The sequence below is a fragment of the Azospirillum sp. UFLA03-27 genome (assembly GCF_059803775.1).
Map to the genome: position 1 here is coordinate 1 of NZ_JAUQTX010000015.1, position 45,517 is coordinate 45,517.

Here is a 45,517-nt window from a genome sequence, read left to right on the forward strand (position 1 = left end):
GTTATAGTCTCGTGGGCTCGGAGATGTGTATAAGAGACAGCTCATGGCCGGCCCCGGCACCGGCCATGAGCGCGCCCTTTGCCGGCGCGATGCCCCAGCGCGCGGCGGAGACCACCCCCGCCGAAAGCACGGAGGCGACGGCGCAGGTGCTGTTCCGCTACCCGCAGCCGGTGACCCTGGCCAACGGCGGCACGATGATGATGCCGATCACCGCCCGCGCCATCCCGGCGGAGCGGCTGTCGCTCTACCAGCCCAACACCCAGCCGCGCCACCCTCTGGCCGCGCTGCGCCTCAGCAACGGCGACTCCGGCGAGACCGGCCTGCCGCCGGGCGTGCTGACGCTCTATGAAAGGCTGGGCGGGGCCGCCGCCTATGTGGGCGACGCGCGGCTGGCCACCCTTCCGGCGGGCGAGAGCCGAATCCTCAGCTTCGCGGTGGATCAGGCGGTGACGGTGGACCGCTCCGAGCAGCCGAGCCGCACCCTGTCCCGCGCCACCCTGGCCGACGGGGTGCTGCAGCTGACCGTGACCGACCGCCAGACCACCACCTACCGGATTGCCGGCGCGGCGGGCGAGGACCGCACCGTCATCGTCGAGCATCCGCGGCGTTCCGGCTGGGAGCTGGTGCAGCCCACCGGCGGGGCCGCTCCCGACCTGACCGCCGACGCCTACCGCTTGCCGGTGGCGGTGCCCGCCGGCCAGACGGTGACCTTGGCCGTCGCGCTGGAGCGGCCGCGGATCGAACGTTTCGGCATCTCGGAAATGTCGCCGGAGCAGGTGCGGGCCTACGCCTCCTCCACGGAACTGCCGCCTGCGGCGCGCGAGGCCCTGGCTAAGGTCGCGACCCTGCGCGGCGCCGTCGCCGACAAGGAGCGCCGCGTCGCCGACCTGGAGCGCGAACAGTCGGAGATCGGCAAGGAGCAGGAGCGGTTGCGCCAGAACCTCGCCACGCTGCCGCGCGACAGCGACCTGTTCAAGCGGACCATTGCCAAGATGGGCGAGCAGGAAACCCGCCTGGACGGTCTGTCCCGCGAGCTGGCCACCGCCCGCAAGGAGGCCGACACCGCCCGCAACACGCTGCGCGATCAGGTGCGCGGCATGACGTTCTGAGCGTAAAGGCGGAGCGTCACCAGGGCAGCGGCGACACGCCGAACAGCATCCGGTGCAGGTGCAGCAGCCCGCCATAGACCAGCAGAGCCACCGCCGGGCTCCACCAGCCGATCTCTCGCCAGACGAGGCTTTGGCGCCCGGCCAGGATCGCCGCGAAGGGCAGGTTGGACGTGCGCGCGGCGTAGCGGTCCCAATCGGCCCCCAACCGCCGCGCCAGCTTCGCGTCGATCAGGACGCTGCCGCCCAGCGCCAGCAGGGCGAGCGTGCCGAACAGGATCAGCGAGGCCTGATCGCCGTTCGGCACCATATGGGCGACCGCCCACACCCCGACGCCCCACAGGAACGGGTTGCGCGTCACCCGCAGGATGCCGCGGACCGGCTCCCGGTCGCCGGTCAGCAGCGTCTCCTGTCCGACCGAGGTCGGGTTCGGGGTGGAGAGGCCGGCGACGAGCAGCAACAGGGCGACCGGCACCAGTAGGACCGGCACCCAGGCCAGCCCGCCGGCGGGCGGCCACACCGGCACATGGGGCGCCGCGTTGTAGGCCGCCACCAGCCACCAGAAGGCCAGCGCCGAGACCAGCGAATAGAAGCCGAGATAGGGCTTCTCACCCAGTCGTCCGACCAGCGCGGCGCGCAGCGGTGTGCTGGAAATGCCGAAATGCGTCAGCAGCAGGAACAGCCCCGCGGCGGACAGATGGGCGATGGTCCCGGTCATGAGCGGTCTCCCGGTCGCGAAGCCTCTCGTCAGGCGCCCTTGTCCAGCGTGGTGCCGCTGCAATAGGCCCAATCGTCGCCGTGCAGGCCGAAGAACAGGGCCACCGGTTGCTTGCCGGAACGGTCGATGACCACGCGGAAGCGGTTGCCGGTGCAAGCGCCCGCCGCCTGCTTCTGGTAGGGCAGCTTGACGCTCTTGGACGTCAGGCAGGAATCGGCGGCCTTGGGCGGGTTGGCCGAGGCGTCGATGCGCTTGCCGTTCAGCACCATGTAATAGTTGGTGGCCTGCCCGCCCTTCACCTCGGCCTTCACCTCGATCTTGCCGAATCGGGACTTGTAGAGGCCGGCGTCGGTTTCGCCGTCCGGCGCGCCGGGGGCGATGGCGCGGAAGGACACGGCGCCGCAGGCCGGCGGCTCCTTCTTCTGGGCAAGGGCCGGCTGGGCCAGGGCGACGGTGGCGGCGCCCGCGATCAGCGCGGCACCGAAAAGACGCGACAGCGGCATGCGAACCTCCTGGATCGGATGGAAAAAGTTGGGGCGGGTCAGGCGGGGGCTTGGCAGAACAGGGTCTGCTGCATGATGGCGCAATCCTTCTCCACCCCGCCGTCGAGCATCGAAATCTCGACGCTGGTGACGGTCAGGGTGCGGCCCGGCTTCAACACGCGGGCGCGGGCGATCATCACATCGCCCTTGGCCGGCGCCATCAGGTTGACCTTGAACTCCACCGCCAGGACCTCGCTGCCCGCCGGCATCAGCGTGTAGCCGGCGTAGCCCCCGGCGTTGTCGGCCAGCGTGCTGACCATGCCCGCGTGGAAGAAGCCGTGCTGCTGCGTCAGGTCGGCGCGGAACGGCAGGCGCATCTCGCAGAAGCCGGGCTCCAGCCGTGTCAGCTCGATCCCCAGCGTCTTGCAGATCGGTTGGATTTCGAAACTGGCGCGGCAGCGCGCCTCCCAGTCCGGGTCGCGCGGTTCGAAGATCTTGGGCACGTCTCGGGTCTCTCTGATCGTTTTCGAGGGTTCAAATCGGACGGCCCCTACCCTGCGCCAGCCTTACGTTCCGATCAAGCCGAGCTGCGGGCTCGACGCCTCCGCGAAGGCGCGTTTCGGCATGCGCCCGGCCAGACGGGCCGCCCGCCCCGCCGCCACCGCGTCGCGCATCGCCGCGGCCATGCGCACCGGATCGCGCGCCTTCGACACCGCGGTGTTCAGCAGGACGGCGGCGCAGCCCAGCTCCATCGCCAGGGCGGCGTCCGACGCCGTGCCGATTCCGGCGTCCAGGACCACCGGCACCGGGCTGCGCGCGCAGATCGTCTCGATGGCGTGCGGGTTGCGAATGCCCAGGCCAGAACCGATGAAGGCCCCCAGCGGCATCACCGCCGCCGCCCCCAGATCGGCCAGCTTGCGGCAGGTCACCGGATCGTCGTTGCAGTAGGGCAGAACGGTGAAGCCGTCGGTTACCAGCGCCTCGGTGGCGCGCAGCAGTTCCTCGACGTCGGGATAGAGCAACTCGCGGTCGCCGATGACCTCCAGCTTGATCCAGTCCACACCCAGCGCCTCGCGGGCGAGCTGCGCGGTCAGCACCGCCTCCTTGGCGGTCAGGCAGCCGGCGGTGTTGGGCAGCAGCCCGGCGCGGTCGCCGATGACGTCGACAAGGCTCTCCGAGTAGCCGTCCAGGCTGATCCGCCGGATGGCGAGCGTGACCAGTTCGCTGCCGCTGGCCTCCAGCGCGTCGAGCATCACCTGCTGGTTCGGATAACCGGCGGTGCCGAGAAACAGGCGCGAGCGGAACTCACGGCCCGCTATGGTGAGCGTGTCGTTCATGGGTGTTTCCTTGGATGTCGGCCCCGCGCTCCGGCGGGTGAGAAGTTCAGCCGCCTTGGACGGGGCGGATGATCTCCAGGGCATCGCCCGCGGACAAGGGTGTCTCGTCCCAGCGGCGGGACGGCAGGACGGCGCCGTTGAGGGCGACCGCGACCCCGCGCGTGCCCGCGGCAATTCCCCGCCCGGCCAGCAGGGCGGCGACGGTGGGGGCGGCGAGGTCCTCCTCCCGCCCGTTCACGCGGATGCGGGCGCTCATGCCGCGGCCCCCTTCGGCTGGGCGAAACGGTCGAGCGCGAAGGGGCGGATCACCGGATCGGCCTCTCCGGTCAGGACCAGCCGCGCCACCGAATCCGCGGTGACCGGGGTCAGCAGGATGCCGTTGCGGTGGTGCCCGGTGGCGTAGACCAGCCCCTCCACCTCCGAGAGGCCGAGGATCGGGGCGTCGTCGCGGGTGCCGGGACGGAATCCGGCCCATGCCTCCTCGATGGGCAGCTCGGCGATGCCCGGCAGGGCGCGCCACGCCCCTTCCAGCAGGGCGAACTGGCCCCCGGCGGTCAGCCGGTCGTCGAATCCGCGCTCCTCCGTCGTGGCGCCGACGAGCAGCCGCCCGTCCAGCCGCGGGATCAGGTAGGTGCCGGGGGTCCACACCACATGGCGCAGCAGCGGCAGGCGGGGGTCCATGCGCAAACAGAGCATCTGGCCCTTCACCGGACGCACCGGCGGACGCACCGCCGGGGACAGGCTGTCGATCCAACCCGACCACGCCCCGGCGGCCAGAACCACCCGGTCGGCCTCGAAAAGCCGGTTGCCAACCTGGACGCCGACGGCACGGCCGCCGCGGATCTCGATGCGGGACACCTCGGCGTACTCGTGCACCACGGCGCCGGCCCGCAGGGCGGCAGCGTGCAGGGCGGTGGCAACCTTGCGGTTGTCGACTTGATGGTCGCCGGCGCAGAACAGCGCGCCGGCCACGCCCGGCTGGAGATAGGGTTCGCGCCGACGCACCTCCGCCCCGCTCAGCCATTCCACGGGCAGGCCGAGCTTGGTCTGGAAGTCGTGCAGGAACCGCACCTTGGCGGCGTCGTCGGCGTTCAGCGCGATGACCATCGTGCCTTCGCCGCGCAGGTCCACCGCCATGCCGGAGGCGGCCTCCAACTCCGCCGCGAAGGCGGGCCACAGGTCCTGGGAGGCGCGGGTCAGCGGCAGAAGGCTCTCTTCGCCGGGTTCGGTCTCCACGCAGGCGGCGAGCATCCCGCCCGCGGCGTGGCTGGCGCCCCGGCCGGCAGCGCCACGGTCGAAGACCTCAACCCGGCAGCCGGCGACGGCCAGCCTCCAGGCGATGGAGAGGCCGACCACCCCGGCGCCGATCACGGCGACGGTGGGTTTCGCGGAATCAGAATGAAATAAGGGCGCGGATACCATGCGGCGGCTCCCTTCGCTGGCATTATCCAGACAGGTTCGATGGGTGTGATCTCAGCCGCACGAGCGCATCCCGCACGGCACCCCAGCCAATGCCCGGATCATCCGGAAGAGGACCGCCTTTGGCAAGCCCCTTTTCGTTGGTCACAACAACAAAAGCGACGCCAGCCCCAAGAAGGACAGGAACCCGATGACGTCGGTCATGGTGGTCAGGAAGACCGAACTCGCCACCGCCGGATCGACGCCCAGCCGGTCCAGTCCGATGGGAATCAGCACCCCGCACAGGCCGGCGACGAACAGGTTGATGACCATGGCACAGCCGATGACCAAGCCGATCATCGGCTCGAACCACGTCGCGGCGATGGCCCCGACCAGCGTGGCGAAGACGGCGCCGTTGAGCAGCCCAACGAGCACCTCCTTACCCACCACGCGGGGGGCGTTGGAGGACGACAGCTCGCGTGTCGCCAGGGCGCGCACCGCCACGGTCAGGGTCTGGGTCCCGGCGTTGCCGCCCATTGAGGCGGTGATCGGCATCAGCACGGCCAGCGCCACGATCTGTTCGATGGTCGCCTCGAACAGCGAGATGACGCCCGCCGCCGCGAAGGCGGTAAACAGATTCACGCCCAGCCAGGAAATGCGCGAGCGCGAGGTTTCCAGAACCGAGCGGTAGATGGAGGTGTCGCCGACGCCGCCCAGCTTGCCGATGTCGTCCTCGGCCTCCTCGTCGATGATGTGGACCACGTCGTCGACGGTGATGACGCCGATCAGCCGCCCACCGGCGTCCACCACGGGGGCGGAGACCAGGGCGTATTGGCGGAACAGGTTCGCCACCTCCTCCTGGTCCATAGTGGCGGGGATGGTGTCCACCTCCTCCGTCACCAGATCGGCGATGCGGACCGACCGCTTCTGGCGCAGCAGGCGCGACAGCGGCACCGCACCGACCACCCGGTGCATCGGATCGACGACGAAGATGTCGTAGAAGTCCTCCGGCAGCTCGTCGGTGGCGGCGCGGACGTAATCGATGGTCTTGCCCACCGTCCAGAACTGCGGCACCGCCACCAGATCGCGCTGCATCAGGCGGCCGGCGGTGTACTCGTCGTAGGTCAGGTTCTCCTGGACCAGCGCCCGGTCGGCGGCCGGCAGATTCTCCAGAACCTCGCGCCGGGTGTCCTCGTCCAGATCCTCGATGACGTCGACGGCGTCGTCGGTGTCCAGCTCCGCGACGGCGGCGGCCAGCTCCTTCGGCTCGAACAGCTCGACGATCTCCTCGCGGAGATCGGGGTTGAGGTAGCTCAGCACCTCGCCGTCGAAGTCGGGGCGCAGGACGCCGATCAGCGCCTCCCGGTCGTCGTGGCCGAGTTGCTCGATCAGGTCGGCGATGTCGGCGGGGTGAAGCTTGTCCACCTCCGCGCGCAGATCGTCGCGCCGTCCGGCGTGCAGCCGCTCGACGATCTCCTCCACGAACTCCGGCTCAACACCATAGGCGCGCTCCTCCTCGCCGTCCTCGCGGGGCGGGTCGGGGCGTTCGGCCGGGTGCGGCACATCGTCCTGGATACGATCCGGTTCCTGGCGGTCGGTGTGCATGGCGGCACCCTCCCTTCACGATGGCAATGCGGCGTGACGGCATGGTCCTGCGATCGGCCGACCATGGCGCACCGGCGTTTGCGGGTTGGTGGGGAGCCCTCGCGGAATCCCGTCGGGGCGCCCACCGAATATAGGTGTGCCGCTGTTTTGTCCAGCCCGGCGGACCGGTCCGGGCCCTCCGGCCCTGCGCGCAATTGCTTGCGTGGGCTTCACAATTCGTGCACCCATAATGCGCGCGGGGCTTTCCACCTCGCGCAGCCCGAGAAGAACCGACACCACCGGCCAGCGGATGTGACGATGGAGTACGCCTACACCGACATCGACGGTCAGGAGGGGATCATGCTGTCGGGGCGTTTCACCTACGACGACAGCCGCAAGTTCCACGACCTGCTGGCGGATTGGGACATCGGCGCGCGGCCCGAGGTGCGGCTGGACCTGCGTTATCTGACCTTTCTCGACTCCGCGGCGATCGGCATGCTGTTCGTCCTTGCCAACCGTTGCCGCGACGCCAAGGGGCTGGTGACGGTGCACAACGCGCAGCCCTACATCGTGCAGACCATGCGGCGCGTGGCGCTCGATCAGTATGTGGAGTTCCGCTGAGGCGGAGCGGCCCGGAAGAAACAGCCCTGATCCGGGCGGCCTGAAAACGAAAAAGCCCGCTGTGGTCCGATGGACCGGCGGGCTTTTCGTTTGTTTGCCTGATCCCCCGTTTCGGGGGGATGGTGCGGTCGAGAAGACTCGAACTTCCACGGCATCTCTGCCACAGCGACCTCAACGCTGCGCGTCTACCAATTCCGCCACGACCGCACAAGGCTGGTAGAACCGAGGAGGGAACTGCTCCCCTCATCGGGTGGAGCGGGGGAATAGCAGATCCCCATCGCCCGATCAAGCGGTGTCTCGCGTTTTTGCCAAAGAAAGTTCATAACATCGGCATGACCGATCTCACCGCCCCTATTCCGCCCGCCGCCGATGCCGCCGCCGATGCCGTCCCGGCGCGAGCGGTGGAGTGGCGGATCAGCGACACGCCCGTCCCCTACCCCGACGCGCTGGCCGAAATGGAGGCGCGCGTCGAGGCCATCCGCGCCGGCACTGCGCCGGAGCTGGTCTGGCTGCTGGAGCATCCGCCCCTTTACACCGCCGGCACGAGCGCGCGGGAGGAGGACCTGCTGGAGCCGGGCCGCTTCCCCGTCTATCAGGCCGGGCGCGGCGGGCAGTTCACCTACCACGGGCCGGGGCAGCGCGTGGCCTATGTGATGCTGGACCTGAAGACACGCGGCGCCGACATCCGCGCCTTCGTCCACGACCTTGAGGAATGGCTGATCCGCACGCTGGCCGGCTTAAACATCCGCGGCGAACGGCGGGAGGGCCGCGTCGGCATCTGGGTGGATAAGCAACCCTACGGCGGCGCCCCAGGCCAGGAGGACAAGATCGCCGCGATCGGCGTGCGCGTGCGCCGCTGGGTCAGTTTCCACGGCGTCGCCCTGAACGTCGAGCCGGACCTGTCGCACTTCGCCGGCATCGTCCCCTGCGGCATCAGCGAGCATGGGGTGACCTCCATCGTCGCGCTCGGCCACCTCGTCACCATGGAGGATGTGGACGCCGCCATGATCGCCAGCTTCGCGGAGGTCTTCGGCGGCGGGTCGGAAGACGAGTGAGCCCTACCGCTTCGTCGCTCCAGCGGGCTGCGCGTCGTTCAGGACGCGCACATCCTCGTTGGTGATCGACACGATGGTGCAGCCGGTGCTGTCGCCGTTGCGGAAGAGATAGATCAGCCGGCGGTTCGCCTGCTTCTTCGGGTCATGCAGGTTCAGGCCATGGCCGAAGGCGACGCCCAGAACCTCACCCTTGAAGATGGCGCGATAACGCAGGGGCATCTGCTCCCGGAACTGGCGGGAGGCGCAGGCCTTGCTCAGCTCCTTCTCGAAGGTCCCGGCGTGCCGCCAGTCCTGGGAGGAGCGGATCATCACCCATTGCGGCGGCAGCGGGAACTGGACCACCGGCGGCGAGAGCGGCAGGTCATAGCCGCCGGGCGGCACCGGCGGCATGTGTCCCGGCTCCGTACGGTCGAGCGGCCCCTTGGCCCAGGCCGCCCCGGCGCCCAGCACGCCGAGAATCAATAGGCTTCGGGCTGCACCGCACAGGAGCCGTGGCACTGATTTTGGCCTTTTGCCGCTCATCCCAACCTGTTTGCCCCCTCCCGAAACCCTCTCCCGGAGATCGGGAGAGGGAGTATCGAGCACCAGGCGGCTCCCTACGCCGCCGGGTCGCTGCCGTAGACGGACTTGGTCTCCAGGAACTCCTCGAAACCGACCTCGCCCCACTCGCGCCCGATGCCGGACTGCTTGTAGCCGCCGAAGGGAGCGGCAAGGTCGATGGAGGCGCCGTTCAGGTGCACCATGCCGGTGCGAAGCCGCTTCGCCACCGCCCGCGCCTCGTCCACCGTGCCGGCGTAGACGTAGCCGGACAGACCGTAGAGCGAGTCGTTGGCGCTGCGGATCGCCTCCTCGATATCCTCGTAGGGGCGGATGGTGAGGACCGGGCCGAAGATCTCCTCGCGCATGATGGTCATGCCATCGGTGGCGCGGCTGAAGACGGTGGGCTTGGCGTAGAAGCCACGCTCCAGCCCCTCCGGACGGCCCGGACCGCCGCACAGCAGGGTGGCCCCCTCCTCGATGCCGGCCTGGATCAGGCGCTGCACCCGCTCGTATTGGCGCTGGTTGGCGATCGGGCCGACGCCGGTGCGGTCGCCGCGCGGATCGCCGACCACCAGACGGGCGCAGACCTGGGCGGCGATCGTCTCCGCCTCGTCCAGGCGGGAGGCCGGGACATACATGCGGGACGGCGCGTTGCAGCTCTGCCCGGTGTTGGACATCATCGACCGCACGCCGTGGGTCACCGCCTTGGTCAGGTCGGCGCTCTCGCAGATGATGTTGGCGGACTTGCCGCCCAGTTCCAGCGACACGCGCTTGATGCTGTCGGCGGCGTTGTGGGAGACCGACGCCCCGGCGCGGGTGGAGCCGGTCAGCGACACCATGTCGACCAGCGGGTGCGAGGCCAGGACCGGGCCGACCACCGCGCCGTCGCCGTAGAACATGTTGAAGACGCCCGCCGGAACCCCGGCCTCGTGCAGGATCTCGGTGAAGATCCAGGCCGAATAGGGAGCGAACTCGCTGGGCTTCAGCACCATCGTGCAGCCGGTGGCGAGCGCCGGGGCGACCTTGCAGGCGATCTGGTTGATCGGCCAGTTCCACGGCGTGATCATCGCGCAGACGCCGACCGGCTCGCGCAGGATGCGGGTGGTGCCGCGGGTCCGCTCGAACGGGTATTCGCGGGCGGCCTCCAGAGCCGTCTTGAAATGGGCCAGCCCCATGAAGGCCTGCGCCGGCTTGGACAGCGCCGCCAGGGGCGCGCCCATCTCCTCGGTGATGGCGTCGGCTACCTCGTCCATGCGCTTCTCGAAGAGCGCGCAGACGGCGGCCAGCAGGTCCAGCCGCTCGTTCAGGGGGGTGCGGGAAAAGCCGTCGAAGGCGGCGTGGGCCGCGGCCACCGCGCGCTGCGCGTCCTCCGGCCCGCCGAGCGCCACGGTGCCCGACACCTGCTCCGTCGCCGGGTTCAACACCTCCATCACGGTAGCGCCCGCCGCGGGTTCGGTCCAGGCGCCGCCGATGTAGAAGGATTGGCAGGTCTTCATCTCTAATCCCCTTGCTCTCTTCGTTGGCATTTTCGGGTGAAACGATCCTGCCCCGTCCGGCGCCGTTTGCCAAAGCTTTCCCACCGGAAAATCCGGATAGGTCAGAAGACCGGATCCTGTTGACAGTTCAATGGTTTCACGGTCTGATCGTTGAACACATACGTGCCGCCGCCCCGCTTGCGGCGAGCCGAACGACAAGAATCGGGCCGCAGAAACCGTGGCCCAAGGGCTGGGAGCCTGCTTCACGGGTACAAACCAAACGTACAATCAGGGGGACGAGGGATGGCCTTACGTGATCGGCATTGGCGTGATCGGCGCCTTGCGGATGTGCTGCGTTTCGGAATCGTCAAACCACTCCTGCCGGCGGCAGCCTGCCTGGCCCTGCTGGCCGCGGCCCCAACGCCGTCGCAGGCCGCCACCCTGACAGTGGGAACCTCGGCGGAGCCGAGCGCGCTCGACCCGCACTACCACAACCTCGGCCCCAACACGCGCGCCCGCAAGCATGTGTTCGAATCGCTGGTCAGCATGGACGCCAAGATGCGGCTCCAGCCCGAACTGGCGGAAAGCTGGCGTGCCATCGACGAGACGACCTGGGAATTCAAGCTGCGCAAGGGCGTGAAGTTCCACGACGGCACCGAGTTCACGGCGCAGGACTTCGTCTATTCGGTCTGCCGCATCCCGAACGTCGCCAACAGCCCCTCCTCCTTCACCGTCTACACCAAGGGCATCGCGGGGATCGAGGCGCCGGACCCGCACACCCTCGTCATCAAGACCGGCAAGCCCTACCCGCTTCTGCCGGTGGAACTGTCGACCTTCGGCATCATCTCCGCCAAGGCGGCGGGCGGAGAGACCGTCACCTTCGACAAGGCGGGCTGCAAGGCCGACTCCTGGCCGACCACCCAGGCCTTCAACGACGGCTCGCTGATGATCGGCACCGGGCCGTTCAAGCACAAGTCCTACACCAAGGGCGACCGGCAGGTGCTGGAGCGCAACCCCGACTACTGGGGGCCGCAACCGGCCTGGGACACGGTGGTCTTCCGTCCGATCACCAGCGACGGGCCGCGCGTCGCCGCCCTGCTGGCAGGCGACGTGGACCTGATCGAATCGCCCCCGGTGCAGGACATTGAGCGGCTGAAGTCCGCCCCCAACGTCTCCCTGGCCCAGGCCCAGTCGAACCGCGTGATCTATCTGGCGCTGGGCGTCCAGGACACTCCGCCGACCATCACCGGGACCGACGGCAAGAATCCGTTGAAGGACCCGAAGGTGCGCAAGGCGTTGTCGCTGGCGGTGGACCGCGACGCCATCGTGAAGCGCATCATGATAGGCGTGGCGGAGCCGGCAAACCAGTACCTCCCCGCGGGCTTCTACGGCAACAACCCGGAGGTCACGGTCGCCACCGACGCCAACAAGGCCAAGCAGCTCCTGGCCGAGGCCGGCTACCCGAAGGGCTTCCAGCTCACGCTCGGCACGCCGAACGACCGCTACATCAACGACGACAAGGTGGCCCAGGCGGTCGCCCAGATGTTCACCCGCATCGGCGTGCAGACCCAGGTCGACGCGACCACCGCCAACGTCTTCTTCTCCAAGCGCAACAAGCAGGAATACAGCGTCTTTCTGGCCGGCTGGGGGGCCGATTCGGGCGAGATGTCGTCGCCGCTGAAGGCGCTGATCGCCACGCCGATCAAGGAGAAGGGCTACGGCACCACCAACTACACCAGCTACTCCGACCCGGAGCTGGACGGTATGCTGGACACCGCGCTGGCGACCGTGGACGACGCGAAGCGGGAGAAGCTGCTCCAGGCCGCGGTGAAGCGCGCGGTGGACGCCGACATCATCATCCCGCTGCATTACGAAGTAACGGTTTGGGCGATGAAGAAGGGGCTGAGCTACGAACCGCGCGCCGACCAGTACACGCTGGCGCAGAAGGTGACCCCCGCGAAGTAACGTGGTTTGGCCGCGGCCCTCTTCCCCTCTCCCCTCTGGGGAGAGGGTTAGGGTGAGGGGGTTGCGCTTCTGCCGAACGCTCCGCAACGCGCATCCCCCTCACCGGCCCTCCGGGCCACCCTCTCCCCAGAGGGGAGAGGGTTAAGGGGCTAAATCCATGCTTGTCTTCATCCTCCGGCGGCTGGCGCAGAGCGCGGTCGTCGTGGTGGCGATGTCGGTGCTGGTCTTCTCCGGCATCTTCGCCATCGGCAATCCCATCGACGTGCTCATCAGCCCCGAGGCCGACGAATTCGAACGCGCCGCCGCCATCGCCCGGCTGGGGCTCGACAAGCCCATGCACGAGCAGTTCCTGCGCTTCGTGGACAGCGCGCTCGGCGGCGACCTCGGCACCAGCTTCGTGCATGGGGTGCCGGCGCTCGGCCTCGTGCTGCAGCGATTCCCGGCGACGCTGGAGCTGGCGCTCTGCGCCATGCTGGTGGCCGTGGTGCTGGGCATCCCGCTGGGGCTGTGGGCCGGGCTGAAGCCGGACAGCTTGGCCGGGCGGGTCATCATGACCGGCTCGATCCTCGGCTTCTCGCTGCCCACCTTCTGGGTGGGCATGATGCTCATCATGGCCTTCGCGGTGACGCTGGGCTGGCTGCCGGCGGGCGGACGCGGCGAGACGGCCGGCCTGTTCGGCGTGCAGTGGAGTTTCCTGACCGCCGATGGGCTGGCCCATCTGATCCTGCCGGCTGTCAATCTGGCCCTGTTCAAGCTGTCGCTGGTCATCCGTCTGGCCCGCGCCGGCACGCGGGAGGTCGCCTTGCAGGACTATGTGAAGTTCGCCCGCGCCAAGGGGCTGGCACCCGCTCGGGTGGTCGGGGTGCACATCCTGAAGAACATCATGATCCCGGTGGTCACCGTCCTCGGGCTGGAGCTGGGCAGCGTCATCGCCTTCTCGGTGGTCACGGAATCGGTCTTCGCCTGGCCGGGCATGGGCAAGCTGCTGATCGACAGCATCCTCCAGCTCGACCGGCCGGTGGTGATCGCCTACCTGCTGGTGACGGTGCTGCTGTTCGTGGTCATCAACCTGATCGTCGATCTGGTCTATTCGCTGCTCGACCCGCGAATCCGGCTGGGCGGAGGGCGGGCATGAGCAGCGTCGCGGCCAAGGCCCCGTCGGTCGAGACGCCGTTCCTGCGGCTGGCGCGGGACTTCGCGCGGTCGCGCACGGCGCTGGCCGGGCTGGCGGTGCTGGTGCTGATCGTGCTCGCCGCCCTGCTCGCCCGCTGGGTGGTGCCGCAGGACCCCTACGACCTCGCGCAACTGGACATCCTCGACGGCATGATGGCGCCGGGATCGCTGGGCGGCGGCGGCTGGACCTATTGGCTGGGCACCGACGACCAGGGACGCGACATGCTGTCGGCCATCGTCTTCGGGCTGCGCACCAGCCTGCTGGTCGGGGTGGTCGCCACGCTGATCGCGCTCGCCGTCGGGGTGGCGGTCGGGCTGCTCGCTGCCTACGCGGGGGACCGGGTGGACGGGCTGGTCATGCGGCTGGTCGACATCCAGCTCTCATTCCCAGCGATCCTGATCGCGCTGATCCTGCTGGCCCTGCTGGGCAAGGGGGTGGACAAGGTCATCGTCGCTCTCGCCGCCGTGCAGTGGGCCTATTACGCGCGGACCATCCGCGGCTCCGCCCTGGTGGAGCGGCGCAAGGAATACATCGAGGCCGCGCAATGCCTGGCATTGCCCCACCGGCGGATCATGATGCGCCACCTGCTGCCCAACTGCCTGCCGCCGCTGATCGTCGTGGCGACGGTGCAGGTCGCCCATGCCATCGCTCTGGAGGCGACGCTGAGCTTCCTCGGCGTCGGCGTGCCGGTGACCCAGCCATCGCTGGGGATGCTGATCGCGTCGGGCTACCAGTACATGCTGTCGGGCGATTACTGGGTCAGCCTGTTCCCCGGCCTCGCCCTGCTGGTCACCATCGTGGCGATCAATCTGGTCGGGGACCGGCTGCGCGACGTCCTCAACCCACGCCTGAACCATTGAGAAGGGGCACGCGATGACCGAACCCCTGCTGCGCGTGGACGGGCTGAAGACCCATTTCCTCACCCGCGCCGGCACCGTGAAGGCGGTGGACGGGGTGAGCCTGACGCTCGCCCGCGGCGAGATCCTTGGGCTGGTCGGCGAATCCGGTTCCGGCAAGTCGGTGACCGGGCAATCCATCCTCGGCCTTGTCGATCCGCCGGGACGGGTGGTCGGCGGACGGGTGCTGTTCCAGGGCGAGGATCTGGTAGGCGCCGGGGAGAAGCGGCTGCGCGCCATCCGCGGGCGGCGCATCGCCATGATCTTCCAGGACCCGATGATGACCTTGAACCCGGTGCTGAGCATCGGCACGCAGATGGTCGAGGCCGTGCGGGCTCATGACAAGGTCAGCCGGGCGGAAGCGTGGGAGCGCTCGCGCCGGGCGCTGGCCCGCGTCGGCATCGCCTCGCCCGACGAGCGGCTGGCCGCCTACCCGCACCAGTTCTCCGGCGGGATGCGCCAGCGCGTCGCCATCGCCATCGCGCTGCTGCACTCGCCGGACCTGATCATCGCCGACGAGCCGACCACCGCGCTCGACGTCACCATCCAGGCGCAGATCTTGTTCGAGGTGCAGAAGCTCTGCCGCGAGATGGGAACGGCGCTGATCTGGGTTACCCACGACCTCGCCGTCGTGTCGGCGCTGGCCGACCGGGTGGCGGTGATGTATGCCGGCCGGGTGGTGGAAACCGGGACAGTGGCCGAGATCATCGGCAACCCGCGCCACCCCTACACCCGCGGCCTGCTGGAGTCGGTGCCCAGCCGCAACCGGCGCGGCGTGCCGCTGCGCTCCATCCCCGGCATGACGCCCTCCGTCCTCGACCTGCCGGAGGGCTGCGCCTTCCGCCCGCGCTGCGACCGGTCCACCGGAGCCTGTACAGCGATGCCGGAGTTGAGCGGCGAGCGGGAGGACCGCGCCTGGCGCTGCTGGAACCCCGTCGCGGCCGAAGCGCGGGGAGACGCCGCATGACCGCTGCTCCGATCATCGAGCTCAACGGGCTGACCAAACGCTTCGCGCGAAAGCTGGACGTGGTGGAGCGTTTCGCCCGGCGGCTGGGAGCCGCCATCGACGACCGGGCGGTGCAGGCGGTTAGCGGCGTCGACCTGTCCATCGCCGAGGGCGAGGTGGTCGGGCTGGTCGGCGAATCCGGCTGCGGCAAGAGCACGCTGGGCCGCATGGTCGCCGGCATCCTGCCGCCCAGCGCCGGCACCCTGCGCTGGCGCGGCCGCGACTTGCGGGAGCTGTCCCCGGCCGACCGCCACCACGCAAACCTGAAGATCCAGATGGTCTTCCAGGACCCCATGGCCTCGCTCAACCCGCGCCTGCGCGTGGCCGACATCGTCGGGGAGGCGCCGGTGGTCCACGGGCTGGTCCCGCGGCGCGAAGCGGAGGAGTATGTGGCCGCGACGCTCCGGCAGGTCGGGCTGGACCCCGCCTATCTGCGGCGCTACCCGCACCAGTTCTCCGGCGGGCAGAGGCAGCGCATCGGCATCGCCCGCGCGCTGGCGGTGAAGCCGGACGTGCTGGTCTGCGACGAGTCCGTCGCGGCGCTGGACGTGTCGATCCAGGCGCAGATCATCAATCTCTTCATGCGCCTGCGCAAAGAGCTGTCGCTGACCTATCTCTTCATCAGCCACGACCTGGGCGTCGTGGAACACATTTCCGACCGCACCGCGATCATGTATCTTGGACGGATCGTGGAGTTGGCCCCGACACCGGAGCTGTTCGACAAACCCAATCATCCCTATGCCAAGGCGCTGTTGGACGAGGCGCCGCGCGTGTCCGTGGAGAAGCGGCGGTTCGCGCCGATCCGCGGAGAGATTCCATCGCCCCTCAACCCGCCGTCGGGCTGCGCCTTTCACCCGCGCTGCCTGCACGCGATGCCACGTTGTTCGGCGGAACGTCCGGCCCTGCGCGAGATCGCGCCCCGGCGCTGGTCCGCCTGCCATCTGAACGAAACCACAGGTCCATGATGCCCGCACCCGATCCCGCCGGCCCTTCCGCGTGCAGCCCGCGCACGCTGGAGCTGCTGCGCGACCTGATCGCCTTCGACACGACCAGCCGCAACTCCAACCTCGACCTGATCCACTACATCCGCGACCATCTCGCGGCGCTGGGCGTGTCCAGCACGCTGGTGTTCAACGAGGAGCGGACCAAGGCCAACCTCTACGCCACCATCGGCCCGATGAACCGCGGCGGCGTCTGCCTGTCCGGCCACACCGACGTGGTGCCGGTGGATGACCAGGACTGGTCCAGCGATCCCTTCACCCTGACGGAGCGCGACGGCAAGCTGTTCGGGCGCGGCACGGCGGACATGAAGGGCTTCATCGCGGCGGCGCTGGCGATGGCGCCGGACTTCCTGGCCGCCAACCTGACGACCCCGGTCCATTACGCCTTCTCCTACGACGAGGAGCTGGGCTGCCTCGGCGTGCCCGGCCTGCTGACCCAACTCGCCGGGATGGCGGTCAAGCCGCGCCTGTGCATCGTCGGGGAGCCGACGCGGATGCGGGTGATCGTCGGCCATAAGGGAAAGGTGGCGCTGCGCTGCCGCGTCCACGGCCACGCCTGCCACTCCTCGCTCGCCCCGCAGGGGGTGAACGCGGTGGAATACGCGGCGGAGCTGGTGTCATTCCTGCGCGGCATGGGCCGCCGCTTCGCCGAGCAGGGGCCGTTCGACCACGATTACGACGTGCCCTTCACCACGGTGCACACCGGGGTGATGGAGGGCGGCACGGCCCGCAACATCGTCCCCTCGGACGCCTCCTTCGAGTTCGAGATCCGGCATCTCGCCGACCATCCCGTCGCGCCGATGCTGAAGGAACTGCGGGACTTCGCCAAGACGCTGGAACCGGAGATGCGCGCCGTCCGCCCCGATGCCGGCTTCTCCTGGGAGACCCTGTCGGACAGCCCGGCGCTCGATACCCCGCCGGATTCGGAGGAGGTGACGCTGGTCAAGAACCTCGCCGAGCAGAACGGCCATGGCAAGGTGGCCTTCGGCACGGAGGGCGCGCTGTTCACCAGCATCGCCAACATCCCCGCCGTGGTCTGCGGCCCCGGCGACATCGAGCAGGCCCACAAGCCCGACGAGTATGTGGAGCTGAGCGAACTCGCCCGCGCCGAGCGTTTCCTGCACCGGCTGAGGGACGCCGCGAAGAAGGGCCTGTAATGCAAAAGGGCCGGAGCATTGCCGCTCCGGCCCCCTTCACAATGTCCCCGGACCGTTGCGCTTCGCCGGTCAGTGGACCTCCACGCTGACGATGGCCGGCAGGGTGCGCAGGAAGTCAGCACCCGTGTCGGTCGCCTCGACGACGAGGTGGCCGCAGCGGTCGTGCCCGCGCAGGCGGGCCTCCGCGCCCATGCCGGCGGTGCGCAGCACCTCCGACAGGTCGGACACCGCGGTGCGGACCCAGGCCCGATGCTCGGCCAAGCTCTTGTACGCCGTTGCTTCGGAGTGATTCAGGGTAACGGTAAAGGTGTGCAGCTCGATGGTCATAAGAGCTCCGGAATGAACCGATTGTTCTGGGACAAGCTCAGTGTTTGACGCTGTTCGAGCATCCGCTCCGCCCCAACCGGACGGTGTGTGCAAACAAGACTGGAAAGGGACGTGCGGACACTTGCCGGTTGGCGGATTGAATCCGGGGATCAGCCGATCGGCGAAAAGGGTCCCTTTCGATTTGGGGAGCAAACAAACCGCAGTGTAATCGAAACCGGCGGCCGATGCTTGTGATATCGTGGGAACGCTGCTCTGCACAAAGCGCGCTCACAGGCGCGAAAGAGGAGCGCAAAAGGGTTAGCCCCGGCACACACCCCCTGCGCTTCGCGGTTCCTTCAGAGCGCCCTCAATCCAGGAAGATGTCCGGCGCCAGCGGTGCACCCGGCCTGACCGCATAGGGCTCCAGGTCGGTCACGCCTTCCTCCGCCAGCGCCTCGTCGTCGATGAAGAAGTGGCCGGTGCAGGTCCTGGCGTCGCGGGTCAGGATGGCGTGGGCGGCGTCGGCCAGGATCTCCGGCTTGCGGCAATTGTCAAACTCGGCGGCGCCCTTCAGCATGGCGATGGCCGCCGTGCCGATGATTGTGCGCGGCCACAGGGAATTCACCCCGACCTTCCCGCGGAACTCGGCGCTCATGCCCAGCGTGCACAGGCTCATCGCGTATTTGGCGATGGTGTAGGCGGTGTGGTGCTGGAACCAGCGCGGATTGAGGTTCAGCGGCGGCGACAGGGTCAGGATGTGCGGGTTCTCGGCCTTCAGCAGATGCGGCAGGCAGGCCTGGGAACAGGCGAAGGTGCCTCGCCCGTTGACCCCCATCATCAGGTCCCAGCGCTTCAGCGGGGTGTCCAGCGTGCCGGTCAGGCTGATCGCGCTGGCGTTGTTGACCAGGATGTCGATGCCGCCGAACGCCTCCACCGTGCGGACCACCGCCTCGGCCACCTGGGCGTCGTCGCGGATGTCGCAGAGGATCGGCAGAGCCTTGCCACCGGCGGCCTCGACCTCCTCCGCGGCGGAGAAGATGGTGCCGGGCAGCTTGGGGTGGGGCTCCGAAGTCTTGGCGGCGATGACGACGTTGGCGCCGTCGCGGGCGGCGCGCAGCGCGATTGCCTTACCGATGCCGCGGCTGGCGCCGGTGATGAACAGGGTCCTGCCCCTCAGCGTGCGCGCGTCCGTCATGTCGCTTCCCTCCCCATGGTTGTTCCGCCGCTGCCGGCCGGTTGTCGGCGATGCTACCACACATTCCCGGGGCGCCGTCCAGACGCAAGCGTCATTTAATTGACCTATGCGTCAATGCATCTACCCCGTCTAGACTGCGCTTGCCCCTCTCGTTCGGGAGTTCCGGCCGGTGCGCCGTCACATCCTCGCCCTCGCGCTGATCCTCGGCTCCACGCCCGCCTTCGCGCAGGCGGTGGCGCAGCACCTGTTCTTCGAGGCCGTGCCCATGGGCGCCCCTCCCAATGTGTCCTACGAGGCGCGGCAGCGCCTGACCGAGCGCGCCCGGACCGAACTGCTGCCCGCCATCCTCGACGCGGCCGGCCTGGATGGAGCGGGCACGGCCGCCGACCTGCGGATGGGCGGCTACCGGCTCCGGACCAACCCGTCGCTTCACCTGACCCTGTGGCTGGAGGACGATCCCGCCGACCGTCTGGCCGGGGCCATCGCCTGGAGCCTCGAACAGGACAGCGTCCTGGTGGCCGATTTCGACAGCACCGACGGCGCTACCGGCTACGCCCTGGTCCGCTTTCCCGCCGGCAGCTTGACGCCGGACCGCGCCCAGCGCTTCTTCCTCGCCGCCGCGGCGGAGCATGAGGGGCTCGGCGGCGGCTACACCGCCTTCGGCGACACGCTGCTGTTCCTCAACCTGCGCGGCGACGACGGGACGCCCTACAGCGGCCTCCCCGACGAGGCCTTCACGGAGTTTTTGCGCCGCGCCGCCGACGCCTTCTCTGGTGCGGTCCTGGCGGCGACCGGGCGCGCCGACGCGCGGCTCGTCCTCCAGCCGCCCCAGCCCGACAGCCCTGCCCTCGCCCCGCTGCGGGCGTGGCACGCGGCGCTGGTGTCCGAAACCCTGACCGCCGAGCCCGCCCGATGACAAGCCATCTCTCCCGCCGTTCCGTCCTGGCGCTGGGCGCCGCCGGCCTCGCCACGCTCGCCGCTCCGGCGCGGTCGCAGGAGTTCACGCCCGGGCTGCTGTACGCGGTCGGGCAGAAGTTCGACAAGAGCTTCAACGAGGGCGCCTTCACCGGGGCGGAGCGGTTCAAGGAGGCCACCGGGGTCGCCTACCGCGACTATCTGCCGGCCAGCACGGCGCAGTTCGATCAGGCGGTGGCCGCCCTGCTGCGCCGCGGCGTGACCGACCTCGCGCTGATCGGCTTCTACTACGCCGCCCCGCTGGCCAGCCTCGCGCCGAGGCACCCCGCCGTCCGCTTCACCCTGGTCGATGCGGTGGTGGAGGCGCCGAACGTCCAGTCCGTGACCTTCAAGGAGCAGGAGGGGTCCTTTCTCGTCGGCATGCTGGCGGCCATGGCCTCACGGACAGGGACGGTCGGCTTCATCGGGGCGCTGGACATCCCGCTGATCCGCAAATTCATCGCCGGCTTCCAGCAGGGCGCCCGCCACGCCCGGCCGGACATCGGCCTGCTGGTCAATTTCGTCGGCACCACCCCCGCCGCCTTCAACGACCCGACCACCGGGGCGGAGGTGGCGAAGGCCCAGTTCCAGCGCGGCGCCGACGTGGTGTTCGCCGGAGCCGGCGTGTCCAACTTCGGCATCTTCGCGGCGGCCAAGGACGACGGGCGCCTCGCAATCGGGGTGGACAGCAACCAGAACCACCTCTACCCCGGCACCATCCTGACCTCGATGCTGAAGCGGGTAGATCTGGCGGTGGAGCGCGCCTTTGGGGAGGGACGCAGCGGCGCCTGGACCCCCGGCCCGCACGCCCTCGGGCTGGCCGAGCGCGGCGTCGATTACGCGCTGGACGACAACAACCGCGCGCTGGTCACCCCCGCCATGAAGGGTCGGCTGGAGGAGGCACGCGAGGCCATCATCCAGGGCCGCATCCGGGTGGCCGACGCCGTGTAGGCGCCCACTCAGGCGTACTGCGGCTCGACCCCCACGGCGAAGCTCAGGTCGGCGCCGCGCAGCGTTTCCGCCGTGGCGCGGACGCGCGTCAGGTCGGTGCCGTGCAGAATCGCGCGGGCGAGGCTGGTGTCGCGCAGGTCGGCGCCGGTCAGGCTGGCCTCGGCGAGGTTGGTCGGCCACAGGCGGCTGCCGTCCCCGGCGAGGTCCACCGGGCGCAGCCGCGCCCGCCACAGCTTGGCCCCCGCCAGATTGGCACCGCGCAGGTTGCAGCCGGACAGGTCGGCGCTGGTGAAGTCCGCCTCGCGCAGGTCGCAGTAGGACAGATCCGCCATGACCAGCTTCGCCCCGGAAAAGTCCGCCCCGCGCAGCCCGCAGAAGCGCATCACGCTGCCGGCCAGCAGCTGGTTGGCGAAGTTGTAGCCGCGCAGGTCGACGCGCTGCATCTCCAGCCGCAGGCCGGCGGCGGCGTTGCGCTCGACCCAGAGCTGGTGCGCGGAAATGCTGTCGGCCATCCGCCCGGCGAGGCTGACCAGCCCGGTGCCGTCGACGTCGATGCCACGCCGCTCCAGCGTCTGGCGCAACTCGTCGTCCAGCCGGGCGCCGCACAGCAGGGCGCCCTGCATCTCCACCCGCTCCATCACCGCGCCGATCAGGTTGGCGCCGATCAGGATGGTTCCGGTCATGTCGCTGCCGGAAAAGGTCGCCCCGGCCATGTCGCAGCCGGAAAAGTCGCACTGCGCCAGACGGGCGTCGGACAGGATGGCGCGGGCCATCTTGGACCCGATGAAGGTGGTGCTGCCGTCGGCGTTGCCCGCTGGCTTGCGTTCGTCCGCCCCCAGCATCATACCCTTGCGCAGGTCGGCGCCGCGCAGGTTGGCCTCCTCCATCAAGGCGCCCTCCACCCGCGCGCCGCGCAGGTCGGCACCTTCCAGCGACGCGCCGGTGAGGTCGGCCTTGGACAGGTCGGCGCCGAACAGGTCGGTGCGCGACAGAACGGCCCCCGACAGCCGGGCGCTGTTCAGGTTCGCCCCGCTGAGCTTGGCGCCGCTGAGGTTGATGCGGCGCAGCCCTAGGCCCGACAAATTGTGAAAGCTGAGGTCGGCGCAGCGCCCCTTCATGCTGGGGTCGCGCGTCAGCCATTGCTGATGCTTGACCAGCGCGTTGCGGATCGCCCTCAGATATCGCTCTTCCACGTGCGACGCCTCCGCGCCGTCCAGCCGTTTCCGCCGGCATCGCACGCCGGTTGAACGATCGGGACCCTTGCCACGCTGGGATGTTACCAGAGCCGCCTGGAAAAAGCGAAAGCCCTGGTTTGTCCGGCCTCAGCGCAGCGTGTCGGCCAGCAGCGCGCCGCGCGACGCCATCATGTAGAGCCCCATGTGATGCGCCGGCTCCTGCGGGTGGGCCATAGTCTCCGGAAGGCCGAGGTCCCGCGCCGTCTCCGCCGGCAGGTCGTAGGTGGCGCAGCCCGGCTCGTAGACCACAACATCCTTCAGCGTCGGCATCATGCCGTGGTTGCGCGCGGACAGCAGGGTCAGGACGAAATCCATCACGCACACGTCGGTGCAGATGCCCACCGTGACGACCGACACCAGCCGGTTGCCGTTGACCCAGTCCACCAGCCGGTTGCGCCCGGCCTTGCCATCCGCGTCCAGTTCGGTCGCGCCGATGAAGAAATTGATGCAGTCCTTGGCGATAAGGGTCGCCGAGGGCTCCGACTCGAGCCAAGCCAGTTCGGACACCAGCTCGTCATGGCCGGTGCCGATCAGGCAGTGCGGGGGATAGGGCGGCTCCGGCTTGTCCGGGGCGTGGCGGTCCAGCGAGACGCAGATCGGCCAGCCGGCCCCGGCGAAGCGGCGGGCCAGACGGTCCGTCTCGGCGATCATGCGGTCGACCTGGGCGTTCGGCGCCGCCGGGGCGAGCGGACCGCAACCAACGGCGGCGAACCCCTTCACCTCGTCGATGATCACCAGACCGGTGCCTCCGGCGGGCATCGCGTAATCGCCGAGCGCCACCGGAAAGGTGCGGCGGATGGTGTCCAGCGCCTCGTCGCTGCGAGTCATCAGGTCCAGCATGGGTGCTCCCATTCAAATGGTGGAAGTGTCAGTCCTGTGACCGGAGGTGCACAACATTTCAGGACTGTGTCCAAGCACTGCGACATTGTGGCCGAACGCTTGCGCATGGGTCCGAAAAGATCAATGGAATTCAGCCGGATCGACTGTTTGTTGCAACCGCGAGACATATTCCTGTCTGCATTCGGCGCACCGTGCGACGGAATACCGCGGTGCCAAGCCATGAAACCCGGTCCTCAATAAAGGGGACGCGAGGCTTCCGCCGCAACCATAAGGTACACCAATGGTTTTATCGGCCGAGTTCCTGGGCATGCTTCTGCTGGTCACCAGCGCCGCGGCGCTCGGCCTGTCCATCGTCATCGACGTCGGGCAGATCACGTCGGAGAAGGCGCGCCAGACCATGATGATGCGCCAGCACGACCGGAAGAAGACGGCGCTGGGCGAATGGACCCGCAAGCTGGAGCAGCGGCAGGAGGAAATGACCGCCTTCCAGGCCCGCACCACCGAATGCAACGGGCGACGGCAGAAGGCGCTGTCGGAGATCCGGGCGCTGGAACTGACCAAGGTGGAGTTCGTGCATGAGCTGGGCGACGGCGAGGAAGCCGGTTGTTTCTGGGTCCGGCTGACCGTGCAGGACGAGTTCCCCTCCATCGAACGGCGCGACGTGATCTTCGCCCGCCAGATCTGGAGCTATCCGAACGTCGCCCATGTCTGGACCTATTCCGTCGATCAGGCGGCGGCGATGGCGCGCGTCGCCTTCACCGTGAAGAACGGCGTCCTGCCGACCATGGTCGTCCCGCTCGCCCAGGCACCCGACCCCGACGCGGAAGGAGCGTCCGCATGACCGGGATGATGCTCTATCTCAGCCTCGGGCTGATGGTGCTGACGGTGCTGTCCAACCGCTACTGGCGGCGGCAACTGGAAGGTCTGCGGCAGGGCCAGCTGCGCATCCGCGAGAAGATGGAGGAGGTCGGGAAGGACGTGGAGGACATCGCCACCGCCTATTCCCAGGTCACCCAGAAGCACGCCGAGGCCGAGAAGCGCGCCTTGAAGGCGGAGCAGGACATGCAGGCCGCCCTGAACGAACTGGAGGCGAGGCAGACCGCGCCGGTCGTGCGCTATCACGTGTTCGACCGCTCCGAACCCCGCCCGGGCCGGTTCTGGGAAGCCGCGGTGCGTCATGTGCCGAGCGACGCCACCGTGATGACCGGTCAGCGCGGCTGGGTGGGCATCCGCCGCTGTCTCCTGACCGCCGAAACGGAACGGGAGGTGCGCGAGCGCGTCAGCGCCCGATACCCGCGCAAAGCCGGATTTCAGGTGTTGGAGGTGGTGCCCTGCCGGGTCGCCGGCCTGTCGGTGAATCGCATCCCCGAACTCAGCACCTTCCGCCGCTCCGCCCCGCCGGAGGAAGCCGCGCGGCCTCCCCGCCGGGCCGCCGGCGGCCGTTGACGAGCATCCGGCCCGCGGGAATTGGGCGGCGCCCCTCCCCGCAGGCCGGATGCATCATCAGTGTTTCCGCCTCAGCAGTATTTGCGCAGCATCTCGCGGACCTTGTCCGCCATGTCCGGACGCCGCAGCGCGTGGGCCAGCGTGGCTTCGATGAAACCGACCTTGTCGCCGCAGTCGTAGCGGGTGCCTTCGAAGCGCAGGCCGTGGAAAGGCTGCGTGCCGATCAGCTTGGCCATGGCGTCAGTCAGCTGGATCTCGTTGCCGGCGCCGCGCTGCTGCTTCTCCAGATGGTCGAACACCTCCGGCTGCAGGATATAGCGGCCGATGATCGACAGGGTGGAGGGCGCCTCTTCCGGCTTCGGCTTCTCGACGAGGCCGCGCACGGTGGCCAAGCGGCCGTCGTCCTTCTCGACATCCAGGATGCCGTAGCTGCTGGTCCGCTCGCGCGGGACGTCCACGACGGCAACGACGTTGCCGCCCACCTCGTTGTAGGCGTCGACCATCTGCTTCAGGCAGGGGGTGTCGCCCTGGACGAAATCGTCGGGCAGGACAATGGCGAAGGGGTCGTTGCCGATCACCGCCCGCGCGCACCACACCGCGTGGCCGAGGCCCAGCGGGACCTGCTGGCGCGTGTAGAAGCAGCGGCCCGGGGCGATCTCGCTGTCGCGCACCACTTCGAGGGCGTCCAGCTTGCCGCGCTCCTCAAGGGTGCGGTTCAGTTCCGTGTCGGCGTCGAAATGGTCTTCGATGGCGCGTTTGCTGCGGCCGGTGACGAACACGAAATCCTCGATGCCGGCGGCCCGCGCCTCTTCCACGGCATGTTGAAGCAGAGGCCGGTCGACCAAAGGCAGCATTTCCTTCGGAATCGCCTTGGTGGCCGGCAGAAAGCGCGTACCGAGACCGGCGACGGGGAACACCACCTTGCGCACAGGCTTTCGCATTGGGGTTCTCTTGTGGTTGCTTGAGGAAATACTTCGAATATGGAGACGATTCGCAGGTTTGCAAAACGCTCGTCCAGCTTTCTGCCACAGGCAATTCGGTGACGCAACTCCCCTTCCGTAACCCGGCAAAAGGTTAGTTGCGCAGCAGCAAATCCTTCGCTTGGTTGATCTTGGCCGCCAAATAGGTGGACCCCCCATGATCTGGGTGCACTTTCATCATCAGCCGTCGGTGAGCGTCCTTTACCTGTTCGGGTGTGGCTCCGGGCGACAACCCCAAAATATCATAGGCCTCGTCGCGGGTCATAGAACCGCTCCCATGACCGCCGCCACTGTCCTTGGAACCGGGATTGTTCGCATCCCCAGCGGATTGTTCTTCAGCGGTCTGCCAGCCGGGATGGGCACGCTCCATCCACGCTTCCAACACGGAGGCCGATTGCGGATCGTCGCGCCGGCAATCGTCCAGCAGAGCCAGCAATTGCCCCAGGGTCAGCGACTCCAGCGTCCGCCCGCGCCACGGCCCGTGCAGCACCTCCCCCGCCATCGCCCCGGTGTCGTGCTGCAGCGTCATCCGCAGATAGAGCGTCTCGATCTGCGAGGTCTGCCCTCCCCCCGAGGAGGTTCCATAGGACGACGGACGGAAGGCGTCGCGCAGCGTCCGCCAGCGCGTCAGCAGCGGAAAGGCCAATGCCCCCAGCATCATGGCGGTGCCCAACCGTCCGGTCAGAGTCAGGACGACGACCGTCACGGCCGCCAGCGCAATGCCGCCATAGCGCACCGCCGTAGCCAGCGTCCGCGGGTCCGCGGACACGAAGACGCGGGCCAGCATGGCAAGGCCGGCCACCAGCGCGATGCCCAGGAGGAAAAACCCAAACATCCCGCTCTGCCCCATCTCTAGACGAATCCTGCCTTATGATGCATGGGTTTGGCCCCCGCGTCCCCCCTGACCACTCCCGAGTTGGTTGGTGAGCAGCCGAATCGAGTCGCCCCGCCCGCGGCTGTAATGCTCCAAAGCCGCCCGGCCGCCCGCCGCGTAGACGGCGACCGCGCTCAGCAGGTCCCGCAGCTGTTGAGCGGACGAGCCGTCAAACGGGCAATAGGCGCCGCCGCTCAGCCGCGCGATGGTCTGGAAGGCGCGCTTGGCGATCAGATCCCCGCGCTCGTGGAAGATGAAGACAGGGACGCCAAGCAGCCCCAACTGGCCCGCCTGATGGGCGAGCTGATCGACATCCTCCTCCATGCAGTCGCCGACGAAGACCAGCGCGTTGACCTTGCGGTCCCGCGTCTGCTTGATGCAGTGACCCAGGACACGGGCGATCTGGGTCTGGCCGGCCATGCAGGACACCGCGGTCATTCGCCGCAACAGGTCCTGCGCGTTGCCGACCCAGGGGCTGGCCTGGCATTCGCGGAATCCACGGTAATAGACGAGCTGGATGTCCAGCCCGCCCAGCGCGGAGGTCGCCTGGAACATCTCGCCCTGGATCTGACAAGCGCGGTCCCAGGTCGGCTCGCGGCTGGCCGTGGCGTCCATGGCGAACATCAACCGCCCGCGCGGCCCTCCCGTTGCCCGGGGAAGGGCGGCCACACGGCTCAGGAAATCGTCCACCTCGCTCTGGGTGGACCGCTGCTGCGCCGGCAGATTGTCGCGTTCACCCATCGCCCGCATCCCTTTGCCACGGTGATTCGTCATTCCGTAAAGATGGGCGGCGAGGCGGCATGGGTCCAGACTTGTCCACGGCGCCGCCCGTTGGGCAACAGGCTGTGCGCCGATAGGGTTCCGCGGTACGAAACCGCCGGCGGGCTTGCCCCTCCCTCCTTGCCGTGCTTGGGTGGCATCCATGAGCGACGCCGGTCCCACCTTCACCCCCGCCACGCTGCGCGCCCGAATCCTGCACGAGGACGCGGACGTTTTCATCATCGACAAACCCGCCGGGCTGGCCGTGCACAAGGCCGGGCGGATCACCGACCACCTCGACCTCTATCTGCCCTTCCTGGCGGAGGAGGACGGCACGCCGCCGCGCCTGGCCCACCGGCTGGACCGCGACACGGCGGGCTGCCTCGTGCTCGGACGATCGCTCTGGGCGCTGAAACGGCTGGGCGACATGTTCGCCGCCGGCCATGTCGAGAAGACCTACTGGGCGGTCAGCGAGGGCGTGCCGGAGGAGGCAGAGGGGATCATCGACCTCCCGCTGCTGAAGCTGCTGATCCCCGGCGCCTGGAACATCGTGACGCACCCCACCGGCCAGCCCGCCGTCACCCAGTACAAGGTGCTGGGAACCGGCGGCGGGCGGGCATGGCTGGAGCTGAGGCCACGGACCGGGCGCACCCACCAGCTCCGCGTCCACAGCGCGGCCATCGGCTGCCCGCTGGTGGGAGAGCCCTATTACGGCCCGGTGCGCGTGCCGCCGGGAAACCTGCACCTGCTGGCGCGGTCCGTCACCTTCACCATGGCCTTCGACCGCGAACCGGTCACCGCCCTGGCGCCGCCCCCGCCGCACATGCGGGACGCTCTGGCCGCCTGCGGCTGGACGGAACAATGCGGGACGTGAGGGTCAGCGCCCGACCTCGGTGACGCCGTCGGCCAGCCAGACCATGCGGCCAAGCTCCACGTCGCCGCCGCGCAGGGCCTTGCCCTTGGCGACCACCGTCCGCCCGGTGTTGTCCTGGATCGGCCCGCGGAAGACGGCGGCGTTGCCGTTGGCGAGTTGCATCCGCGCCGCGTCGGCGTGGGCCCGCGCCTCCACCCCCACGGCCGGGCCATAGGCGGTGTTGCGGACGAAGCCCTGGTCGAAGCCGCCCTGGCGCAGATGCTTCCACGGCTTCCCCGCGGCGATCAGCGCGACGGTTTCGGCGTAGGCCTTCTCCCAGGCCCATTCGGCCCCGGTCAGGAAGCCCTGCGGCGCGAAGGCCGACAGGTCGGTGTGCAGGCCGCAGCACAGGATGCCATGCGCCTCCGCCACCTCGCAGACCGGGCGCGCCCCGTCGAGCTGGGCGGCCAGCACGTCGGCGCCGCCGTCGGCCAGGGCGCGGGCGGCCTCCGCAACCTGCCGCGGCGTCGTCGCCTCGCCGACGAAGGCGACGCGCAGCGCGGCGGCGGAATCGGCGCGCCGGGCGCCCAGCGCGAAGGCGTTTACGCAGCGCAACACGTCCGGCGCGGGGTGGGAGGCGACGAGCCCGATCGTTTTGGCCCGGCTGGCGTAGCCCGCGACGAGGCCGGAGATGTGCTGCGCTTCCTCCAGATAGCCTTCGAAGAAGCCGGTGTTGATGGGGAGGCGGTCGCGGTCCAGCGGCGCGCCGGAAAACAGGAACACCGTGTCGCGGTGGGCATCGGCCTGGGCCAGCAGCCCCGGCAGGGCGTCGCCCGCGGCGGTGACGATGACGATCCGGCAGCCCTGGGGACCGACCAGCTCCTCCGCCGTCGCAGCCAGCGTCCCGGCAGCGTGCTCCCGCTCCTCAAGCCGCAGGCCGGGCAGACCGATCAGGGCGCGGGCGGCCTCCGCATGGGCATGGTTGAAGCCGAAATCCGTGCGGTCCCCGCAATAGAGGACGCCGACGCCCAGGTCGGGCGATTCAGGGGCGGACGATGCCGAGGGTGCCGATTGCCCGAACGCCCGGGGCGCCGCCAGAAGCATGGCCGCGGCCCCGAAGGCGCCCCCGAAAGCCCGGAGGACATCCCGGCGGTTATGGGTCAATGTCTTCATGCCCGCCTCCCGATGACGGGGGACTATAACCTCCGGAAGGCGGCCGAACCAAGCAATTCGCCTCAATTCCCGCCCCGGGGGCGGTCCGAAGCCTCAAAGATCCGGCTTTGGAAGCGGAATTGGCGCCCCGTCCGGCCATGTCAGCAGATGGCTGGCGCAGCGGCGGCAATCACTGCTCCCGAAGCCGGGAACCGGCACCGGCAGGCCGGACAGCGCCGCGACCAAGGCACATTCGTCGCCGCCGGGAACGGTCCAGGCGCCGAGCATCCGGCCCGCCGCGGTCAGCCGGTCGACGTGCCAGCGCTCCGGCTTGTCCCGACGGAAATGGCGCCCGACCCGCCCCCGCAGGCCTCCCGGTCCCCGCGCGCTGCCGCAATAAAGGTAGCGGCCGGGCGGCAGCACGCGTTCCGGCTTGCCGGGCAGGCGAAGGGTGAGGTCCCGCTCCAGCGCGATCAGCAGCACATAGGCGCCGGGCTCTGGCGGCAGGGTGTCGGGGCGGTCGTGGAATTGCGGATCGGACGGCATGGCGGCACCAGTCTAGCCCCGCCGGGGCGCCGGGGCAGCTGTGCTAATCGGGTCTTTCGCCCCAGCGCCACGCTCTGCTATCACGCCCGCATCATGTCCCTGCTCGACCCGCTGTTCCGCCAGCATCTCGACCGCCTCGACCAGCGCCACACGCGCCGCTCCCTGCTGCCCGTGCGCCCGGAGGGGGCGGGACGCATCCGGCGCGGCGGACGGACGCTGCTGAACTTCTCCAGCAACGACTATCTCGGCCTCGCGTCCCACCCCCGGCTGGTGGAGCGCGCCGGCGAGTGGGCGCAGCGCTGGGGTGCCGGAGCCACGGCATCGCGCCTCGTCTGCGGCACGCTGGAGCTTCACGCGGAGGTCGAGGCGAAGCTCGCCCGGCTGAAGGGCACGGAGGCGGCGCTTCTGTTCAATTCCGGCTGGCAGGCCAACGCCGCCATCCCGCCCGCGCTGTTCGACCGCGAACTGTTGGGTGGCGATGCGCTGGTCTTCACCGACCGGCTGAACCACGCCAGCCTGCATCACGGCTGTGCCGCCGCCGGGGTGCGGCAGATCCGCTTCCGCCACAACGACCTCGACCATCTGGACAGCCTGCTGTCCCAGCGCGCGGACGAGCCGGGCGCGCGCTTCATCGTGACGGAAAGCGTCTTCAGCATGGACGGCGACCGCGCCGACGTGCCGGCGCTGGCCGCGTTGGCGGAGCGGCACGGCGCCTTCCTGTTCCTCGACGAGGCGCACGCGACCGGCGTGCTCGGCCCGCGCGGGATGGGGCTGGCGGCGCTGGGCGAGGGGCGCGTGGACCTCGCCATGGGCACCTTCAGCAAGGCGCTGGGCGGCTTTGGCGCCTATGTCGCGGGGTCGAGGGCGCTCTGCGACTATCTGGTGAACCGCTGCGGCGGGCTGATCTACGCCACCGCCCTGCCGCCCGCCGTGCTGGGGGCGATGGACGCGGCGCTCGACCTCGTGCCGACGCTGGACGCCGAGCGCGCCCGGCTCCAGGCTATGGCCGAGCGGCTGCGCGCCGCCTTCCACGGGCTGGGCATCGCCACCGCGGGGTCGAGCACGCAGATCGTCCCGGCCATCGCCGGAGCGGAGGAGGACGCGCTGGCGCTCAGCCGGCGCCTGGAGGAGCGCGGCATCCTGGGCATCGCCATCCGCCCGCCGACCGTGCCGCCGGGCACCAGCCGCCTGCGCTTCGCCCTGTCTGTCGCCCACACGGACGCCGACCTGGACGCCTTGACGGACGCGCTGGCCGACGCCTGGAGCCGGCGATGACCGCGCCGCTGTTGGTCTTCGTCCATGGCTGGGGGTTCGGCACCGCCCTCTGGGACGGTGTGCGGGACGCCCTTCCGAATGGGGAGAGCGTGGCGGTGGATCTCGGCTTCTACGGCCCACCGTCGCTTCCCGAGCGTCCTGCCGGGCGCCCCATTGTCGCGGTCGGCCATTCTTTCGGAGGGCTGTGGCTGCTGCACGAGCGGCCCTTCGCCTGGGACGGGCTGGTGCTGGTCAACGGCTTTCCCCGCTTCACCGAGGGCGACGGCTTCGCCCCCGCCACGCCGCGCCGGCTGCTGGACCGCATGATCGCGCGCTTCGACGCCGCACCGGAGGCGGTGACCGCGGACTTCCTGCACCGCTGCGGCTGCGAGGCACCGCTGCCTGAGGGACTGGATGCGGCCCGGTTGGGTGAGGCGTTGCAGGCGTTACGCAATTGGGACGCCCGCGCTGCGCTCACCGGCCCGGTGCTGGCCCTGGCGGGAGCGCAGGACCCCATCGTCCCGCCGGCCATGACCGAACAGGCGTTTCGCAACCACTCTGTCCCTCGCCCCTCCGGGGAGAGGGTGGCGCCGAAGGCGCCGGGTGAGGGGGTTCTCGGGGAACCGGACGATCAGGCATTGCGCACCCCCCTCACCCTAACCCTCTCCCCAGAGGGGAGAGGGAATGGCGGATACCATGGGGTTTCGGTCGAGTGGTACCCGGACGGCGGGCATCTGCTGCCGCTGACCGCGCCGGGCTGGTGCGCCGAGCGGATCGCCGCTTTCGCCGCCGGGCTTTCACGATGACCGCCGACCCGCGCAAGGCCGCCATCGCCGCCGCCTTCGGCAAGGCCGCCCCCTGTTACGAGGAGCACGCCGCCGTGCAGCGCGCCGCGGCGGAGCGTTTGGCGGAGCGCGTCGCCCGCCTGCCCTTGCCGCCCCGCCCCCGCGTGCTGGAGATCGGCTGCGGCACCGGCTTCCTCAGCCGCGCCCTGCGCGAGCGGATCGGACCGGCGGACTGGCTGCTCACCGACCTGTCGCCGGACATGCTGGCGCGCTGCCGCGCCGCATTGGGCGACCCGACCGATTCCGAGTTCCGGATCATGGACGGGGAACAGCCGGACCTCGACGGCCCCTTCGACCTGCCCTTCGACCTGATCGTCTCCAGCCTCGCCCTGCAATGGTTCCGCGACCCCGCCGCCGCCTTGGCGCACTGGGTGGGGCTGCTGGCGCCGGGAGGGCGCATCGCCGTCGCAACATTGGCCGCCGACAGCTTCCGCGAATGGCGGGAGGCCCACCATGCGCTCGGGCTGGAGGCTGGGATTCCTGCCTACCCCACCCGCCACGCCCTCGACCGACTGTGGCCCACCGGCGGCGCGGGATCGGTCGAGGAGGAGCGGCTGCTCCGCCGTCACGCCGACGGGCTGGAGTTCCTGGCCGAACTGAAGGGCATCGGCGCCCATCTGCCGGCGGAGGGCCGCCGCCCCCTGCCTCCGGGCGCCCTGCGCCGCGTGCTGCGCCGGCTGGAACGGCCGGAAGGACTGACCATGACCCATCACATCGCCTACGGCCTGTTCCGCAAGGACGGCGCCCAGCCCCGCGGGGTGTTCGTCACCGGCACCGACACCGGCGTCGGCAAGACGCTGGTCTCCGCCGTGCTCGCGCGGGCCTGGGACGCCGCCTATTGGAAGCCGCTGCAAACCGGCCTGAAGGACGAACCGGGTGACACGCCCACCGTGGCCGCCCTCGCCGCCCTGCCCGTGGACCGCGTGCATCCGCCGGCCTATGCGCTGGCCGAGCCGCTGTCCCCGCACGCCGCGGCGGAGCTGGAAGGCGTCGCCATCGACGCTGATGCCCTGGCCCTACCCGACACCGGCCGACCGCTGGTGGTGGAGGGGGCCGGCGGGCTGATGGTGCCGGTGACGGAGGACGTCTTCATCATCGACCTGATCACCCGCTTCGGCCTGCCGGTGGTGCTGGTGGCGCGCAGCACGCTCGGCACCATCAACCACACGCTGCTCAGCCTGGAGGCGCTGCGGGCGCGCGGGCTGGCGGTGGCCGGGGTGGTGCTGAACGGCCCGCCCAACCCCGGCAACCGCGCCGCCATCAAGCGGTTCGGCAAGGTCCGCGTCCTGGCCGAGATTCCCACGCTCGACCGCATCGACGCCGAAACCGTCGCCGAGGTGGCGGCCCTCATCCCTTCCTTCGACAGCGTGTTTCCATGACCGATACCATCGCCCTGGATCGCCGCCACGTCTGGCACCCCTTCACCCAGGCGCAGACCGCGCCGGAGCCGCTGGCCGTCACCCACGGCAAGGGGGTCAGCCTGTTCACCGAGGACGGGCGGGAAATCCTGGACCTCATCTCCTCCTGGTGGGTGAACCTGCACGGCCACGCCCACCCGGCCATCGCCGGGGCCATCGCGGAGCAGGCCCACCGGCTGGAGCAGGTGATCTTCGCCGACTTCACCCACAGCCCCGCCGCGCGCCTCGCCGCCCGGCTGGCCGAGGTGCTGCCGGGAAATCTCGACCGCGTCTTCTACTCCGACAACGGCTCGACCGCGGTGGAGGTTGCGCTGAAGCTCGCCTGGCAGTACTGGCGCAACAACGGCGAGGGCCAGCGCCGCCGCTTCCTAGCCTTCGAGGGCAGCTACCACGGCGACACCTTTGGCGCGATGGCGGCGGGGGTCGGCTCCGGCTTCTACGAGCCGTTCCAGGAGTTGCTGTTCGCCGTCGACCGCATGCCCTACCCGGCCACCTGGGACGGCGACCCGGAGGTCGCGGCGAAGGAGGCCGCGGCGCTGGACTGGCTCGACCGCTGGCTGGCCGCCAACGGGACGGAGATGGTCGCCGTCATCATCGAACCGCTGGTCCAGGGCGCGTCCGGCATGCGCTTCTGCCGGCCGGAGTTCCTGCGGGCCATGGCGGCGCGGGTGCGGGCGGCGGGCGGTCTGGTGATCTTCGACGAGGTGATGACCGGCTTCGGCCGCACCGGCGCCCTGTTCGCCAGCCAGAAGGCCGGAGTCGCCCCGGACCTGATCTGCCTGTCCAAGGGACTGACCGGCGGTTTCCTGCCGCTGTCGGTCACCGCCTGCGGCGCTTCGATCTACGAGGCGTTCCTCGGCGCCGGCTTCGACCGGGCCTTCGCCCACGGCCACAGCTTCACCGCCAACCCGCTGGGCTGCGCCGCCGCCTTGGCTTCGCTGGAGCTGACCACCTCGGCGGAAACCGCCGCCAACCTCGCGCGCATCGAGAAGCGGCACCGCGCCGCCATCGCCGACCTGTCCAGGCACCCCAAGCTGTCGCGTGGGCGCGTCATGGGCACCATCGCCGCCATCGAGGTGACCGACGCGCAGGGCTACACCGCCGCGGTCGGGCAGACGCTGAAGCGCTTCTTCCTGGAGCGGGGATTGCTGCTGCGCCCGCTCGGCCCCGTGATATACCTGCTGCCGCCCTACTGCGTGACGGACGGGCAGCTGGACCGCGCCTACGCCGCGATCCGCGACGCCGCCGATACCCTTCTCTGATTCGCTTTTCCCGAGGACCGACCATGCCCGACACCGCCATGCAGACCGCGGATTCCACTGCCGCCTCCACCACCGCCCGGCGCTGGACCCGCGAGGACATCCTGGCCCTGTTCGAGCTGCCTTTCGTGGAGCTGCTGCATCGCGCCCACGAGACGCACCGCCAGCATCACAACCCGAACAAGGTCCAGCTCTCCACCCTGCTGAACATCAAGACCGGCGGCTGTCAGGAGGATTGCAAATACTGCGCGCAGAGCGTGAAGTACGACACCGGCGTCGAGGCGGAGAAGCTGCTCGACCGCGCCCAGGTGCGCGCCGCCGCGGAGAAGGCCAAGAAGGCGGGCGCCGGCCGCTTCTGCATGGGTGCTGCGTGGCGTGAGCTGAAGGACCGCGACGTCGAGAAGCTGGCGAACATCGTCCGCGACGTGAAGGACCTGGGGCTGGAAGCCTGCATGACGCTGGGCATGCTGACCCGCCCGCAGGCCGACGCGTTGAAGGACGCAGGCCTCGACTACTACAATCACAACCTCGACACGTCGGAGGAGTTCTACGAGCAGATCGTCTCCACCCACAGCTACCGCGACCGGCTGGACACGCTGGCCAACGTCCGCGACGCCGGGCTGAAGGTCTGTTCCGGCGGCATCGTCGGGCTGGGGGAGAGCCGGGTGGACCGCGCCGGACTGCTGGAGACTCTGGCGAACCTGTCGCCGCAGCCGGAAAGCGTGCCGATCAACAAGCTGGTGTCGGTCGCCGGCACCCCGCTGGGCGACGTCGACGCGCTGGACGCCTTCGAGTTCATCCGCACCATCGCGGTCGCCCGCATCCTGATGCCGCGTTCCTACGTCCGCCTATCGGCGGGCCGCCGCTCGCTCAGCGACGAGGGTCAGGCGCTCTGTTTCTACGCTGGCGCGAACTCCATCTTCTATGGCGACAAGCTGCTGACCACCGGCAACCCGGAGCATGAGGCCGACCGGCGGCTGTTCGACCGGCTGGGGCTGGAGGCCGACGGCGGCGCCCATTGACGCGCCGGCGTCCCCGGCCCCCGCGCAAGAAACGCCAAGGGGGAGGACGCCGAGCATGGACGACATCGCCGCCAAAGCACCCAAGACCCACTACACCTCGGCCGAGGTCACGGCCCTGTCGCACCTCTACAGGGCCGAGATCTACCGCAGCACCGTCTGGCGCACGCGGCTGGACGCCACCACCAACTGGGCGGTGGTGACCACCGGCATCGCCCTGTCGCTGACCTTCAGCAGCGCCACCGCCTCCCCCCTGCCGCTGGTGCTGGTGGGGCTTCTGGTCGCCGTGTTCCTCTACATCGAGGCGCGGCGCTACCGCTTCTTCGACTTCTGGCGAATCCGCGCCCATGTGCTGGAGCTGTATTTCCTCGGCCCGATACTGCGCGGCCAGGGCGATCAGTTCGCCCGGGGCTGGAACGAGACGCTGTTCCAGGACTACCAGAACCCCAACCTGCACATCACCTACCTGGAGGCGGTGGGCCGCCGGCTCCGGCGGAACTACGGCTGGATCTTCCTGATCCAGGTGGTGGCCTATCTGGGCAAGCTGATGATCCACCCGGTCCCGCTGTCGAGCCTGGACGAGCTGTTCGCGCGGGCGACCATCGGGCCGGTGCCGGGGGAGATCGTCCTGCTCTGCGGCCTCGCCTTCCACGGCACCTGGATGGCCATCGCCTTCCGGACCTTCCGCAGCCGCCGCGGCGCCGACCGCGAACGCCCGCCGCCGCCGGCCACCGACGCCGTTCTGGATCTTGCCCGCGGTCCGTGAGGGCCGCGGCGGATTTCCCTTTTTGCGCAAGGGATAAGGGGTAGTTTTCCGTCCGACCTGCCTCTTTTGCGCGCCGTGGCATAAATGGGATCAGCACCGTCGCGCTCACGCTATGCAACGGATCGTCTTGTGTTCTCCTTCCGCGGGGGGCTAGAAGGGGCTCCATCGGATGCGGTTGCGCGGTCATACCAGAAGGACACCCGTTCGCCGGGCTGATCTTCACCGGTTCCCCGCACAGCCGACGGCCGGACGACCATAGAGGTGAACGAGGATTTCACGATGGCGAGCCAGGGCGAGAACAAGTGGGTTTACTGCTTCGGTGCCGATGCCACCGAAGGCCGGGCGGACATGAAGAACCTGCTCGGCGGCAAGGGAGCCAATCTGGCCGAGATGGCCAATCTGGGCCTCCCGGTTCCTCCGGGTTTCACCATCACAACCGAGGTCTGCACCTATTTCTATGCCAACGGCCGCAACTATCCGCCGGAGCTGAAGGCCCAGGTGGACGCCGCGGTCAAGCAGCTGGAGCAGGCCATGGGCGCCACCTTCGGCGATCCGGCCAACCCGCTGCTGGTCTCGGTGCGCTCCGGCGCCCGCGCCTCCATGCCGGGCATGATGGACACGGTGCTGAATCTCGGCCTGAACGACGCGACCGCCGCCGGCCTCGCCAAGCGCTCGGGCGACGCCCGATTCGCCTACGACAGCTACCGCCGCTTCATCCAGATGTACTCGAACGTGGTGCTGGACGTTGACCACCACCACTTCGAGGAGATCCTGGACAACCACAAGCGCGACAAGAACCACAACCTCGACACCGACCTGAGCGCCGCCGACTGGCAGGCCGTCATCGAGGACTATAAGAAGGCCGTCGAGCACGAGCTCGGCAAGCCCTTCCCGCAGGACGTGCAGGAGCAGCTGTGGGGCGCCGTCGGCGCCGTTTTCGGCTCCTGGATGAACGCCCGCGCGATTACCTACCGCAAGCTGCACGACATCCCCGCCGACTGGGGCACCGCCGTCAACGTGCAGTGCATGGTGTTCGGCAACATGGGCAACGACTGCGCCACCGGCGTGGCCTTCACCCGCAACCCGTCCACCGGCGAGAACGCCTTCTACGGCGAATACCTCGTCAACGCCCAGGGCGAAGACGTGGTGGCCGGCATCCGCACGCCGCAGCACCTGACCATCGCCGGCAAGGAGGCCAACAAGTCCGACCTGCCCGCCATGGAAGAGGTCATGCCGGAGGTCTTCAACCAGCTCAATGAGGTCCGCCTCACGCTGGAGAAGCACTACCGCGACATGCAGGACATCGAGTTCACGGTCCAGCAGAACAAGCTGTTCATGCTGCAGACCCGCAACGGCAAGCGCACCGCCCCGGCGGCGCTGAAGATCGCCGTCGATCTGGCCGACGAAGGCCTGATCGACAAGGCCGAGGCCGTGCGCCGCATCGATCCGGCCTCGCTCGACCAGCTCCTCCACCCGACGCTGGACCCGAAGGCGGAGCGCAAGGTCATCGCCAAGGGCCTGCCGGCGTCGCCGGGTGCGGCCTCGGGCAAGGTCGTCTTCACCGCCGACGAGGCGGAGACGCTGGCCGGCCAGGGCGAGGCGGTCATCCTCTGCCGCGTCGAGACCTCTCCGGAAGACATCCACGGCATGCACGCCGCCCGCGGCATCCTAACCACCCGCGGCGGCATGACCAGCCACGCCGCCGTGGTGGCCCGCGGCATGGGCCGCGCCTGCGTGTCGGGCGCCGGTGACCTGCGCGTGGACTACAAGTCCAGGACCATGTCGGTCCGCGGCGTCACCATCAAGGAAGGCGACATCGTCACCATCGACGGTTCGACCGGCGAGGTGATGCTGGGCGAGGTGCCGACGATCCAGCCGGAGCTGTCGGGCGACTTCGCCACGCTGATGGGCTGGGCCGATTCGCTGCGCCGCATGAAGATCCGCACCAACGCGGAGACCCCGCTGGACGCCCGCACCGCGCGGAAGTTCGGCGCGGAGGGCATTGGCCTGTCGCGCACCGAGCACATGTTCTTCGACCCGGACCGCATCCTGGCGGTGCGCGAGATGATCCTGGCGGAGAGCGAAGCCGGCCGCCGCGCCGCTCTGGCCAAGCTGGAGCCCTTCCAGAAGAAGGACTTCGCCGAGCTGTTCACGATCATGTCGGGCCTGCCGGTGACCATCCGCCTGCTCGATCCGCCGCTGCACGAGTTCCTGCCCAACACCGAGGCGGAGATGGCGGAGGTCGCCAAGGCCACCGGCACCGACCAGCTCAAGGTGAACCACCGCGTGGTGCAGCTCCACGAGGCCAACCCGATGCTCGGTCATCGCGGCTGCCGCCTCGGCATCACCTACCCCGAGATCTACGAGATGCAGGCCCGCGCCATCTTCAGCGCGGTCGCCGAGGTCTCCCAGACCACGGGCGAGACGGTGATGCCGGAGGTCATGATCCCGCTCATCGGCACCAAGAAGGAGCTGGACATCCTCAAGGCCGTCGTCGACCGCGTTGCCAAGGAGGTCATGGACTCGACCGGCGTCACGTTCGAGTACATGGTCGGCACCATGATCGAGCTGCCGCGCGCCGCGCTGAAGGCCGGTGAGATCGCCGAGACGGCGGAATTCTTCTCCTACGGCACCAACGACCTGACCCAGACCACCTTCGGCCTGTCGCGCGACGACGCCGGCGCCTTCCTGCCGGAGTACCAGCGCCAGGGCATTCTGGAGCACGACCCGTTCCAGACGCTGGACCAGGACGGCGTCGGCGAGCTGATCGCCATCGCCACGGAACGCGGCCGCAAGGTCCGTCCGAACATCAAGCTCGGCATCTGCGGCGAGCATGGCGGCGACCCGGCCTCCATCTCCTTCTGCGAGAAGGTCGGGCTGGATTACGTGTCCTGTTCGCCCTACCGCGTGCCGATCGCCCGTCTGGCCGCCGCCCAGGCGGCGCTCGACGCCGACACGGTGAAGCGCGACTGACCGGTACCCGACGACGCGAAGGCCCCCACCCCTGGGGGCCTTCGTTTTTTGAGGGATGGTTCCGTGGACACTGACCCCGCCCTTCCGACCTCACACATCGACCGGTTGACCGACCGTCTCGTCGCCTGCCTCGACGAGGGTGACGGCTCCGCCGCGGCCCGCGCCGCGGTGGTGGCGGTTCGCTCGGGTCCGCGCTCCTGGACCGCCGGCCTCGCCCGCGGCGGCGCGGCGCCTCCGCCGGTCACGGTCCGCTTTCTCGTGTACAGCATCACCAAGACCCTGACCGCCGCCGCCCTGCTGCGGCTGTGCGAGCGGGGCCTGATCGACCTTGACGCTCCGCTGGACCGCTGGTTGCCGGACTTCGCGGCGGCCGACCGGATCACCCTGGCCCAACTGCTCGCCCACCGCGCCGGGCTGCGCAATTACGGCGGCAGCCCCGCCTACCACGCCGCCGTGCGGGCGGGCGAGGAGCCATGGAGCGAGGATGGCTTCCTGGAGCGCTGCCGCGCCGCCGACTTGTTCGCCGCGCCGGGGCGGGAATTCTCCTATTCCAACATCGGCTACCTGCTGGCGAAGCGGGTACTGGAGCGGGTCACCGGCCTGTCCTTCGCCCAGGCCCTGGACCGTGAGCTGTTCCGCCCGCTGGGCCTGACCGGCTGGTCAGTGCCGACGGAACGCGACGACCTGTCCGGCCTATGGACCGGCCCCAGCCCCTATCTCGGCGGCAAGGACGGTCCGCCCGCCGATGTGGCCGCCCTCTACCATCCCGGCTGGGTGGCCCATGGCGTCGTGGCCGCGACGGCGCAGGACATCGCCGGCCTTCTCCACGCGCTGTTCGCGGGTGGCCTGCTGCCCAACGCCATGGCGGCGCGCATGCTCGACTCCGCCCCGGTGCCGGGAACCATGCGCGGGCGCCCCTGGGTGGAGCCGGGCTACGGCCTCGGCCTGATGGTGGAGCGCGACGAGCAGGCTGGGCCCTATTGGGGACACACCGGCGGCGGGCCTGGCGGGTCGGCCTGCGCCTATCACTTCCCCGCCCGCAAGCCGGGGGAGGAAGCGGTGACCGTCGCCCTCTTCACCGATGGCGAGGACAACGACCAGGCGGAATGGATGACCGTGGAGGCCGCGGAAATCCTGCGCGAGTGATTTCCGTCAGCGCCGCTCGAACAGCTCCATCTCCCCCTCCACGGGGGTGCGCCGCAGCGCCTGGAGATAGTCCATCTCCTGATGCACCGTCTCCAGCTCCGCCTCGGGGCGCAGCAGACGGCGAAAGGCCCGCCCGGTGGTCGGGAAGAAATGGACGCGCCGCCCCTTGTCCCCGCCCAGATCCTGCACGGCCAGCGCCAGCCCCTCCCGCCGCACATAGTCCACAGCGAAGGCGGCGTTGGCGGCACCGACGTCCAGGCTGGTGTCGATGACGCGCGCCGCCCCGAACAGCTTGACCTCCATCCGCTCGCGCCGGGCGCCGCGTGTCAGCAGGTCGTTGATCAGCCATTCCATCGCAACGCTGCCGTAGCGGGTCGCCACGCCAAAGCCCTCGCCGCCGGACGGAGAGCCGGGCAGCAGGAAATGGTTCATGCCGCCGACCCGGACCACCGGATCGTTGATGCAGGCGGCGACGCAGGAGCCGAGCGTGGTCACCAGCATGTCGTCGTCGCGGCTGGAGATCCGGTGATGGCCCAGCACCACCGGCACCACATAGGCTCCGAACTCACTGTCCAGGTAGCTGCCGTCGGTGCGCAGCCCGTCACCGTCCGCGCTGCAGCGGTCGACGCCGGCGGAGGATTGGAAGTGAAGCGGTCCGGACAGAGGCATCACTGTCAGCCTGCAAGGGACAAAGGCATGGACGATGGTAATCAACGGCAATTAAAGAAAATACAACAAGTCCGCATACCCCGCCGACCTTTCAGCGTCCGCGACCGCGTTACAGCAGCACGACCCAGGACGCTTCCCGCCCCTTCGGCGCGGCGCGCGCCCGCAGCAGCACCCGCTGGCCGGACTCCAGGCCGGTCAAGTTGCAGCGGCGCAGGACGCTCTTGTGGACGAAGACGTCCTTGGCCCCGTCGTCCGCCGTGACGAATCCGAAACCCTGCTCCGGCTTGAACCACTTCACGGTGCCCGTCAGCTCCTCCTCGGGGCCGGACGCCGCGCCGTGGCGCGTGTTGCGGCTTTCAGCGGGCGTCCCGGTGCTCAGAACGTCCAGGATGTCAGCAACCTGCGGCCCCTTGTTCCCCGGAACCACCCGGCACAGAAGCTCCGCCCCTTCGCCGATCTCGTGCAGCCCGGCCCGGTTCAGGACAGAGATGTGCAGGAAGGCGTCGGTCGTCCCATCCTGCGGTGCTGCGAAGCCGAAACCCTTGATCGGATCGAACCATTTTACCGAAACGCGGAGCGGAGCCGCTTCGCCTGAGGAGGGAACATCCAGAACGTCGCTGGGATGCGAATCGGCTGAAGGCAAGGGTCCGATCCTTTCGGTCAAGGCGCAAGCGTGGAAAGCGGATCGTCCGCCGAACACGAATTTAGCCACACGGAAAATAGGGTTTCCAGCGTAATTTTTTCTTCACATCCGCCGTTTGCCTCTGGCGACGGCACCGTCACAGGGACCATTTCTCCGGATGAGGGGTTACAAAAAGGGCTACAATGCGCCAAAGGCCCGCAAACAAGCCCAAACAAACAAGAACCGATCATGGGAGGGATAACGATGATGGGGGATGCGGCCCGTACACTGCCGGACCAGAGCTGGACCCTGGGCTACCCACCCGATGTGGACTGGAACGCGCCGATTCCGGTGAAACCGCTGACCGCGCTGCTGGAAGACGCGGCGGCCCGTTTCGCCGAGCGTCCCTTCCTGGACTTCATGGGCAAGCGCTCGACCTACGCGGAGGTGGCGCGGATGGTGGACCGGGCCGCCCGCGGCTTCCAGGCGATCGGCGTCGGCAAGGGCGTGCGCGTCGGGCTGTTCCTGCCCAACACGCCCTATTTCGTGATCTGCTACTTCGCGATCCTGAAGGCCGGTGGGACGGTGGTGAACTTCAACCCCCTCTACGCCGAGCGGGAGCTGCACCACCAGATCACCGACAGCGGCGTCGAGCTGATGGTCACGCTCGACCTCACGGTGCTTTATGGCAAGATGGCGCGGATGCTCGCCGAATCGGGGTTGAAGCGGCTGGTGATCTGCCCGATGGCCGACATCCTGCCCTTCCCCAAGAACTGGCTGTTCCCCATCGTCAAGCGGGCGGAGCTGGCGCGCATCCCCGCGGACGACCGCCACCTGTCCTTCCGCCGGCTCGTCGCCAACGACGGCGCCCCGAAGCCGGTCGCCATCGACCCGGCGGAGGACGTGGCTGTGCTGCAATACACCGGTGGGACCACCGGCGTGCCCAAGGGCGCCATGCTGACCCACGCCAACCTCTACGCCAACACCGAGCAGTGCAGCCTGTGGTTCGTCGGCGCGCGGCAGGGTGAGGAGCGGATGCTGGGCGTTCTGCCCTTCTTCCACGTCTTCGCCATGACCGTGGTGATGAACTTCAGCATCCGCATCGGGGCGGAGATCGTCATGCTGCCCCGCTTCGAGCTGGACCAGGTGATGGAAACCATCCACACTAGGAAGCCGACGCTGTTCCCGGCGGTGCCGACCATCTACACGGCGATCAACCACCACAGGCATCTGGAGAAATACGACCTCTCCTCGATCCGCTACTGCCTGTCGGGCGGCGCGCCCCTGCCGGTGGAGGTCAAGGAGGCGTTCGAGCGGAACACCGGCTGCGTCCTGGTGGAGGGCTACGGCCTGTCCGAATCCTCTCCCGTCGCCACCGCGAATCCGATAACCGGGCTGAACAAGGCCGGCTCCATCGGCCTGCCCCTGCCCGGCACGCTGATCGAGATCGTCAGCCTGGAGGAGCCGCGCCGCGTCCTGCCCGTCGGCGAGAAGGGCGAGGTGTGCATCCGCGGCCCGCAGGTGATGAAGGGCTATTGGAACAAGCCGTCCGAAACGGCGCTGACCCTGGTGGACGGTCGCCTGCACACCGGCGACGTCGGCTACATGGACGAGGACGGCTACACCCACATCGTCGACCGCATCAAGGACATGATCCTGTGCAGCGGCTTCAACGTCTACCCGCGCAACGTGGAGGAGGCGATCTACCTGCACCCCGCCGTCGCGGAATGCGTGGTCGCCGGCCTGCCCGACGAGTACCGCGGCCAGACGGTGAAGGCCTACATCCGCGTCGACGACGGCAAGACCCTGACGCGCGAGGAATTGATCGACTTCCTCAAGGACAAGCTCTCCCCCATCGAGATGCCCAAGGCGGTCGAGTTCCGCGGCGAGCTGCCCAAGACGATGATCGGCAAGCTGTCGCGCAAGGCCCTGCTCGACGAGGAGGAGGAGCGGCGGAAGGGCGCATGAGGGGCAGCGCGCCCTTCCGGAACCGCAGGGTGGCCATACGCCCCACCCCACCTTGCGGCCCCGCCCCCCGGACCCTATAAGGACGCTCGTCCTTTCTTTCGGTCCGGCGGCAAGGAAAAGCGCATGATCGTGGTCACCGGTGGGGCCGGTTTCATCGGCTCGAACCTCGTGGCGGCCCTGGCCGCGCGCGGAATCACCAACGTCGCGGTGATCGACCGCTTCGGCGACGGGGAGAAGTGGCAGAATCTCGCCAAGCGGGAACTCGCCACCCTCGTCGCTCCGGAGAACGCGCTCGCCTTCCTCGACCAGCACGCCGCCGAGATCGACGTGATCTTCCACCTCGGCGCCATCTCGGCGACGACGGAGCGCGACGTGGACAAGATCGTCGCCAACAACGTGGCGCTGACGCTGGACCTCTGGCGCTGGTCCTCCTGGCGGGGGGCGCGGCTGATCTACGCCTCCTCCGCCGCGACCTACGGCGACGGCTCCGCCGGCTTCGACGACGACGGGTCGCCGGAGGCGCTGGCGGCCCTGCGCCCGCTCAACGCCTATGGCTGGTCCAAGCATCTGATCGACCGCCGCGTCGCCCGCGTGGTGACGGAAGGCGACATCCTGCCGCCGCAATGGGCGGGCCTGAAGTTCTTCAACGTCTACGGCCCGAACGAGCGGCACAAGGACGACATGATGAGCGTCGTCGCCAAGCTGCACCCCAAGCTCAAGGCCGGGGAGCCGGCCCGCCTCTTCAAGTCGCACCGCCCGGAGTTCGAGGACGGCGGGCAGCTCCGCGACTTCATCTTCGTGGACGACTGCGTGGCGGTGATGCTCTGGCTGTACGACAACCCGCAGGTCAGCGGGTTGTTCAACGTCGGCACCGGCAAGGCCCGCAGCTTCAAGGATCTGGCGCTCGCCACCTTCGCCGCTCTGGGGCTGGAGCCGCGCGTCGAGTATTTCGACATGCCGGCTGAACTTCAGGGCAAGTACCAGTATTTCACCGAGGCGCGCACCGAACGCCTGCGCGCTGCCGGATTCGACCAGCCCTTCACCGAGCTGGAAGAGGGCGTGCGCCGCTACGTCCAGGATTTCCTGTCGCAGCCCGACCCCTACCGCTGACGGTCCCGCCTCCCCCCGTTCGGGGAAACGCCCAAACAACATAAGGCACCCGCCGCGCATGCTCGCCATCGCCTTCCCCGCCATCGACCCCGTGGCGTTCGAACTCGGGCCGATCGTCATCCGCTGGTACGCGCTGGCCTATCTGGCGGGCTTCGTGCTCGGCTGGCGCTACTGCCTGGCGCTGGCCCGCAGCACACCGGGCCGCCCCTCGGCGGAGGATTACGACGACTTCCTGACCTGGGCCGTGGTCGGCGTCATCCTGGGCGGGCGGATCGGCTACGTGCTGTTCTACAACCTGCCCTTCTACCTCCAGAATCCACTCGACGCGCTGATGGTCTGGCACGGCGGCATGTCCTTCCACGGCGGGCTGATCGGCGTGTTGGGCGCGATCCTGCTGTTCTGCTGGAAGCGGGGCCTGTCGCCACTGGCCTTCGGCGACCTGATCGCCGCGGCGGCCCCCATCGGGCTGTTCTTCGGCCGCATCGCCAACTTCATCAACGGCGAGCTGTACGGCCGCCCGGCGCCCGACGTGTCCTGGGCCGTGGTGTTCCCGCGCGACCCGCTGCAGGTGCCGCGGCACCCCAGCCAGCTCTATGAAGCCTTCCTGGAAGGGGCGGTTCTGTTCGTCCTCCTGGCCATCCTGGTGCGGATGCCGGCCGTGCGCGGTCGGGCCGGCATGACGGCGGGCATCTTCTTCATCGGCTACGGCCTGTCGCGAATCATCGCGGAGTTCTTCCGCGAGCCGGATGCGCAGCTGGGCTTCCTCTACGCCGGGGCGACGATGGGACAACTTCTGTCGGTGCCGATGGTTCTGTTCGGTGTCTGTCTCTTATACACATCTGACGCTGCCGACGATTATACG

General features: G+C 69.1%; 44 protein-coding genes, 1 tRNA gene, 1 pseudogene and 1 riboswitch. Of the genes and pseudogenes, 25 read left to right on the forward strand and 21 right to left on the reverse strand.

The window, feature by feature from the left end; all coding sequences use genetic code 11:
* Window positions 1–1,109, forward strand: a pseudogene (locus tag Q4I23_RS03970) (hypothetical protein); the annotation flags it as partial.
* Window positions 1,110–1,125: 16 nt separating this feature from the next.
* Here Q4I23_RS03970 and Q4I23_RS03975 read toward each other — a convergent pair.
* From Q4I23_RS03975 to mgtE, 7 genes are all read right to left on the reverse strand, one after another.
* Complete coding sequence (locus Q4I23_RS03975) at window positions 1,126–1,824, reverse strand: NnrU family protein (RefSeq protein WP_498525372.1); 699 nt, start codon at window positions 1,822–1,824, stop codon at window positions 1,126–1,128.
* Window positions 1,825–1,853: 29 nt separating this feature from the next.
* The gene (locus Q4I23_RS03980; RefSeq protein WP_498525373.1) at window positions 1,854–2,327 is read right to left on the reverse strand and encodes a hypothetical protein; all 474 of its coding nucleotides are present in this window, start codon (window positions 2,325–2,327) and stop codon (window positions 1,854–1,856) included.
* 38 nt (window positions 2,328–2,365) lie between these two features.
* Window positions 2,366–2,809 (reverse strand): PaaI family thioesterase, encoded by a 444-nt coding sequence (locus tag Q4I23_RS03985; RefSeq protein ID WP_498525374.1) that lies wholly within the window; start codon window positions 2,807–2,809, stop codon window positions 2,366–2,368.
* Between the two features lie 63 nt (window positions 2,810–2,872).
* Window positions 2,873–3,643 carry a thiazole synthase gene (locus Q4I23_RS03990; protein WP_498525375.1) on the reverse strand — a complete coding sequence of 257 codons (771 nt, stop codon included), beginning with the start codon at window positions 3,641–3,643 and terminating at the stop codon, window positions 2,873–2,875.
* A 46-nt stretch (window positions 3,644–3,689) separates the two neighbouring features.
* The gene (thiS, locus tag Q4I23_RS03995) at window positions 3,690–3,899 is read right to left on the reverse strand and encodes a sulfur carrier protein ThiS (protein ID WP_014199889.1); all 210 of its coding nucleotides are present in this window, start codon (window positions 3,897–3,899) and stop codon (window positions 3,690–3,692) included.
* Window positions 3,896–5,065, reverse strand: a complete 1,170-nt coding sequence (gene thiO, locus Q4I23_RS04000; protein WP_498525376.1) for a glycine oxidase ThiO — start codon at window positions 5,063–5,065, stop codon at window positions 3,896–3,898. The genes thiS and thiO overlap by 4 nt, the downstream gene beginning before the upstream one ends.
* A riboswitch (TPP riboswitch) is annotated at window positions 5,057–5,160 on the reverse strand. (Overlaps the previous gene by 9 nt.)
* Window positions 5,161–5,206: 46 nt before the next feature.
* Window positions 5,207–6,646 carry a magnesium transporter gene (gene mgtE / locus Q4I23_RS04005; RefSeq protein WP_498525377.1) on the reverse strand — a complete coding sequence of 480 codons (1,440 nt, stop codon included), beginning with the start codon at window positions 6,644–6,646 and terminating at the stop codon, window positions 5,207–5,209.
* A gap of 297 nt (window positions 6,647–6,943) precedes the next feature.
* On the opposite strand from mgtE, the gene Q4I23_RS04010 reads away from it, so the two are divergent.
* Window positions 6,944–7,246, forward strand: coding sequence for an STAS domain-containing protein (locus Q4I23_RS04010; RefSeq protein ID WP_145687400.1), 303 nt, complete (start codon window positions 6,944–6,946; stop codon window positions 7,244–7,246).
* 120 nt (window positions 7,247–7,366) lie between these two features.
* Here the strand turns inward: Q4I23_RS04010 and Q4I23_RS04015 are convergent.
* Window positions 7,367–7,453: transfer RNA gene (locus tag Q4I23_RS04015), tRNA-Leu, on the reverse strand.
* 125 nt (window positions 7,454–7,578) lie between these two features.
* Here Q4I23_RS04015 and lipB point away from each other — a divergent pair.
* Window positions 7,579–8,301, forward strand: a complete 723-nt coding sequence (gene lipB / locus Q4I23_RS04020; protein ID WP_498525378.1) for a lipoyl(octanoyl) transferase LipB — start codon at window positions 7,579–7,581, stop codon at window positions 8,299–8,301.
* A 3-nt stretch (window positions 8,302–8,304) separates the two neighbouring features.
* Here the strand turns inward: lipB and Q4I23_RS04025 are convergent, their stop codons facing one another.
* Together Q4I23_RS04025 and Q4I23_RS04030 are read right to left on the reverse strand one after the other, a co-directional pair.
* Window positions 8,305–8,763, reverse strand: a complete 459-nt coding sequence (locus Q4I23_RS04025; protein ID WP_454020954.1) for a DUF8265 family protein — start codon at window positions 8,761–8,763, stop codon at window positions 8,305–8,307.
* 134 nt (window positions 8,764–8,897) lie between these two features.
* Window positions 8,898–10,337 (reverse strand): aldehyde dehydrogenase family protein, encoded by a 1,440-nt coding sequence (locus Q4I23_RS04030; protein WP_498525379.1) that lies wholly within the window; start codon window positions 10,335–10,337, stop codon window positions 8,898–8,900.
* Between the two features lie 327 nt (window positions 10,338–10,664).
* On the opposite strand from Q4I23_RS04030, the gene Q4I23_RS04035 reads away from it, so the two are divergent.
* The 6 genes from Q4I23_RS04035 (at window position 10,665) to argE (ending at window position 17,515) form a co-directional block, all read left to right on the forward strand.
* A complete protein-coding gene (locus Q4I23_RS04035) occupies window positions 10,665–12,281 on the forward strand; it encodes an ABC transporter substrate-binding protein (protein WP_498525380.1) in 1,617 nt (538 codons plus the stop codon).
* Between the two features lie 157 nt (window positions 12,282–12,438).
* Entirely contained in the window at window positions 12,439–13,416 is a 978-nt protein-coding gene (locus Q4I23_RS04040) for an ABC transporter permease (protein WP_498525381.1), read from the forward strand.
* The gene (locus Q4I23_RS04045; RefSeq protein ID WP_498525382.1) at window positions 13,413–14,315 is read left to right on the forward strand and encodes an ABC transporter permease; all 903 of its coding nucleotides are present in this window, start codon (window positions 13,413–13,415) and stop codon (window positions 14,313–14,315) included. Before Q4I23_RS04040 ends, Q4I23_RS04045 begins: the two co-directional genes overlap by 4 nt.
* 13 nt (window positions 14,316–14,328) lie before the next feature.
* Window positions 14,329–15,318 carry an ABC transporter ATP-binding protein gene (locus tag Q4I23_RS04050; RefSeq protein WP_498525383.1) on the forward strand — a complete coding sequence of 330 codons (990 nt, stop codon included), beginning with the start codon at window positions 14,329–14,331 and terminating at the stop codon, window positions 15,316–15,318.
* A complete protein-coding gene (locus Q4I23_RS04055) occupies window positions 15,315–16,322 on the forward strand; it encodes an ABC transporter ATP-binding protein (RefSeq protein ID WP_454020948.1) in 1,008 nt (335 codons plus the stop codon). Before Q4I23_RS04050 ends, Q4I23_RS04055 begins: the two co-directional genes overlap by 4 nt.
* Complete coding sequence (argE, locus tag Q4I23_RS04060; RefSeq protein ID WP_498525384.1) at window positions 16,319–17,515, forward strand: acetylornithine deacetylase; 1,197 nt, start codon at window positions 16,319–16,321, stop codon at window positions 17,513–17,515. The genes Q4I23_RS04055 and argE overlap by 4 nt, the downstream gene beginning before the upstream one ends.
* Window positions 17,516–17,584: 69 nt before the next feature.
* On the opposite strand, the gene Q4I23_RS04065 is transcribed toward argE, so the two are convergent.
* Together Q4I23_RS04065 and Q4I23_RS04070 are read right to left on the reverse strand one after the other, a co-directional pair.
* Window positions 17,585–17,842 (reverse strand): hypothetical protein, encoded by a 258-nt coding sequence (locus Q4I23_RS04065; protein ID WP_014199902.1) that lies wholly within the window; start codon window positions 17,840–17,842, stop codon window positions 17,585–17,587.
* 346 nt (window positions 17,843–18,188) lie between these two features.
* The gene (locus Q4I23_RS04070; protein WP_498525385.1) at window positions 18,189–19,016 is read right to left on the reverse strand and encodes an SDR family oxidoreductase; all 828 of its coding nucleotides are present in this window, start codon (window positions 19,014–19,016) and stop codon (window positions 18,189–18,191) included.
* Window positions 19,017–19,185: 169 nt separating this feature from the next.
* On the opposite strand from Q4I23_RS04070, the gene Q4I23_RS04075 reads away from it, so the two are divergent.
* Together Q4I23_RS04075 and Q4I23_RS04080 are read left to right on the forward strand one after the other, a co-directional pair.
* Complete coding sequence (locus tag Q4I23_RS04075; protein ID WP_498525386.1) at window positions 19,186–19,932, forward strand: hypothetical protein; 747 nt, start codon at window positions 19,186–19,188, stop codon at window positions 19,930–19,932.
* On the forward strand, window positions 19,929–20,921 hold the full coding sequence (locus Q4I23_RS04080; RefSeq protein WP_498525387.1) for a BMP family lipoprotein: 993 nt from the start codon (window positions 19,929–19,931) through the stop codon (window positions 20,919–20,921). Before Q4I23_RS04075 ends, Q4I23_RS04080 begins: the two co-directional genes overlap by 4 nt.
* Before the next feature lie 8 nt (window positions 20,922–20,929).
* On the opposite strand, the gene Q4I23_RS04085 is transcribed toward Q4I23_RS04080, so the two are convergent.
* Both Q4I23_RS04085 and Q4I23_RS04090 read right to left on the reverse strand, forming a co-directional pair.
* Window positions 20,930–22,114: a pentapeptide repeat-containing protein gene (locus tag Q4I23_RS04085; protein ID WP_454020943.1), complete on the reverse strand. Its 1,185-nt coding sequence runs from the start codon at window positions 22,112–22,114 to the stop codon at window positions 20,930–20,932.
* Between the two features lie 129 nt (window positions 22,115–22,243).
* A complete protein-coding gene (locus Q4I23_RS04090; RefSeq protein WP_498525388.1) occupies window positions 22,244–22,996 on the reverse strand; it encodes an isochorismatase family protein in 753 nt (250 codons plus the stop codon).
* A gap of 280 nt (window positions 22,997–23,276) precedes the next feature.
* Between Q4I23_RS04090 and Q4I23_RS04095 the strand changes: the two genes are divergently transcribed.
* Window positions 23,277–23,837, forward strand: coding sequence for a hypothetical protein (locus Q4I23_RS04095; protein WP_237907957.1), 561 nt, complete (start codon window positions 23,277–23,279; stop codon window positions 23,835–23,837).
* A complete protein-coding gene (locus Q4I23_RS04100; protein WP_498525389.1) occupies window positions 23,834–24,442 on the forward strand; it encodes a hypothetical protein in 609 nt (202 codons plus the stop codon). Before Q4I23_RS04095 ends, Q4I23_RS04100 begins: the two co-directional genes overlap by 4 nt.
* Window positions 24,443–24,513: 71 nt before the next feature.
* Here Q4I23_RS04100 and galU read toward each other — a convergent pair whose 3' ends face one another.
* From galU to Q4I23_RS04115, 3 genes are all read right to left on the reverse strand, one after another.
* Complete coding sequence (gene galU, locus Q4I23_RS04105; protein WP_454020940.1) at window positions 24,514–25,383, reverse strand: UTP--glucose-1-phosphate uridylyltransferase GalU; 870 nt, start codon at window positions 25,381–25,383, stop codon at window positions 24,514–24,516.
* A gap of 133 nt (window positions 25,384–25,516) precedes the next feature.
* Window positions 25,517–26,272: a DnaJ domain-containing protein gene (locus Q4I23_RS04110; RefSeq protein ID WP_454020939.1), complete on the reverse strand. Its 756-nt coding sequence runs from the start codon at window positions 26,270–26,272 to the stop codon at window positions 25,517–25,519.
* A gap of 18 nt (window positions 26,273–26,290) precedes the next feature.
* Window positions 26,291–27,037, reverse strand: a complete 747-nt coding sequence (locus tag Q4I23_RS04115; protein WP_454020938.1) for a VWA domain-containing protein — start codon at window positions 27,035–27,037, stop codon at window positions 26,291–26,293.
* Between the two features lie 181 nt (window positions 27,038–27,218).
* On the opposite strand from Q4I23_RS04115, the gene Q4I23_RS04120 reads away from it, so the two are divergent.
* Complete coding sequence (locus tag Q4I23_RS04120) at window positions 27,219–27,929, forward strand: RluA family pseudouridine synthase (RefSeq protein ID WP_498525390.1); 711 nt, start codon at window positions 27,219–27,221, stop codon at window positions 27,927–27,929.
* 3 nt (window positions 27,930–27,932) lie between these two features.
* Here Q4I23_RS04120 and Q4I23_RS04125 read toward each other — a convergent pair whose 3' ends face one another.
* Window positions 27,933–29,081: a BMP family ABC transporter substrate-binding protein gene (locus Q4I23_RS04125; RefSeq protein ID WP_498525391.1), complete on the reverse strand. Its 1,149-nt coding sequence runs from the start codon at window positions 29,079–29,081 to the stop codon at window positions 27,933–27,935.
* A gap of 93 nt (window positions 29,082–29,174) precedes the next feature.
* Window positions 29,175–29,606: a GIY-YIG nuclease family protein gene (locus tag Q4I23_RS04130; protein ID WP_498525392.1), complete on the reverse strand. Its 432-nt coding sequence runs from the start codon at window positions 29,604–29,606 to the stop codon at window positions 29,175–29,177.
* Between the two features lie 93 nt (window positions 29,607–29,699).
* Here Q4I23_RS04130 and bioF point away from each other — a divergent pair, with 93 nt between their 5' ends.
* The 8 genes from bioF (at window position 29,700) to Q4I23_RS04170 (ending at window position 40,286) form a co-directional block, all read left to right on the forward strand.
* Complete coding sequence (gene bioF / locus Q4I23_RS04135; RefSeq protein ID WP_498525393.1) at window positions 29,700–30,881, forward strand: 8-amino-7-oxononanoate synthase; 1,182 nt, start codon at window positions 29,700–29,702, stop codon at window positions 30,879–30,881.
* The gene (locus Q4I23_RS04140; RefSeq protein ID WP_498525394.1) at window positions 30,878–31,666 is read left to right on the forward strand and encodes an alpha/beta fold hydrolase; all 789 of its coding nucleotides are present in this window, start codon (window positions 30,878–30,880) and stop codon (window positions 31,664–31,666) included. The genes bioF and Q4I23_RS04140 overlap by 4 nt, the downstream gene beginning before the upstream one ends.
* Complete coding sequence (gene bioD, locus Q4I23_RS04145) at window positions 31,663–33,084, forward strand: dethiobiotin synthase (RefSeq protein ID WP_498525395.1); 1,422 nt, start codon at window positions 31,663–31,665, stop codon at window positions 33,082–33,084. The genes Q4I23_RS04140 and bioD overlap by 4 nt, the downstream gene beginning before the upstream one ends.
* Window positions 33,081–34,385, forward strand: coding sequence for an adenosylmethionine--8-amino-7-oxononanoate transaminase (gene bioA / locus Q4I23_RS04150; RefSeq protein ID WP_498525396.1), 1,305 nt, complete (start codon window positions 33,081–33,083; stop codon window positions 34,383–34,385). The genes bioD and bioA overlap by 4 nt, the downstream gene beginning before the upstream one ends.
* 23 nt (window positions 34,386–34,408) lie before the next feature.
* Window positions 34,409–35,404 (forward strand): biotin synthase BioB, encoded by a 996-nt coding sequence (bioB, locus tag Q4I23_RS04155; protein WP_498525397.1) that lies wholly within the window; start codon window positions 34,409–34,411, stop codon window positions 35,402–35,404.
* A gap of 55 nt (window positions 35,405–35,459) precedes the next feature.
* Window positions 35,460–36,167 (forward strand): DUF2270 domain-containing protein, encoded by a 708-nt coding sequence (locus Q4I23_RS04160; RefSeq protein ID WP_149166239.1) that lies wholly within the window; start codon window positions 35,460–35,462, stop codon window positions 36,165–36,167.
* Between the two features lie 279 nt (window positions 36,168–36,446).
* Window positions 36,447–39,140: a pyruvate, phosphate dikinase gene (gene ppdK, locus Q4I23_RS04165; protein WP_454020984.1), complete on the forward strand. Its 2,694-nt coding sequence runs from the start codon at window positions 36,447–36,449 to the stop codon at window positions 39,138–39,140.
* A gap of 63 nt (window positions 39,141–39,203) precedes the next feature.
* Window positions 39,204–40,286: a serine hydrolase domain-containing protein gene (locus Q4I23_RS04170; protein ID WP_498525398.1), complete on the forward strand. Its 1,083-nt coding sequence runs from the start codon at window positions 39,204–39,206 to the stop codon at window positions 40,284–40,286.
* 6 nt (window positions 40,287–40,292) lie between these two features.
* On the opposite strand, the gene Q4I23_RS04175 is transcribed toward Q4I23_RS04170, so the two are convergent.
* Entirely contained in the window at window positions 40,293–40,955 is a 663-nt protein-coding gene (locus Q4I23_RS04175) for a chemotaxis protein (protein WP_454020928.1), read from the reverse strand.
* 109 nt (window positions 40,956–41,064) lie between these two features.
* On the reverse strand, window positions 41,065–41,598 hold the full coding sequence (locus Q4I23_RS04180) for a cold-shock protein (protein ID WP_454020927.1): 534 nt from the start codon (window positions 41,596–41,598) through the stop codon (window positions 41,065–41,067).
* A 246-nt stretch (window positions 41,599–41,844) separates the two neighbouring features.
* Between Q4I23_RS04180 and Q4I23_RS04185 the strand changes: the two genes are divergently transcribed.
* From Q4I23_RS04185 to lgt, 3 genes are all read left to right on the forward strand, one after another.
* Window positions 41,845–43,545 carry a long-chain-fatty-acid--CoA ligase gene (locus tag Q4I23_RS04185; RefSeq protein WP_454020983.1) on the forward strand — a complete coding sequence of 567 codons (1,701 nt, stop codon included), beginning with the start codon at window positions 41,845–41,847 and terminating at the stop codon, window positions 43,543–43,545.
* A gap of 123 nt (window positions 43,546–43,668) precedes the next feature.
* On the forward strand, window positions 43,669–44,655 hold the full coding sequence (gene rfaD / locus Q4I23_RS04190) for an ADP-glyceromanno-heptose 6-epimerase (RefSeq protein ID WP_174440122.1): 987 nt from the start codon (window positions 43,669–43,671) through the stop codon (window positions 44,653–44,655).
* Between the two features lie 58 nt (window positions 44,656–44,713).
* On the forward strand, window positions 44,714–45,517 hold an 804-nt coding region (lgt, locus tag Q4I23_RS04195), incomplete at its 3' end, for a prolipoprotein diacylglyceryl transferase (RefSeq protein WP_498525399.1).

Coding starts and splice junctions, on each gene's coding strand:
- Q4I23_RS03975 (WP_498525372.1), bottom strand. CDS start 1,824: ATGACCGGGACCATCGCCCATCTGTCCGCCGCGGGGCTGTTCCTGCTG.
- Q4I23_RS03980 (WP_498525373.1), bottom strand. CDS start 2,327: ATGCCGCTGTCGCGTCTTTTCGGTGCCGCGCTGATCGCGGGCGCCGCC.
- Q4I23_RS03990 (WP_498525375.1), bottom strand. CDS start 3,643: ATGAACGACACGCTCACCATAGCGGGCCGTGAGTTCCGCTCGCGCCTG.
- thiS (WP_014199889.1), bottom strand. CDS start 3,899: ATGAGCGCCCGCATCCGCGTGAACGGGCGGGAGGAGGACCTCGCCGCC.
- thiO (WP_498525376.1), bottom strand. CDS start 5,065: ATGGTATCCGCGCCCTTATTTCATTCTGATTCCGCGAAACCCACCGTC.
- mgtE (WP_498525377.1), bottom strand. CDS start 6,646: ATGCACACCGACCGCCAGGAACCGGATCGTATCCAGGACGATGTGCCG.
- Q4I23_RS04010 (WP_145687400.1), top strand. CDS start 6,944: ATGGAGTACGCCTACACCGACATCGACGGTCAGGAGGGGATCATGCTG.
- lipB (WP_498525378.1), top strand. CDS start 7,579: ATGACCGATCTCACCGCCCCTATTCCGCCCGCCGCCGATGCCGCCGCC.
- Q4I23_RS04030 (WP_498525379.1), bottom strand. CDS start 10,337: ATGAAGACCTGCCAATCCTTCTACATCGGCGGCGCCTGGACCGAACCC.
- Q4I23_RS04040 (WP_498525381.1), top strand. CDS start 12,439: ATGCTTGTCTTCATCCTCCGGCGGCTGGCGCAGAGCGCGGTCGTCGTG.
- Q4I23_RS04045 (WP_498525382.1), top strand. CDS start 13,413: ATGAGCAGCGTCGCGGCCAAGGCCCCGTCGGTCGAGACGCCGTTCCTG.
- Q4I23_RS04050 (WP_498525383.1), top strand. CDS start 14,329: ATGACCGAACCCCTGCTGCGCGTGGACGGGCTGAAGACCCATTTCCTC.
- Q4I23_RS04055 (WP_454020948.1), top strand. CDS start 15,315: ATGACCGCTGCTCCGATCATCGAGCTCAACGGGCTGACCAAACGCTTC.
- argE (WP_498525384.1), top strand. CDS start 16,319: ATGATGCCCGCACCCGATCCCGCCGGCCCTTCCGCGTGCAGCCCGCGC.
- Q4I23_RS04065 (WP_014199902.1), bottom strand. CDS start 17,842: ATGACCATCGAGCTGCACACCTTTACCGTTACCCTGAATCACTCCGAA.
- Q4I23_RS04070 (WP_498525385.1), bottom strand. CDS start 19,016: ATGACGGACGCGCGCACGCTGAGGGGCAGGACCCTGTTCATCACCGGC.
- Q4I23_RS04080 (WP_498525387.1), top strand. CDS start 19,929: ATGACAAGCCATCTCTCCCGCCGTTCCGTCCTGGCGCTGGGCGCCGCC.
- Q4I23_RS04090 (WP_498525388.1), bottom strand. CDS start 22,996: ATGCTGGACCTGATGACTCGCAGCGACGAGGCGCTGGACACCATCCGC.
- Q4I23_RS04095 (WP_237907957.1), top strand. CDS start 23,277: ATGGTTTTATCGGCCGAGTTCCTGGGCATGCTTCTGCTGGTCACCAGC.
- Q4I23_RS04100 (WP_498525389.1), top strand. CDS start 23,834: ATGACCGGGATGATGCTCTATCTCAGCCTCGGGCTGATGGTGCTGACG.
- galU (WP_454020940.1), bottom strand. CDS start 25,383: ATGCGAAAGCCTGTGCGCAAGGTGGTGTTCCCCGTCGCCGGTCTCGGT.
- Q4I23_RS04110 (WP_454020939.1), bottom strand. CDS start 26,272: ATGGGGCAGAGCGGGATGTTTGGGTTTTTCCTCCTGGGCATCGCGCTG.
- Q4I23_RS04115 (WP_454020938.1), bottom strand. CDS start 27,037: ATGGGTGAACGCGACAATCTGCCGGCGCAGCAGCGGTCCACCCAGAGC.
- Q4I23_RS04120 (WP_498525390.1), top strand. CDS start 27,219: ATGAGCGACGCCGGTCCCACCTTCACCCCCGCCACGCTGCGCGCCCGA.
- Q4I23_RS04125 (WP_498525391.1), bottom strand. CDS start 29,081: ATGAAGACATTGACCCATAACCGCCGGGATGTCCTCCGGGCTTTCGGG.
- Q4I23_RS04130 (WP_498525392.1), bottom strand. CDS start 29,606: ATGCCGTCCGATCCGCAATTCCACGACCGCCCCGACACCCTGCCGCCA.
- bioF (WP_498525393.1), top strand. CDS start 29,700: ATGTCCCTGCTCGACCCGCTGTTCCGCCAGCATCTCGACCGCCTCGAC.
- Q4I23_RS04140 (WP_498525394.1), top strand. CDS start 30,878: ATGACCGCGCCGCTGTTGGTCTTCGTCCATGGCTGGGGGTTCGGCACC.
- bioD (WP_498525395.1), top strand. CDS start 31,663: ATGACCGCCGACCCGCGCAAGGCCGCCATCGCCGCCGCCTTCGGCAAG.
- bioA (WP_498525396.1), top strand. CDS start 33,081: ATGACCGATACCATCGCCCTGGATCGCCGCCACGTCTGGCACCCCTTC.
- bioB (WP_498525397.1), top strand. CDS start 34,409: ATGCCCGACACCGCCATGCAGACCGCGGATTCCACTGCCGCCTCCACC.
- Q4I23_RS04160 (WP_149166239.1), top strand. CDS start 35,460: ATGGACGACATCGCCGCCAAAGCACCCAAGACCCACTACACCTCGGCC.
- ppdK (WP_454020984.1), top strand. CDS start 36,447: ATGGCGAGCCAGGGCGAGAACAAGTGGGTTTACTGCTTCGGTGCCGAT.
- Q4I23_RS04175 (WP_454020928.1), bottom strand. CDS start 40,955: ATGCCTCTGTCCGGACCGCTTCACTTCCAATCCTCCGCCGGCGTCGAC.
- Q4I23_RS04185 (WP_454020983.1), top strand. CDS start 41,845: ATGGGGGATGCGGCCCGTACACTGCCGGACCAGAGCTGGACCCTGGGC.
- rfaD (WP_174440122.1), top strand. CDS start 43,669: ATGATCGTGGTCACCGGTGGGGCCGGTTTCATCGGCTCGAACCTCGTG.